Annotated in this window: 42 protein-coding genes, 1 tRNA gene and 2 pseudogenes (1 of these 45 cut by a window edge); 12 read left to right on the top strand and 33 right to left on the bottom strand. The window is 61.3% G+C overall.

Annotation, left to right across the window (positions count from 1 at the left end; translation table 11 throughout):
- Window positions 1–152: 152 nt before the first annotated feature.
- Together V3C85_RS13120 and V3C85_RS13115 are read left to right on the top strand one after the other, a co-directional pair.
- Window positions 153–229: transfer RNA gene (locus V3C85_RS13120), tRNA-Met, on the top strand.
- A gap of 249 nt (window positions 230–478) precedes the next feature.
- Entirely contained in the window at window positions 479–694 is a 216-nt protein-coding gene (locus V3C85_RS13115) for a hypothetical protein (protein WP_331795555.1), read from the top strand.
- A 66-nt stretch (window positions 695–760) separates the two neighbouring features.
- Here the strand turns inward: V3C85_RS13115 and V3C85_RS13110 are convergent, their stop codons facing one another.
- Genes V3C85_RS13110 through V3C85_RS13095 form a run of 4 tightly spaced genes read right to left on the bottom strand, consistent with a single transcriptional unit; the run spans window position 761 to window position 4520 of the window.
- Window positions 761–1105, bottom strand: coding sequence for a DUF2190 family protein (locus tag V3C85_RS13110; protein WP_331795553.1), 345 nt, complete (start codon window positions 1103–1105; stop codon window positions 761–763).
- A 2-nt stretch (window positions 1106–1107) separates the two neighbouring features.
- A complete protein-coding gene (locus V3C85_RS13105) occupies window positions 1108–1317 on the bottom strand; it encodes a phage head-tail joining protein (RefSeq protein ID WP_331795551.1) in 210 nt (69 codons plus the stop codon).
- A 1-nt stretch (window position 1318) separates the two neighbouring features.
- A complete protein-coding gene (locus V3C85_RS13100) occupies window positions 1319–3118 on the bottom strand; it encodes a prohead protease/major capsid protein fusion protein (protein WP_331795549.1) in 1800 nt (599 codons plus the stop codon).
- Window positions 3111–4520 carry a phage portal protein gene (locus V3C85_RS13095; RefSeq protein ID WP_331795547.1) on the bottom strand — a complete coding sequence of 470 codons (1410 nt, stop codon included), beginning with the start codon at window positions 4518–4520 and terminating at the stop codon, window positions 3111–3113. The genes V3C85_RS13100 and V3C85_RS13095 overlap by 8 nt, the downstream gene beginning before the upstream one ends.
- A gap of 328 nt (window positions 4521–4848) precedes the next feature.
- Between V3C85_RS13095 and V3C85_RS13090 the strand changes: the two genes are divergently transcribed.
- Window positions 4849–6006 (top strand): HNH endonuclease, encoded by a 1158-nt coding sequence (locus tag V3C85_RS13090; protein WP_331795546.1) that lies wholly within the window; start codon window positions 4849–4851, stop codon window positions 6004–6006.
- 3 nt (window positions 6007–6009) lie between these two features.
- Here V3C85_RS13090 and V3C85_RS13085 read toward each other — a convergent pair whose 3' ends face one another.
- The 7 genes from V3C85_RS13085 to V3C85_RS13055 form a co-directional block, all read right to left on the bottom strand.
- Window positions 6010–7038 carry a DNA adenine methylase gene (locus V3C85_RS13085; RefSeq protein WP_331795545.1) on the bottom strand — a complete coding sequence of 343 codons (1029 nt, stop codon included), beginning with the start codon at window positions 7036–7038 and terminating at the stop codon, window positions 6010–6012.
- Window positions 7039–8763, bottom strand: a complete 1725-nt coding sequence (locus tag V3C85_RS13080; RefSeq protein ID WP_331795544.1) for an N-6 DNA methylase — start codon at window positions 8761–8763, stop codon at window positions 7039–7041.
- A 78-nt stretch (window positions 8764–8841) separates the two neighbouring features.
- Window positions 8842–10644: a phage terminase large subunit family protein gene (locus tag V3C85_RS13075; RefSeq protein ID WP_331795542.1), complete on the bottom strand. Its 1803-nt coding sequence runs from the start codon at window positions 10642–10644 to the stop codon at window positions 8842–8844.
- On the bottom strand, window positions 10634–11146 hold the full coding sequence (locus V3C85_RS13070; protein ID WP_331795540.1) for a hypothetical protein: 513 nt from the start codon (window positions 11144–11146) through the stop codon (window positions 10634–10636). Before V3C85_RS13070 ends, V3C85_RS13075 begins: the two co-directional genes overlap by 11 nt.
- Window positions 11147–11485: 339 nt before the next feature.
- On the bottom strand, window positions 11486–13933 hold the full coding sequence (locus V3C85_RS13065; RefSeq protein WP_331795539.1) for a DUF7146 domain-containing protein: 2448 nt from the start codon (window positions 13931–13933) through the stop codon (window positions 11486–11488).
- 79 nt (window positions 13934–14012) lie between these two features.
- Window positions 14013–14273 (bottom strand): hypothetical protein, encoded by a 261-nt coding sequence (locus V3C85_RS13060; RefSeq protein WP_331795537.1) that lies wholly within the window; start codon window positions 14271–14273, stop codon window positions 14013–14015.
- Between the two features lie 15 nt (window positions 14274–14288).
- On the bottom strand, window positions 14289–15005 hold the full coding sequence (locus V3C85_RS13055; RefSeq protein ID WP_331795536.1) for a hypothetical protein: 717 nt from the start codon (window positions 15003–15005) through the stop codon (window positions 14289–14291).
- Window positions 15006–15139: 134 nt separating this feature from the next.
- On the opposite strand from V3C85_RS13055, the gene V3C85_RS13050 reads away from it, so the two are divergent.
- The 3 genes from V3C85_RS13050 to V3C85_RS13040 all read left to right on the top strand — a co-directional run bounded on the left by V3C85_RS13050 (window position 15140) and on the right by V3C85_RS13040 (window position 17655).
- Entirely contained in the window at window positions 15140–16243 is a 1104-nt protein-coding gene (locus tag V3C85_RS13050) for a site-specific integrase (RefSeq protein ID WP_331795535.1), read from the top strand.
- Between the two features lie 93 nt (window positions 16244–16336).
- Window positions 16337–17122, top strand: coding sequence for a minor capsid protein (locus V3C85_RS13045; protein WP_331795534.1), 786 nt, complete (start codon window positions 16337–16339; stop codon window positions 17120–17122).
- Window positions 17123–17160: 38 nt separating this feature from the next.
- Entirely contained in the window at window positions 17161–17655 is a 495-nt protein-coding gene (locus V3C85_RS13040) for a hypothetical protein (protein ID WP_331795533.1), read from the top strand.
- A gap of 283 nt (window positions 17656–17938) precedes the next feature.
- Here V3C85_RS13040 and V3C85_RS13035 read toward each other — a convergent pair.
- The 4 genes and pseudogenes from V3C85_RS13035 to V3C85_RS13020 form a co-directional block, all read right to left on the bottom strand.
- Window positions 17939–18762, bottom strand: a pseudogene (locus V3C85_RS13035) (integrase core domain-containing protein); the annotation flags it as partial.
- Window positions 18763–18942: 180 nt separating this feature from the next.
- The gene (gene arsC, locus V3C85_RS13030; RefSeq protein WP_331795532.1) at window positions 18943–19371 is read right to left on the bottom strand and encodes an arsenate reductase (glutaredoxin); all 429 of its coding nucleotides are present in this window, start codon (window positions 19369–19371) and stop codon (window positions 18943–18945) included.
- A pseudogene (gene arsB, locus V3C85_RS13025) lies at window positions 19368–20388 on the bottom strand (ACR3 family arsenite efflux transporter). The gene arsC and the pseudogene arsB overlap by 4 nt, the downstream one beginning before the upstream one ends.
- Window positions 20385–20705 (bottom strand): ArsR/SmtB family transcription factor, encoded by a 321-nt coding sequence (locus V3C85_RS13020; protein ID WP_331795531.1) that lies wholly within the window; start codon window positions 20703–20705, stop codon window positions 20385–20387. The pseudogene arsB and the gene V3C85_RS13020 overlap by 4 nt, the downstream one beginning before the upstream one ends.
- Window positions 20706–21219: 514 nt before the next feature.
- Here V3C85_RS13020 and V3C85_RS13015 point away from each other — a divergent pair.
- The gene (locus V3C85_RS13015) at window positions 21220–21537 is read left to right on the top strand and encodes an ArsR/SmtB family transcription factor (RefSeq protein ID WP_331795530.1); all 318 of its coding nucleotides are present in this window, start codon (window positions 21220–21222) and stop codon (window positions 21535–21537) included.
- A 48-nt stretch (window positions 21538–21585) separates the two neighbouring features.
- Window positions 21586–22638: a permease gene (locus tag V3C85_RS13010; protein ID WP_331795529.1), complete on the top strand. Its 1053-nt coding sequence runs from the start codon at window positions 21586–21588 to the stop codon at window positions 22636–22638.
- A 361-nt stretch (window positions 22639–22999) separates the two neighbouring features.
- Here the strand turns inward: V3C85_RS13010 and V3C85_RS13005 are convergent, their stop codons facing one another.
- The 7 genes from V3C85_RS13005 to V3C85_RS12975 all read right to left on the bottom strand — a co-directional run bounded on the left by V3C85_RS13005 (window position 23000) and on the right by V3C85_RS12975 (window position 30073).
- Window positions 23000–24382 (bottom strand): FGGY-family carbohydrate kinase, encoded by a 1383-nt coding sequence (locus V3C85_RS13005; RefSeq protein WP_331795528.1) that lies wholly within the window; start codon window positions 24380–24382, stop codon window positions 23000–23002.
- Window positions 24379–24693: an L-rhamnose mutarotase gene (gene rhaM, locus V3C85_RS13000; RefSeq protein ID WP_331795527.1), complete on the bottom strand. Its 315-nt coding sequence runs from the start codon at window positions 24691–24693 to the stop codon at window positions 24379–24381. Before rhaM ends, V3C85_RS13005 begins: the two co-directional genes overlap by 4 nt.
- Window positions 24693–25676, bottom strand: coding sequence for an ABC transporter permease (locus V3C85_RS12995; protein WP_331795526.1), 984 nt, complete (start codon window positions 25674–25676; stop codon window positions 24693–24695). Before V3C85_RS12995 ends, rhaM begins: the two co-directional genes overlap by 1 nt.
- On the bottom strand, window positions 25673–26656 hold the full coding sequence (locus tag V3C85_RS12990; RefSeq protein ID WP_331795525.1) for an ABC transporter permease: 984 nt from the start codon (window positions 26654–26656) through the stop codon (window positions 25673–25675). Before V3C85_RS12990 ends, V3C85_RS12995 begins: the two co-directional genes overlap by 4 nt.
- Window positions 26653–28176, bottom strand: a complete 1524-nt coding sequence (locus tag V3C85_RS12985; protein ID WP_331795524.1) for a sugar ABC transporter ATP-binding protein — start codon at window positions 28174–28176, stop codon at window positions 26653–26655. Before V3C85_RS12985 ends, V3C85_RS12990 begins: the two co-directional genes overlap by 4 nt.
- Before the next feature lie 71 nt (window positions 28177–28247).
- Window positions 28248–29237: a rhamnose ABC transporter substrate-binding protein gene (rhaS, locus tag V3C85_RS12980; protein WP_331795523.1), complete on the bottom strand. Its 990-nt coding sequence runs from the start codon at window positions 29235–29237 to the stop codon at window positions 28248–28250.
- 32 nt (window positions 29238–29269) lie between these two features.
- On the bottom strand, window positions 29270–30073 hold the full coding sequence (locus V3C85_RS12975; protein ID WP_331795522.1) for a DeoR/GlpR family DNA-binding transcription regulator: 804 nt from the start codon (window positions 30071–30073) through the stop codon (window positions 29270–29272).
- Window positions 30074–30261: 188 nt separating this feature from the next.
- Here V3C85_RS12975 and V3C85_RS12970 point away from each other — a divergent pair, with 188 nt between their 5' ends.
- Together V3C85_RS12970 and V3C85_RS12965 are read left to right on the top strand one after the other, a co-directional pair.
- The gene (locus V3C85_RS12970; protein WP_331795521.1) at window positions 30262–32361 is read left to right on the top strand and encodes a bifunctional rhamnulose-1-phosphate aldolase/short-chain dehydrogenase; all 2100 of its coding nucleotides are present in this window, start codon (window positions 30262–30264) and stop codon (window positions 32359–32361) included.
- 9 nt (window positions 32362–32370) lie between these two features.
- Window positions 32371–33603 (top strand): L-rhamnose isomerase, encoded by a 1233-nt coding sequence (locus V3C85_RS12965; protein ID WP_331795520.1) that lies wholly within the window; start codon window positions 32371–32373, stop codon window positions 33601–33603.
- Window positions 33604–34342: 739 nt separating this feature from the next.
- On the opposite strand, the gene gyrB is transcribed toward V3C85_RS12965, so the two are convergent.
- The 11 genes from gyrB to mutM form a co-directional block, all read right to left on the bottom strand.
- Entirely contained in the window at window positions 34343–36793 is a 2451-nt protein-coding gene (gyrB, locus tag V3C85_RS12960) for a DNA topoisomerase (ATP-hydrolyzing) subunit B (RefSeq protein WP_331795519.1), read from the bottom strand.
- An 82-nt stretch (window positions 36794–36875) separates the two neighbouring features.
- Window positions 36876–37496: a LysE family translocator gene (locus V3C85_RS12955; protein ID WP_331795518.1), complete on the bottom strand. Its 621-nt coding sequence runs from the start codon at window positions 37494–37496 to the stop codon at window positions 36876–36878.
- A 3-nt stretch (window positions 37497–37499) separates the two neighbouring features.
- Window positions 37500–37925, bottom strand: coding sequence for a VOC family protein (locus V3C85_RS12950; RefSeq protein WP_331795517.1), 426 nt, complete (start codon window positions 37923–37925; stop codon window positions 37500–37502).
- The gene (gene recF / locus V3C85_RS12945; RefSeq protein ID WP_331795516.1) at window positions 37922–39010 is read right to left on the bottom strand and encodes a DNA replication/repair protein RecF; all 1089 of its coding nucleotides are present in this window, start codon (window positions 39008–39010) and stop codon (window positions 37922–37924) included. Before recF ends, V3C85_RS12950 begins: the two co-directional genes overlap by 4 nt.
- Window positions 39011–39107: 97 nt before the next feature.
- Entirely contained in the window at window positions 39108–40226 is a 1119-nt protein-coding gene (gene dnaN / locus V3C85_RS12940; RefSeq protein WP_331795515.1) for a DNA polymerase III subunit beta, read from the bottom strand.
- 173 nt (window positions 40227–40399) lie between these two features.
- Window positions 40400–41209, bottom strand: coding sequence for a metallophosphoesterase family protein (locus V3C85_RS12935; RefSeq protein WP_331795514.1), 810 nt, complete (start codon window positions 41207–41209; stop codon window positions 40400–40402).
- Window positions 41206–42168 (bottom strand): diacylglycerol/lipid kinase family protein, encoded by a 963-nt coding sequence (locus V3C85_RS12930; protein WP_331795513.1) that lies wholly within the window; start codon window positions 42166–42168, stop codon window positions 41206–41208. Before V3C85_RS12930 ends, V3C85_RS12935 begins: the two co-directional genes overlap by 4 nt.
- Before the next feature lie 70 nt (window positions 42169–42238).
- The gene (gene dnaA, locus V3C85_RS12925; protein ID WP_331795512.1) at window positions 42239–43603 is read right to left on the bottom strand and encodes a chromosomal replication initiator protein DnaA; all 1365 of its coding nucleotides are present in this window, start codon (window positions 43601–43603) and stop codon (window positions 42239–42241) included.
- Between the two features lie 521 nt (window positions 43604–44124).
- Complete coding sequence (gene rpsT, locus V3C85_RS12920) at window positions 44125–44397, bottom strand: 30S ribosomal protein S20 (RefSeq protein WP_331795511.1); 273 nt, start codon at window positions 44395–44397, stop codon at window positions 44125–44127.
- A gap of 149 nt (window positions 44398–44546) precedes the next feature.
- Window positions 44547–45323, bottom strand: coding sequence for an enoyl-CoA hydratase-related protein (locus V3C85_RS12915; RefSeq protein WP_331795510.1), 777 nt, complete (start codon window positions 45321–45323; stop codon window positions 44547–44549).
- A 71-nt stretch (window positions 45324–45394) separates the two neighbouring features.
- Window positions 45395–46246: a bifunctional DNA-formamidopyrimidine glycosylase/DNA-(apurinic or apyrimidinic site) lyase gene (gene mutM, locus V3C85_RS12910; protein ID WP_331795509.1), complete on the bottom strand. Its 852-nt coding sequence runs from the start codon at window positions 46244–46246 to the stop codon at window positions 45395–45397.
- 149 nt (window positions 46247–46395) lie between these two features.
- On the opposite strand from mutM, the gene ubiE reads away from it, so the two are divergent.
- Window positions 46396–47148 (top strand): bifunctional demethylmenaquinone methyltransferase/2-methoxy-6-polyprenyl-1,4-benzoquinol methylase UbiE, encoded by a 753-nt coding sequence (ubiE, locus tag V3C85_RS12905; RefSeq protein WP_331795508.1) that lies wholly within the window; start codon window positions 46396–46398, stop codon window positions 47146–47148.
- Between the two features lies 1 nt (window position 47149).
- On the top strand, window positions 47150–48340 hold the 5' portion of the coding sequence (gene ubiB / locus V3C85_RS12900) for a 2-polyprenylphenol 6-hydroxylase (RefSeq protein ID WP_331795507.1). It continues 339 nt past the right edge of the window; the window shows 1191 of its 1530 coding nt (coding positions 1–1191); the start codon lies at window positions 47150–47152; the stop codon falls past the right edge of the window.

The following is a 48340-nucleotide window of genomic DNA, read 5'->3' as shown; positions in this document are numbered from 1 at the left end:
GAACTCGGACGTTAAGGTCTGACACTCCAATGGTAATGATTCTTAATACGTGGGTGTTTAGGTCACCGCAAAAACTATACAGAGACACTTCTCTCTCTCATCGATAAAACAAACCTGATCGCACCATTAAGCGCCCTCGGTCAACAACCGGACGCGGTGTGGAGCAGCCCGGTAGCTCGTCAGGCTCATAAACTGAAGGCCGCAGGTTCAAATCCTGCCCCCGCAACCAAATTTGTGCGTAAGATAACAAAGGCTTAGGCCAACGCAGGGCGCCCCACGGGGCGCTTTTTGCGTTCGCAACACAGCACAACGCGTTCCCCAAAGATTCCAAAGCCTTACGTCCAGTCCCGATTCTTCCGTGCAACACCCAAGCGACACGGAGTGGGCCGGATGTTCGCGGGACGTTCCGTGTCCGATTGAACTTGACCTCCGGGCAAACCAGAGCCGTCATGTCCTCGAAACCAACTCGGGGACCATCATGCCCAAGACCAACGACGCCGCGCTGGACGCCTTCATCGCCGCCAAGATCGAGATCGACGCCATGCTGGTTCGGCTGGCGGCGCACAGCGCCGACCACTTCGGCTACAGCCCGGAAGAGGTGAACTGGGGCCATGTCGGGACGCTGGACCATTACCGCGCCCGCCTCCGCGAAATCAGCGACATGGCGTTCCGCGAGGGCGAGCACGTAGAATGACATTGAGGCGCGAGATCGTCATTCCGGAAATCATGTTGTAATCCGCAACGCGATGTTGTGGGCTGATTACGCAGCCACGGTCCCGACGCCATCCAGCCGCACCGCAACGCTGGTAGTGCCGTTGCCCGCCGCCTCGGTGGCGATCCCCACTGGGAAGCGCCCAGCGCCCGATACGTTGATGTTCTTGGCCGTGTTATCCCACGCCACGCGTGCGCCGACCGTCAGAACCGCAGTGGTGGCTTTCGGCAGTTGGTAGACCCCTGTGGTCCCTAGCTCGACGGGATCGCCCTCGGCCGAGGAATAGGCGGCGATGCCGAACAGGGCACCGATGATCAATCCCTCGCCCGATGCGATGCCGCCTGCCGGTGCGGTCACGCGGATGATGTGCCCATTCTGGATGAAGTTCTGCATGGTCAGAGCCCTTTCGAGGATTGGATGCGGACCACGGCAACGCGCGCCGTGGTGCCGGTGATCTGCCGGTTGAGGTCGCCCAGCGCGGCGGCCATCTCGGCATCGCTGGCATAGGTCACCCGCTTGCCGTCGTATTCTACGGTGCGGACGCCCTGATAGCGGGCGGCCATCAGGGCATCGCGCCAGGCGGTGAGTTGGGCGAGGTCGGCCATCTTACGCCCCGGGGTTCTGGAACCAGCCGCGGTGGTCGATGAAGCCTGCGCCGAAATCGAGGATCACCCGGATTTCCACGCCGTCCACATCCCAACCGGACCGGCTCTCCACTTGGGGCCCTTCGTTGCCCGAGAGGTAGGCGAACTCGAGGCCGTCGATCTCTCCGGGGTCGGCGGTGACATACCAGCGGGTGGCGCTGGTCAGGCGGGGTTCGACCACCAGCGACATGGCGCCCGAGAAGGGGTTCACATCGGCGGCCGTGGCGGGCGCGATGGTCGCCAGCCATTTCTCGGCCACGGTCTCCAGCGCGGGCGGCACCAGCAGGTTCTTCGGCGTCACACGGATCACGCGGCCCTCGATGCCATTCTGCGTCCGCAGCGCCAGCCGGGCGGCCGAGAGGGTGGTGTCCGAGATCACAGCGCCCGTTGTCGCGCGGTTGCCGTGATCGACATGGAACAGCGCCTTGTTGTCCGAGAGCGTCGGGCCGTTGCCGCTGTTCGCCTCCAGGAGGGTGACAAGGATCCGTGCCTCGGTCTCGGCCGCGCCCTGACCCATGCGCCGCGCGAGGTCTGCGAAGGCACCGAGGTCGTCGTTGACCAGCACCTGCCGGGTGATGCCGATCTTCTTGGCCCAGGTCTCGATCTTGTAAGCCTCGCGGGCCTCGGCCATGGTCCCGGCTTTGATCTCGCCTGCCTCGTTCAGCTTTTCCAGCAGCGGGGCCTCACCCAGCATGATCTTGTTCACCGCCCGGAAATCCCGCGCCGAGGTCTGGCGGCCGAGGCGGCGGATTCCGGAGGGTGCGGCCTGGTAGGCATCGCGCAGCACGCGGCCCACGGTGTTGCCGAGGATGATCGGGAAGTCCGAGGTCGTATGCAGGGCGCGGGTGACGAGGGTGGCGGGCGACAGGGCCAGGGTGGACTCGCCGCGGAGCGCCAGCAGTTCCTTCGCCATGTCCACGGGCGTGGCATAGGCATAGCGGCGGGCCGGTTCGGAGAGGTCATGGCGCGGGTTGATGCGCGCATAGAGGGCCTCGCCCATCTGGCGGGCGCGAAGCGCCGGGTCGTCCTGGCTGTCGCCCATCTCGACGCGAACCTGTTCGGTGCGGATCGTCGGCGCGCTGCGGCTGGCTAGCGCCTCGAAGGCGGCGCGACGCGCGGTGTCGGCATCGGCGGCAGCGTCGATCTGGCCGTCGATCCAAGTCTGGTCCAGCCCGGCGATGCGGGCAATGGAGCGGATCTCGGTGTTGATCGTGGCGCGGGTCTGCTCCTCGGGCGGGGCGGGGGTGGTGGTGTCGGCCATATGGGTCTCCATGCGAATGTGGGCGCCGGGGTCGGCGGGCGTCGGCACCAGGGAAATCTCGTGGGGCGTCCAGCGCACGGCGGTCAGTACCCGTGCGCCGTTCTCGTTGGTCTCAGCCCATTCCTCGACCGAATAGCCGACCGAGACATGGCGCAGGATGCCTGACAGCACGTCCTGCCAGAGCGGTTCCACCTCGGGCCTAGCCGAGAAGCGGATCAGCGCCGTGCCGCGCTGGCCATCGACGGTGGCGGATTGCACGCTGCCTAACACATCGCGGACGGCAGACTGGCGATGCGCATCCAGGACGCTGGCCCCTTGCAAGCGCGACAGGTCCACCGCCTCGGGCGCAAGGCTAAGGCGTTCGATGTATTGCCCAGCCATGTCGCGGCGGCGCACGGGCGCACCGGTGGACCAAATCACCTCGACGGTGCGGTCATCGCGGTTGGCGCTTGCCGGGGCCAGGTCGGCTCGGCGGGTCAGCAGGGTGACGGTGTCAGTCATCGGCAGTATCCTCCTTAGCGGCGGGCGTGGCACCGAAGGTCAGCCCCAGCCCGTCCGACCGCGCCTTGTCGGCCGCGATCTCGGCATCGACCTGTTCGGCGTCGTAGCCGCGTTCCGAGATCGCCTGCGTCCTGCTCTTGAGGCCGGCGTTGATGGCGAGGATCTCGGCCTCGACGTCCTTCTTGGGATCGACGTAATCGAACTTGGGCGGGAGCCACTCGCAGGCGAGATAGGCGGCAGGATCGCGGTCGAAATCGCGGGCGGGCAGGTCACCCGACAGCACCGCAAGCCGTACGAAGCGTTCCCAGACCGGGCGGCAGAACAGGTGAACGACGACGTTGTGCTGCAACTGCTCGACGCGACGGCGGAACTCGATCAGCCCGGCGCGGATCGAGGAGTAGGTCACGCCCTCCAGATCGCCCGAGACCAGTTCGTACGGCAGGCCCATCCCGGCCGCGACGGCGCGCAGGTGGTTCTTCACGAAGGGCGCGTAGGCGTCGTGCTCGGTCGGGTTGGAAAAGCGGATATCAGTGCCGGGTGGCAGGGGGATCAGGCTGCCGGGCTCCATGCCCACCGTCAGCGCGCCGTTGCTGTTGGTGCCCGAAAGCCCGCCCGCCGTGCCGTCCGGATCGGTGATGAAGCCGGTGAACAGCGCCGCCACCTTGGCCTTCACCAGTGCCGCATCCTCGAACTGGTCGAGCTCATGCAGCCGCAGCAGGACCGGGGCGAGCCATGTGATCCCGCGCAACTGCCCAGCCGCCAGCGGTTTGAACAGATGCAGGCAGTCGGTGGCGGGCAGGCGCAGCGGTTCCAGTCGCAGGGAGGTCAGCGGATCGCCCGGCCGGTCGCGCATCACCCAATAGGCGGCACGCTGCCCCAAGGCGTTGAACTCGATCCCCGCCCGGATGCGTGCGCCGCCGCCGATGTCCCGATGCAGGTCGAGCGGCACCTGGTCCCGGTCCAGCAGGTCGATGTGCAGGGGAACAGCAGGGGCGTCGGGAACGACACGCAGCCGGGCGAAGCTCTCGCCGCCCTCGACCATTGCGCGCACGGCCATGGCCTGCAGCCCATAGAAGTCGGCCAGCCCACCCGGATCGGCATGATCGGTCCAGCGCAGCCACAGCATCTGCAGCCGTTCACGCACCGCCCTGTCGGGATGGGTGGATTGTGGCTTGATCCCCGCGCCGACGACATTGCCGACGAGGCTGTCCACCGCCGCCGCGACCCAAGGGTTGTTCCGCGCATACCACCCGGCCCGCCGCGCCGCCGTGGTCGCTCCCGTCAGGATCGCCGCGTTCAGCCCATCGACCGTCCGCGCCCCCTCCCAACGACGACCACCACCCGCAGCGTCAAAGCCGCGCGTGCGCGTGAACCCAAGAAGGCGATGAAGGAGCGTCCGCATGGTGCGTAGTGTCTCACGCGCGGCGGCGTCGGGGTATCAGAGCGGTTGGGAAGGATCGGGAAAGGTCCGCAACCGAGCCCGCCTAGATTTCGTCCTCCAACCGCAGCTATCAACCCACGGGGGCTAGGTCGGGAAAAGCGACCAGGAAGCAGGTGACCTTTGCGGGGAGAGTCGCATGGCAGGGTCGAAGCAAGCAATTGGGACCGCCTTGTGATGGACCATTGTGAAGGCCGTGTCCGATCTGATAGCCTTGGCTAGCGCCTAGGGCGCAACGACGGTGACGTTCTGAAATCTTGAGTATTGTGAGGGCCGATTGAAAAAAGCATCGATGCTTGTGTTCCGACGCATTACACCGGCGGATTTTTTCAACATCTATAAGGAACGCGGCGCAGAAGAAGGTGGCGGCGGTCAGTCATACATCGATGTAGATACGAGCGGCGTTTCGTTAGCGGATTGGTCCGATTTCTTTGTCGGCATCACACCGAGGTTGATGGCTCAGAGTTTTCCACAGTGGACATTCAAAGTTCAGAGTCTAAGCCTAGGTCTGGAGCAATCCCTCAAGATTAGTCAGCGACGTGGCACGACCGTTAGCATTCGCGAGCAGAAGTTAGAGAGCCGGAAGTCTAACAGAGTTCACGCGTGGCACCCGGCAAAAACTGGATTTCCGAGTCCTAAGGGCAAGCTCGCGAGTTCCGCTGATCCGCAAATCGCACCCCTAATCAAGGGTCTCGTGGTTTTCATCATTCGGGCGACGGACGGAACGTACTGGGCGGGATGGATGAGAGAGCAAGATCGTCCACTGTCTTGGGCAGTGCCTCCAGTTCTTGAGCCACTGTTTTCTGAAGACGACGGGATTATCCGATTTGTGACTGCTTTGGATTTTGACGAGACAAATCTGCATTGGCCATTCATCGCCTCAGGGGCTTCAGCCAGCGCCCCGAGTCCAAAGCCTTCTGGTGCTTCGACCTCCAGCAAGCCGTCCACTGGCCCAGCACCTGCTACTACGGTGCCTGCTGCTGGACCGGCATCACCGAATGCACCTTCCAATAAGCAGCCGAAATTTCGAGAAATGACCGAGGCGGAAGCAGCAAGCGCTCTTTTTGATGCGGACTACAGCGCTGCAACCCCGGCCGTCAAAGAGATGGTAATGAAAGTCCGAGAAAGGAATCAGAAGGCGGTAAAAGCACTCAAAGATCTATACGGCGAGTGCCAGATCACAGGATCTAAGTATACTTTTAAGAAGTCTGACGGAAAGCCATATCTCGAGGTCCACCATCTGATCCCGCTCGGCCAAGGCGGCGCCGATGCGCCTGCGAATTTGGTTGTCGTAAGCGCCCACATTCACCGAATGTTGCACTATGCAGAGGTGACAGGTCTCGATCTTACAAAGATTTCGGGCAATGAACTGCAAATTGAGATCAATGGTGAAGCGCATGTAATCCGATGGCGAGCTGACCATGCTGCAACTATAACTGGGACAGAGTGAGGTCTATTTCGTTATCTTGAATAGATACTCCTCAACCGTTCCGCCTTCTCCTCCAACATTGCTCTTGAACCTTTGGTGTATAAGGCGCTCGAAGTCGACGCGCCCAAATTCTGAGAAAAGCTGCATTAGTTCTTCTTTGCTTAGAAGCCCATCCTCGCTATAGCTAATAAGAAAGGTCTGACATTGCATTCCCCCAATAATTTTTCTGAACGAATCACGCACTCGAACCTTTGAACAAAAGTCAGAATACTGGTCGCGCCACGGCCTCAGTCCACTAACGCCAACAGCCTCAGGAGCGTCGCCACGGGCAATTGTTTCAATAATGTGATAGTTCGCCGCATACTGCCGCTTCATATATGGAGGGTCAATGTAGCAAAGGTCTGCGGAAATAGACTGAGCGAGATCCTCGGCTTGGCCCTGATAAACGTCATGATCTGTAGATATGCCCCACAGAAACGTCGATGGCCGAAGTGTGAGTTGGGTGAGTGAGGATTTGCTCCATGTCGACCGGTAGTGTCCATACGTGCCAGCAATATTTGCTACGCGATTTGCCGCCAGGACCAAGTCATGCCGCAGAAGCGAATTCTCTAGATCGGTGATTTTTCCTAGTGAACGCCACTCATTGATTTGTTGTGTTATTGCATCGATCGATGCAGCGTTTTCCGGCGAAAAATACATTCGCGGTCGTTCACCGTTGTTAGGCTGGCCTTCAGGCGAGTACTCGCGGAAGAAATGCCCAAATGTACTTGGGAGCGACTCAAGGTGTTTTAGTACCCCCAAGTAGCCGTCCTTTGAAACAGCGGCGAAAATAGGGGGGCGGTCGAGTTTCAGTCGAATGCAAGCGTGATGAAACGCATAGGACATCATATCAGAAGCGACTACTCGATAGCCGGCAACGCGCAATGCTTCGGATACGCTCGCAGTTCCGCACATAAGATCGGCGACAACTGCACCTTTTTTTACGATGCCGCCTATGCGATCGACAATAGGGCGAAGAAGCCGCGATTTGTTCCCGATGTAACGATAAGACATTTAGTCAGCCCACTGCGGCATGACGCGAAAACGACTGCCCAGCTGTAATGCACGTATCGGTTCAAGTGACTCGGCTTGGCTGAGAACGCGTTCAACCCAAGAATATGAGCTATCGTCAAAACCAAACTGCGCCGCGACAAGCCCTTCGATTTTCGCATCAAGCTTCATCGTGAGCTCATCCTTTGCTAGCGCTTGATCTACTAGAGCAGCAATTGCTTGGGCTTGCTTCCAACTTTCAGTGCCTTGTGCTGGTAGAGGAATAGGTAAACCCGAAATTACTTTTTGAGTTATATAGGGGTGTGATCGCCATTCGTTGTCGCCGTTTGTCCTGAGATGGTACGCGAGAAGTGTACGCGATCCCAAGACTCCCAGGCAATAGGACAGGAAGAAGCTCGGAACATCCAAAGCAGGGTTCTCGAAGTAGTGAAATACGACTTGATTCGTCATGCTAGGCTGATTGACGATGGCGGCCTTTATCCCAACTCCAGTTTTCCTGATCAACAGCCTGCGGCGGCTGTATACGTCTTCCGACTTGTAGTTTATTCCGCTCACCGACTTTGTGATGTAGCGACTGGGCGACGCAAAGTAGCGACCAACATCCTCTCCAACGAGAAATGGAAAGGTATTTGGATTGCTAGGCTCATCTCTTACAATTTGGACCTTTCGAAAGTCGAGCGACCTAGACGTGTGACCGCAGTTAGTGCAGGTCAGACTATCTTTTTTTGAGGCGGGTCGCGCGAAGTCGCAAACTGGGCAGACGTCTACGTGCCCAAACTTTGACAGTTCCACTCCACGCCCTGAGCAGAGCCACTGTGTCCAGTCAGAACGCCTTGTCGTGTAAGCGTGGATTTTTGCGTCTTCGGATACTGCGCTATCGATATCCCAGCGCCCAAATGGATCCTTCTGAAATCTGGATTGAGGCAGAAGGTGTGCCTTCGCCCGTCTGATTTCGTCTAAGGTTTTCTTCCCAGTAAGTACTGCGGAGCGGTCTTCTCGATTCAATCGGAGCGTTTCAACTAGATGATCGCTTCCCGGAGGAAGCTTTCTGATAATCACAATCGCGGTTCCCCGGAAAACTTCTGAAAAGAATCCTTCCCCAAGTCGAGCGATGAACGCAATCTGAACATTGGAGTGCAGAAATTCCCGCATGCGCGCGTGCTCAGGCAAGAAGATAGAGTCAGGAATGATGAACGCGGCAGTTCCAGATGGGCGCAGATTGCTAAGTGTCGCTTCAACAAAAAGGTTCCAGCTGTCAAACTGCCCCTTCGCAAAGCTATAGCCAATCGCGGTAAGTTCCTGACGCGATGCATTGAGATCAGCCCCCCAAGGTGGGTTTGCGATCACGCCATCAATACTCTTCCTTCCGAACAGGATGGCCCAAGACGGAATACGCGAACTATTCGGAGACCCAAGGGCGTCGCAATTTATAAATTGAAATTGACCCTCACCCTTCCTTTTTAGAGCAATCTCAACGGCAGATGGATCGATGTCGATCCCGACCAGTTTCATGTTTGGGCGGTTCGCTTGCACGGCACGCAGCAGTTCACCATCACCACACGCGGGGTCGCAAACTACCGCATTCGACGGAAGTGATGCCATTTCAATGAAAGTGCGGGCAACCCAGTCGGCTAGGTTTGCCGGTGTGTACACCGCGCCAAGATTTTTCTCCGCAGACTGGCGGCCACTTTCGTCTTGAAGCGAAATGGTGCTTTGCGTGGTCTGCATAGGTGGTTGCCAGTTCTTTTTCTGTGTAGAGCTTCGAAGATTGAGTGCTTAGTTTGAGCATCTTGCACAAGATATGGACTATCCCATCCATCGGGACCTTATCAAGCTTTGCTTTGTTGTGTCGGGTTGATGAAGTCGGCGGTCTCTGGCTAACACCTCTTCCACCTCTTGGTTCAACCGCATCCCCATGCTGATCAGCCCGTGCAGGGCGGCGTGTGCGTAGACGAAGGTGTCCAGCGCCTCGTTGCGTTCGCCGTCGCGCTTGGGTTGCCAGGACCGGATGGGGCGGCCCTTCTCGAAGCGGGTCACGACGCGTTCGGCGGTCAACTGGCGGAAGTAGTCGGCATCGAGGCGGCGGGGGAAGTGGATGGCGCCGGGGCCGGGTTCGGACAGCTTCAGGCGGGCGTAGACGGCGTCCTTCACAGCATCGACGCCGACGATGAAGAGCGGGATCTTTGCCTTGTTGCTGCGGGTGGGGCGACGCGGCCAGACCGGGATGCCGGGGCCGCCCCGGCCCTTGATCGCCCAGATGCGGCGGGCGAGGCGGGTGCGGCAGAACTCGTAGGCCATCTTGGTGTGGTGGCCGCCGGTGTCCACGGCGACGGCGCGCACCGGCAGGTCGCCCCAGGTGCCGTTCAGCACGCCGTCCAAGTCCGACCAGAGACGCGGGCCGGAAGGATCGCCCCAGAGCACGCGGTAGTCGATGACCCATGCTTCCTCGTCCCGGCCCCAGCCGACAACCTGCACCTCAATCCGGTCGCCTTGCACATCAACGCCCGCGGTCAGGACGGCCGCGCCGGGGGCGAGATCGCTGCCCCAGTCCTCGCGCCGGGCCATGAGGGGATCGGCGGGAACGGTGTCGCCCGCCTGATCCTCCCAGGACTCGCCCAGTTTGGTATTGACCCAGACCTGCAGGCGGGCGGGATCCTTGGCGACGCGCGCGTGCTCCTGCGCGATCTCGGCCCAAGTTTCCCATGGCGAATAGAGCGACGAAAGGTGGAACCCTGCCGTGCGGCCATCGCCCGGCGCGGTCGGGCGCCATTCGCCAGCGGCCAGCAGGCTTGGCTTGTCATGCTCATGATGCACGCCGCCGCAGGCATCGCAGACCAGATAGGCGGCGTCGCGCTGCCCCTCGGGCCAGCGGATGCGCGCCCAGGTAATCGGGGCCATGTCGCCGCAATGCTGGCAGGGGACGTGGAAATACCGCTGATCGCTGTCGAGATAGGCCGCCTCGATGCGGGAATGGCCTTTCAGGGTCGGCGTGGACACCATGTAGATCTTGCGCCGCCCCCGGAAGGTGGTGGTGCGCTGGATCGCCAGATCGACGGGGTCGCCCTCGCCATCGGCATCGCCGGGATAGCCGTCCACCTCGTCCAGGAACAGGTAGCGCACGGGCGTGGAGCGCAGGCCGACGGCGCTGTTCGCCCCGGTCATCACCAGCTGGCCGCCGGGGAAGGATTTGCGGAACAGGCTGTTCCCGGCGTCCCGCGACCTTGGGGCCGCGACCAGATCGCGCAGGGCAGGAGTGGCCTCGATCAGCGGGTCGATGCGGCCGGTGGTGTTGCGCCGGACCATGTCGAGCGAGGGCATTACCAACATGGCGATGCCGGGCGCGTTCTGGATGATGTAGCCCAGCCAGTTCAGCCCGGCCTCGGAGCCGCCGGTCTGCGCGCCCTTCATCAGCACGACCCGTTCATAGGGGCTGGAGGTGGACAGCGCGTCCATCACGGCGCGCAGATAGGGCGTGCGATCCGTGCGCCAGCGGCCCGGTTCCGCCGAGGTCGGCGGCAGGATACGATGCCGGTCAGCCCAGTCTGACACGGGGATGGGCGGTTCCGGGCGGATGCCGCGCCGCCAGGCAAGATCGATGTCAGGCACCATCGCCAAAGCTCCCAAGCGGCAGGTCGGCCAGGTGTTCGAGATGCTCCCGCATCATCCGGTCCAGCGCAGCGAAGGTGGCGCGCGGATCGGCCCCCACTTCGGCCGCCAGCAAGGGCGCGGTGCGCTGCACCCAAGCCATGTGCGCGTCCCGTTCTGCCCGCGCGCGGGCGAACACGGTGCGCGTGGCGGCGGCGGTTTCCACCAGCAGCCCCTGTTCCTTCTCGAAGGCCAGCTTGGCACGCTGCACCTTAACGATCTCATGCAGCCGCTTGGCTTCGGCCAGCGTGGTCGAGACGCGGGCAGGGGCGGCGGTGGCTCCACGCTTGTTGCGCCGGGCCGGGTCGAGGTTGTCCTCGATCCAGGCGAGGCCCACCGCCACGTCGATCCGCCCATCCGGGCGCACCGGCAGACCCTCGGCCACCAGTTGCGAGATGCGGCCCTTGGTCAGCCCGACGCGGGCAGCGAAGGCGGTCTTGGTCTCGGCGCTGTCGAGTTTAGTCATTTCCGCCCCCTGACGCTGGCGGGCCAATGCGCTGTGCTCCCCCGCATACGAATTGGCCCAAAAGGAACCGCCGCCTTCCCGATCCTTCCCAGTTGACGCCCCTCAAGACCGACCGCGGGGCGGTGCGAATGACGCAAGAATGACGCAGAAATGACGGGCTTCGGGGCGTAAGTGGTTGATAGTGTTGAGATGACGCACCCTCCCGAGCAACACTTTATATAAGGGGGGTAATGTATATTCAGGTTTGTTTGGTTTCCCCCCTTATATGAAAAGGTTCGGGCCAAGTGCGTCATCTCAACACTTTCAATGGGTTGCGCGCCAAAGTCCGTCATTCTTGCGTCACCAGTGCGTCACTGTGATGCCGAGGAAGAACCGGCCTGCGCTGGTGCGCTTGTGCTGGATCCCCGCCACCTGGGCCTGGACACGCTGGACGAAGCCGTTGATCGCGGGGATCTTCTCGGGCTTGAATCCCTCGGCCTGCGCCCAGTTCTGGAACCGCATGTAGGCATCGCGGGTGGCGAGCATCGGGCCGCCGTTCACGATGGGCACGACCTTCACGCAGGCATCGATCCACGCCAGCACCGGGTCCTCGCCCAGCACCCACTCGATCAGCGCCTCACGGCAGCTTTCCGGGATGGCGAAGTTGCGCTGGCGGATCAGCCGCGCAGCCCCCTCGACCGCCCATGCCAGCAGCAGGTCGGCTTCCTCGGAGGCGATGCGCTTGCCGATATCCTCGATGCGTTCTTCGAGGGGGATGGTGCGGGTGAAGGGGATCAGCAGCAGGCGGCGCTGCACGCCCCGATCAACGCCGCCCTTGAAGCTCGGCAACTGGTTCGCGGCGAACAGGTTCTGCGCCACAGAGCGGAACTCGACCCGACTCTTGTAGACATCGCGCCCCTCGATCGGCTCGCCGGTGACGACGGATTTGAAGATGTTGGAGGCGATGGCTTCCGGCGACAATTCGTCGGAGGCGTTCAGGAGTTTCCCGACCAGCCCGGTGACATGCCGCTCGTCGCCCATCTTGGCAGCAGGAACGCAACAGATGGCGCTGGCGGGCAAGAGGCCGCGCGCGAGGTCAAGGATCTGGCTCTTCCCGTTCTCGGCGGTCTTGCCGTGCAGCACGACGGCACGGGGCTGTACCAGGCGAGTGGCATAGCCCAGCGCGGCCGATCCGCAGACCTCGGCCAGCAGATCGCATTTTGCCTGTGCCTCCGGGTCGCCCTTGAAGCTGCCGGTCAGCAGGCGGCGCAGCATCGAGCCCTCGGGCGGGATGCCGGAGGTGCCGGGGATCCAGCGGCCGGGCAGGGTGTGACGGCAGCGGTGATTGCGATGATGCGGTTCCAGATGCGGCGTTCCGTTCGCATCAAAGCGCAGGAAGCCCGAGGCGCAGTTGATGCCAGCGGGCGGGGTGTCGAAGAAGCCGGGTTCGGCGCAGAGGGCTGCACATTCGTTCAGGACAGAGTTGACGCGGGTCTGAGTCAGCTTGACGTTCGAGGGCTCGCCTGCGGGCGTCTCGAAGCTCGCGCCGTCATAGGTGTGGACCGGCAGGCGCAATTCGTGGGCCGGGATCGCCTCCCAATGGGTGCCAATGTAACGCCAGAACTCGCCCTCGGCATGCACGATGCGGCCATGGCGTTCGGTCAAATCCTCGCGCACGCGCTTCGCCATCTCCACGTCCGACCCGATGTAGAGGCGCTTGCGACCCTGCTCGGCCTGGTCCGGGCGAAAGAGTTCGGCAGCGGCGATCCGATTGCGAATGGCCTCCTCGCCCTCGCGCAGCAGCACGTCGTTGAAGTCCTGATCCTCGGGCGGCGTGGCGATCATCACCGTCAACCCGCGCAGGGCGAGGGCGGTGGCGGCGCGAGTGATCATTCCCTCGGCCTTGCTGCCGGGCGCGTCGCCATCGCGGGCGATGATGACAGTTGCCTTTGCCGGGACGGGCGCGCGGCCGATGTTCGAGACGCCGAGACAGGCCCAGACTTCCTGACCGGTGGCCTGCCAGACTGACAGCGCGGTTTCGACACCTTCGCAAAGCACCAGCGGTTCGCGGCCGGGCAGGCGCACGGCGGAACGTTCGCCCCAGCCCTCGACTGCCTTGTTGGTGCGCTTGACGGGATTGACCGGGGCCTTCTTGCCCTCGGCTGTCAGATAGACCTGCTGGATCGCCAGCACCGTGCCTGCCGCATCCGTGGCGAGCGCGACCATCGCGCCATGGCTGCCATAGGCGTTACGGCGAAAGCGGATGCAGTCGGGGGGCTGGACGGCGATCCCGCGCCCGACCAGATAGGCGTGGGCGGGTGTGCCATTCGGGGCTTCGGTCTGGCGCACGATCTCTGCGACCTTGGCGGCGAGTTCGGCCTCCGTCAGCGCCACGGTGCGGGCCGGGCCAGATGCCGGGACGTTTGTAGGTTTGGTGGCGGTCCAGGAGGCAGGCATTTCCGCATCGCCCAGCCAGTTACGCGCCCAGTCCCAAGCAGCCTTTTCGTCCATCCCGAAGTGATGACGGATCAGTTCCGGCCCAGCGCCGCCCGTTCCGGCCTCATGGTCATACCAGCGCCCGGCATCCTTACCCGCGATTTCCACCGCGATGCTGCCTTTGGTGCCGAAGCGCAACTGCTGCGCGCTGGAAAGGGCGCGGTTCGGTGTGCCGAGCAGTTCCACGGCGAGATCGGCGATCCGGTCGTTCACCAGTTCCGCCACCCGGGCCACGGACATGCGCCGGGACGTACGACCTTTGCGCGTGGGCGGCACGTCGTTGAAGTCGAGCGGGTTGTCCTGAAGGGTCATGGGGCGGGGTTCGCTATGCATCTGATGGAAGATGGAGCCCGCGACGGGATCGCGGACCTCAGGACATTTGCGGCTGCCGTCACTCGCCCGGGGTGAAACGCTCTTGCTGCGCGATCCAGTTCAGCAGCGTGCTTTTGCGGGCGCAGATCACCGAACCGATCTTGAAGTGCGGCATGCCCCTCGGGGCCTCTCCGGTCAGGTAGTAGACCTTGCGGCGGTGTTTCACGTCGCCGAACATGAACCTGGCGATCTCGTCCGCGCCGCGAAGAAGGTCATCGCCGAGCGTCACCTCGGTCGCGGTCTGCTGGAGGTTCTCGACGGGGCCGGGGTGTTTGGTCATGGCTGGGTCTCCTTTCTAGCGCAGGGCGTCCTGCAGGAAGTGGGCGTCAAGTCCGTGGAGGCGGCGCCACGCGGCGCGAACCTGCATGCTGATGTTGATGCTGGCGGTGCTCAGCGCGTTGGTGTGGGTCGCGATGGCCAGCTTGTAGATGCGTTCGGCGGCGGTGGCCTGCGCCGGGGAGAATGCTTTCGAGAGTTTGGCGAGGCCCTGCGGACTTCCAGCCAGCCACGGAAGCATCTGGAACGTGTCCTTCGATGTCGCGTAGCCGATGATGAGGTCTGCCTTTCCCGGAGGCGCGTCGTGGAAGATGGTAGCGAAAACTGGCGGCACCCGCAGGAACAGGAACTTCCGGTCGATCAGGTCGAGATGCCAGTCGTCCGGGGTTGATCGGATCAGCGCGCCCGCGTCGGGTGAGATGGTCCCCGCTATCGAGGCTGTCAGAGCAGCCCATGTGCCGGGTCGCGTCTTGGCCATGGCCTCGGCCACGATGCGGATGTTCCAGGCGAAATGCTCGCTGATCGCGGCACCGATCGAGGCGATCAGCACATCTTCCTCGCGCCACATCCGCTTGAAGCCGCCATGCTCCTTTGGGGTTTTCTGCGCCTGAATGGCACCGGCAGCTTGCAGGACACGCAGGCTGGGCAGGGGCATCCCCGATGCCGCCACCGCTTCCGCGTCGCCATGAAAGAGCGGTTCGGGCGCTTCCGCACCGTTCCGTTCGCTGGCTGTCATTGTCGTGGGCTCCGATCATGAACGAGGGCTTTACACACGCAACAATCCGTTGCAAGTGCATCTGAGACGGTTCATATCACCAATTAACGGGCTTTGACAACTGCTCCCGTTTCTTACGCTCACGGAGGGAAATGATGGCCACGATCCGCAAACGCACGCTGCCCTCGGGCCTGGTCCGCTGGCAGGTGGATTTCACCGACCAGGCCGGCAAGCGGCGGTCCAAGCTGTTCCCGCGCCGCAAGGATGCTGACGTCTATCTGGTCAAGGTCCGCTCGCTGGTCGCCAACCACACCTATCTGGCCGACAGCGACAGCACGACCGTGGCCGATGCCGCGAAGGCGTGGCTCGACCATTGCGAAGTGCGCTGCAAGACCGGGCGGCGGATGGAACGCTCAACCCTGCGCGGCTACAGCGACTATGTGCGCTTGCACATCACCGCGCCCGAGATCGGCATCGGGGACAAGCTGATCGCCCAACTGACCCGCCGCCATGTCAACGAATTCCGCGACCGTCTGCTGCTGAACGGCCGGTCCGAACACCTGACCCGACGCGCGCTGTCGGTGCTGAAGCTGGCGCTGGACCATGCCATCGACAACGGTCAGCTGTTCACCAATGCCGCGCAAGGCGTGCGGGTGATCAAGTCCAGCCGGATCGAGCACAAGGCCCCGGTGCCGACGAAGGAGGCGATCCGTGCCCTGATCGAGGCCGCCGACGAGGATTTCAAGCCGCACCTGATCGTCTCGGCCCTCGGGGGGCTACGCGCCTCCGAACTGCGGGGCCTGCGCTGGCAGGACGTCGATTTCGACAAGGGCTTCATTCGCATCCGCCAGCGCGCCGATGCCTACAACCAAATCGGCGAGCCGAAATCCCGCGCCGGGTTCCGCGACATCCCGGCCGGGCCCATGGTGCTGAACGCCCTGCGCCGCTGGAAACTGCGCTGCCCGAAGAACGCCCTCGATCTGGTCTTCCCTGCGTCGCAGGGCGGGATCCTCCAGCACACCAAGACCCAAGCCCGGTTCCGCAAGCTCTTGGAAAAGGTCGAGGTGACGATGCGCTGGCACGACCTGCGCCACTTCGCCGTGTCGCTCTGGATCGAGCAGGGCTTCTCGATCAAGGAGGTCATGACCTTCGCGGGCCACTCCTCGATCCAGATGACCATGGAACGCTACGGCCACCTGTTCCCATCGCCCGACCACCAGAAGGCGATGGCCATGGTCGAGGCGAAGCTGCTGGGGTGATATGCGGGATGGGTGAAGTTTGCGAACGGGCCGTTAACACGATTTTGCATAAATTGCGTGATACTGGAACACCGGCCCATCGAGTTCCCGATCATGAACATATATCACACCGACGCCTATCGCTTCGCCTTCATTGCCTACCTCCGCAAGGGCACACCGATCAGGCTGTCGCTCAAGGAGACCGGTGCCACCGGTCAGTATGTTTGGCGAACACAGCACGACGAGCGGGTTCGCACGTCGCATCGCGTTAACGATGGCCGCATCTTTTCTTGGTCAGACCCGCCGCCGTCAGGTCATCCGGGCGAAGATTACAATTGCCGCTGCGAAGCCGTTCCCTATATTTCGGGTGAAACTGAGTTCGCGTTCCACGAATTTTCCACGGGGCTGGCTTCGAGTACTGATCGATGGACAGATACCGACTTCGTGAACCATTATTATTTTGGAGGCGGGCGTTCTGTCGATCTCCTGGAGATAGGACATTTGCGGGAAATTGCAGAACAATATGCTTGGAACGATGGTGCGCAGGGAGCGTTCCGCAGGCTTGCGGATCAGATCGCTGACGCGGCCAGGCGCGCTGAGAGCGGCGCGTTTTCCTACGATTTTGAGGCGGTCTATGATTTCGGAAGCGTCGAGTTTTCGCATGGCGATGGTGTCGTTCGAGGCCTGTTCACCGGGACGGTCGAGAGCCATGGTCCCATGATGAAAATCCGTGGTGCAACTGAGTTCGAGTTCAGCGACCGTTTTGAGGATCCGCTCGGCCTTGGCATCGAGACAGGCGGGACGCCCTACGCGATTACGGGAAGCTGGGCAGCAACTTTCTCGGCAGAAGTCTTCAGGGACGCTGGCCAAAGTGAATACTCTGCCACGGGTGGCGGATGATGCGCGGTCCAAGGTTATTGCAAAGGCTGTCGCCTTGGTTGATTTCGGTCGCAGTTGGTCTGGCCAGCGTTGCTGCGCTGTTGAGACTTCCGGCTGTTATAGGGCACCCCCCCGATAGGGTTGTTCTTCCCAACGGGATGATCATCATGCGCGGGGTCGACCCCGCGCAATCAAATAGTGGAGACCTATTCGCCAAAGACGGTGCGACACGACTTGCTCGTGATTTGGAGGGAATCTGTTTCAATGATCGTTATGTCTGGGTCTATTCATATGACCGAAGCCAGTCCGGGCTCTTTGATGCGGCCATAGACGCAAGACTGGATGGCTTGAGCCATGATGAGGCCTATGCAATGAGCGGTCTGGGCGGGAACCGCCAAGCTTGCAACGGCTACTACACCGGGATGGTTGGGCCGGGGCTTCTTTACGATGGAAACACGTCACCTCACCTCCCGTCGTGCAATGCCCGGAATATTGACAACCCGATACTTCAAGATCGCAGCTGGTTCGAGCGGCCTTGCCAAGGCGACCAATGACAGGGTCAGTTCTACGCTGCGATCTCAGATTCCCGTTTTGTCCCAACGGTTTGCGGCTGTTCCGTGCGACACGACGCCGACGTTGCGACCTCGAAAACCAGCTAACAATCTGAAATTAAAACATTATTCCGGATGCGGGGGTGGCCCTCATAACCTGAAGGTCACAGGTTCAAATCCTGTCCCCGCAACCAAATCTAACAAAGTTATCAAATACTTCAAGGCCGAGCTAAACGCTCGGCTTTTGGCGTTTGCAGTCTACATCAACTGAGCTGCCACGGGTCTTTCATCCAGCGACGACCGGAGCCCGGTGGTTATTTACACCTGTTGGCGTGGTTTGAGCAATCGCCCGGCGCGCGGAACTCTCATCGCGTGCAGCGGGTCGGGCGATTGCGGTTGTCAGGTGCAGGGCGAAACCTGCTGGGGTTTGGTAACCGAGGGCCGAGTGAGGGCGCTCGGTGTTGTAGTCGGTCACCCAAGTCGCGATCAGATCACGGGCATGGGCCAGGTTGAGGAACAGCGTCTCGTTGAGAAACTCATCCCGCATCCGTCCGTTGCAACTTTCGACAAAGCCGTTCTGCATCGGCTTGCCGGGCGCGATGTAGTGCCATTCGATCTTGTGCTCGGCGCACCATTTGAGGATCGCGTTCGAGGTCAGTTCGGTGCCGTTGTCACTGACAATCATCCCGGGCTTGCCACGCCGTTCGATGAGCGCTGTCAGCTCCCGGGCCACACGGCGGCCCGAAATTGAAGTGTCAGGGATCGCAGCAAGGCACTCGCGCGCGCCTCGATCAGGATCGGCGCCCGCGTCCCAATCGCCTTGCGGCGCGCTTTGCGTTTACGGACGGTTAACCCTTCCTCGCTGTAGAGCCGGTAGATGCGGTTGATCCCTGAAGGCTCCCCTTCGCGGCGCAGTAGCACAAAGAGCCGCCGATAGCCGAATCTGCGTCTCTCATTGGCCAGATCCCGCAGCCGCCCGCGCAGCGCGGTGTCAGGTGCGCGTTGCGACTGGTATCGCACCATCTTCCGGTCCGCCCCGGCAATCCGGCACGCCCGCCGTTCCGACAGCCCGAAATAGGCGTTCAGATGTGCGACAGCCTCGCTCCTTGCTTGGGAGGGGGGCACATGGGGCAAGTCTCAGTGAAAATTACGCGCCTATCGGGGTCACTTTCCAGCGGACATCAACAACGTAAAGGATCAGGATGCGCAGAAGCTATGCCGCCGAACAACCTGTCGCGGTCGATGCCGGGGAACAGTGCGTCGTCGATGTTGGGCGTGTCAGAACTGCGGTCAGACACAGCGGTTTCCTTTGGCGTCGATGATCAGTTGCCCGTCCTCTTTCGCCAGCGGGCCGGGCGGCAGGCGGTTCAACAGGTCCAACACCGTCTCGGACGGGCGGCACAGGCGCACGCCCAGGGGGGTGCAGACGATGGGCCGGTTCACAAGGATCGGGTGCGCAACCATCGCCGCCAACAGGGCATCGTCTGTCACGTCTTCCGCGGTCAGCCCCATCTCCTTGGCGGGGGATCGGGCAACGCGCAAGGCATCGCGCGGCGTCAGATCCGCGGCGGCGAACAGCGCCAAAAGCTGTGGGCGGGTCCAGCCTTCCTTCAGGTATTCAATGATAATAGGGGTATATCCAGCGGCTTTGATCATCGCCAAGACATTGCGCGATGTGCCGCAATCAGGGTTGTGGTGTATGACAACCTGAAAGCTCATGCCGGAAACTTGTCACGCGTGCGGTTGGCAAAGGCGACCAGCGTCAGCATCACCGGCACCTCGACCAGCACACCCACAACCGTGGCCAGCGCCGCACCCGAGTTGAGGCCAAAGAGGCCAATGGCCACGGCCACCGCCAGTTCAAAGAAGTTTGATGTGCCGATCAGGGCGCAGGGGGCGGCCACCTTGTGCGGCACTTTCCAGGCAAAGGCCCAGGCATATGCCAGCGCAAAAATGCCATAAGACTGCAGGATGATCGGCACGGCCAGCAGCGCAATCAACAACGGCTGGGCGATGATCACCTGCCCCTGAAAGCCAAACAGCAGCACCACGGTCAGCAAAAGGCCAAGAACCGAGGCAGGCTTGATCCGGGCCGTAAAGTCGGAAACCGCCACGTCGCCCCCGCGCGCCATCAGCGCCCGCCGCGTCAGCGCCCCGGCGATCAGCGGGATCACGATATACAGAACAACCGACAGGATCAGCGTTTCCCACGGCACGCTGATGTCGGTCACGCCCAGCAGAAAGGCAACGATGGGCGCAAAGGCCACGACCATGATCAGGTCGTTCACGCTGACCTGCACCAGCGTATAGTTCGGATCGCCCCTTGTCAGTTGCGACCAGACAAACACCATCGCCGTGCAGGGGGCGGCACCCAACAGGATCAGCCCCGCGATGTATTCGGGTGCCTTGGCCGGATCAATCAGCCCGGCAAAGACGTGGTTGAAGGAACAAAACCCCCAGTGCGGCCATGCTGAACGGTTTGACCAGCCAGTTGATCACCAGCGTGATCACCAAGCCCTTGGGCCGCCGCCCCACGTCTTTCAGCGATCCAAAGTCGATGGCGATCATCATCGGATAGACCATCGCCCAGATCAGCACAGCCACGACCAGGTTGACCGAGGCATATTCCAGCCCCGCCAATGCGGCAAACACGCCGGGCAAAAGGTTGCCAAGACCAAGCCCGGCAAGGATGCAAAGGGCAACCCAAAGGGTCAGCCAGCGTTCGAACAGGCTCATGCGGTTTCCTTTTGATCAGGCAGGCAGCAGGCACCGCCGGGGGGCGGTGTCAGGCTGGCAATAAAGGTGGCAAGGGGCGCCAGCGCGGCAGGGTTCAGCGCATAACAGACGCGCGGGCCGTCGATCTCACCGGTGATGATCGCTGCGGCCTTCAGGATGCGCAGATGCTCTGACACGGTGGATTGCGCCAGGCCCACCGCCTCTACGATATCACCGCCGATACAGCCGGGGGCCGCCAGCAACAGCCGCACGATCCGTATCCGCGCCGGATGCGCCAGCGCCTTGGCCAGGTCTGCAATCTGATCGGTCTCTGTCACGGAAATGCTTTCATGCTATATCGTCGATTGACGATACGACTATCACGGTCGGAGAACAAGCCATCGAAAGACCGTGATGAAGACCAGCAGGTTTACCAAACGCCAGAACGTCGGCCTATTAACAGAGAATGAGGCCGCAGGCTTGGTCATCTTTCTGTGCCGTCAGCAAGGTGACAGCCACCGCCCGACAATGCACGCGGTGTCCGGCGTGTGCGGTGTCTGGCAGGCAATGCGATCCATGATGCATGGGTCAAACAGCAGCGCCAACGGCTCTCTGCGCACAAGTTCGGCCGTCAGATTGCTAAGTTCCAGATCAGAATGTCTTCGTCACCGGCTTCACCTCCCTCGGCATAACCTTGATGGAACCTGTGGGATGAATTCGCGCAGAGAAAGGCAAGCTGCGGCGATCACGCGATTGGTGTAATCCAGCCACGGCATACCTTCAGCCGCCGCAGGCCGCCAATCCGGTTCAAAAAAATATTTACAAAACTAGAAATATAGTTACTTTGAAATTATGACAACGATCAGCCCTCATGCCCGCGCCCTTGCCGCTCTCGGCCACGATGCTCGACTTTCGATCTTTCGCCTGTTGGTGAAGGCCGGTGAAACGGGGTTGCGGGTCAGCGATATCGGCGAGCATCTTGGTCTGGCACCCTCGACGCTGGCACATCATCTCTCCACGTTGGTCGATGCCGGGTTGGTGCTGCAAGACAAGCAGGGTCGCGAGGTGTTCAACCGGGTCGATTTCCCCGCGATGCACCGCGTGGTCGGCTTCCTGACGTCAGAATGTTGCACCGGTGTTGCGGTTCGCCCATCGGAAGATGCGGCATGAGGCATTCTTTTCTCCCCCTAAAACAACGACAAATCCGGAGATTTAGCGATGACTGAGATTTCCCTCCCGATATCAAGCCTCCGGTCAATGTGGCGCCATTTGTGGCAGGATCAGCGCGTCTGGCTCGCCTCGGTGTTGATCCTGGCGGCGCTGGCGGTGTTCAACGCGCCTCAGGCGGCCGATACTGCGATCTTTGCCGGCAGCGCGCTCTTGAACACGGCACCGTTTCTGATCCTGTCAATCGCCATCGCCGCCTGGGCAGGCGCGACAGGGGCTGACAACCTGATCGCCAAGGCTTTCACAGGTGCGCCGATCCTGATGATTGGGCTTGGCGCGCTGGCAGGGGGCATTTCGCCCTTCTGTTCCTGCGGAGTGATCCCGTTGATCGCGGCGCTGCTGGCGATGGGCGTGCCTCTGTCCGCAGTCATGGCTTTCTGGCTAGCGTCGCCGATCATGGACCCGTCGATGTTCGTGCTGACAGCGGGTGTGCTGGGCCTTGAGTTCGCCTTGGCAAAAACCATCGCTGCTATTGGGCTTGGTGCATTTGGCGGCATTGTAGTGCACCTTATGATGAAGGGTGGCGCCTTCGCCGATCCGCTGCGCGAGGGCATCGGAAATGGTGGATGCGGCGGTGCCAAAATCCGTGTGCCGAAACCCGTGGTCTGGCGTTTCTGGATTGATGCAGAACGCCGGGCGAAGTTTGGCAAGACGGCGCTTACCACTACGCTGTTTCTCGCCAAATGGCTGACACTTGCTTTCATCCTCGAAAGCCTGATGCTGGCGTGGATACCCGCTGAAACCGTGACCGCAGCACTGGGGGGCGAGGGTTTGCTGCCAATCGTGACCGCAACGCTGGTTGGCGTTCCCGCCTACCTCAATGGTTACGCGGCGCTGCCACTGGTCAGCGGGCTGATTGACCAAGGCATGGCGCCGGGCGCAGGCATGGCCTTTCTCGTGGCGGGCGGCGTCACCTCGATCCCGGCGGCGATGGCGGTCTGGGCTTTGGCGCGCCCACAGGTCTTCGGGCTCTATATCGGCCTGTCCTTGACCGGTGCTTTTGGATCGGGGCTCTTGTTCCAGCTCTGGACTTCGATGATATGAACAGGGCGACGAGACAATTTGTCTCGCCACTCCTTTCCCTGACCGCACCGCGGCGATCATCCCCGGCGCGACGCGGGCCGATTATTGCCGCGCTTGGCCCGCCCGTTGCCACAAGCAGCGACTACAACGGCTAAATCCGGGCCGGACGGCTTGTGCTCTTGGTTCATCTTCTTCGCTGCAGATCATGCCATCAAAAGGGCGTATCAAACGCGATAAGTTCAGGCTTTGCCCAGCGGCGGGTCCCGCTGACGCAAAATCCTGTGACCAGGATGGCACCATTCGCGCAGCCCTGTCCCCTCTGCATCTGCGTTCTTTCAATCGGCCCCGGCGGAGGGCGGGGCACCCCTTGCAAGGCCGAGTCTCAGAAAGCGTTCAGTCCCGATTTGTCCCGCTCTACATCGACGGTTTCTTGCCACAAACGGCCGTAAGCGGCGGTTTTGGCGTCTGCCGATTGCGGCACTTCGGCGGCCATCACAGGTGCGTCTTGCGCGAACAACAGCGCTGCACCAGCACTGGTGCCGGTAGAGGATTCCCTCGCCTCGACCCCGTCTGCGCGCAGGCTGGCAAGCATGGTCAGGTAATCGCGATTGCGGGCAAAAGGGCCTTCTATCACACAAGGCCCTTTTGCCCCGATCATTTGCAAACTGGTCTGTGTCATCAGCGCCAGGTAATATGACAGCGCAACCAGCCGCTGACCATCGGTCTGGGGGGGCGCGGTCCAGCGCATGTGATGGCCTGCAAAGGGGCCAGAATTCGGTTCAACAGCAGGCAGCAGCATGATGGATTGGTCCAGCACCGCTTGCCTGTCGGCATCGGTTGCCACGGCCTTTGTGCCCGCAAGACCCAGATCGAATTCGCGCCCCCCCATAAAGCGGGCCGATGGCACAGCCTCGGCCAAGGCGTTTACATTCATCAACGTGTCGCGGGCCGGATCAAGCTGGGGTGTATCGCCGCGCATCGCCATCATGATCACCCAAGTGCCCGTCGAAACAACCGAAAACGCGCCCTTTCGTCCCAGCAGATGCGGCAACAGCGAGGCGTTCGAATCGTGGATACCCACGGCAACCGGTAATCCCTGCGGAAGGCCCGTCGCCAAGGCCGCCTGCGCTGAAATCGTGCCCAGTTGGGCGTTGGGTCGGCGCGGCGGGGCCATCAGATCTGTGATGCCCAAACGCTGCACCAAACTGGAATAGGCCCCTTTTTCCGGCACCCACAGGTCGGTGTGGCAGCCAAGGCTACAGATGTCGCAGGCAAGATTGCCGGTCAGCAGATACCCCCAATATTGCGGATAGGTGACGATCTGTTTGACCCGATCCCTTAGCCCCGGATCCGTGGTGAACTGCCAATGCAGCTGCGCGCCAAGGTTCAGGCCAAGGGCCAGCCGCGGCGAGCCGGTTTCGGCAAAGGATGGTCGCAGCGCGTCATAGTCTGCCGCCGTTTGCGCAGGCCCGTCGTGTTCATAATCCAGCATCGGCAGGGCCGCCCCGTCGTGCCCGATCAACGCGGCCGCCGCGCCATGGGTGGTGATCGCCACACCATCTACCCCAAACTCATCCTGAAAGGCGCGCAAGCCCTGACAGAAAAATTGCCAATGCCCAGCCAGGTCATAATGGGGAAAGGGCGGCGCGGGCAGCACGGTGTTGGGGCGTATCCGCACGGCCAGTTCAGACAGATCGTGCAAATCGACCAAGGCCAGTTTGGCATTGGTCTTGCCCACATCTATGACGGCGATCCTGCGCATCATGGCAGATGAAAGACGGTGGCAAGCGGGGTGGCGACCGGTTCATTCGAGGGGTGGGTCACCATGATATCGGCCATATAGGCCCACCATTTCTGCATCACCGGATGGCTGGGCAGATCGGCCATCCTATGCCCATCCTTGCGCCACAAAACCCCGAACAGGACATGCGTTTCCTCATCCAGATGGATCGAATAATCGCTGACGCCTGCGTCTTTCAGCAAGGCGACCAATTCTGGCCAGATCGCATCGTGACGGCGGATATATTCGGCCTTCTGGCCGGGGTGAAGCTGCATCTTGAAGGCGTATTTTTCCATCAGCCCCTCCACATTCCCCAAAGTCGCGGCAGCGCGATCACGCCGATCAGCAAGGCGCCGATCAGGATCGACATCACAATTCCCGGCACATTCAGCAGGCCAAGCCCAAAGGTGACCAGGCCCATGACAAAGGCGGCAATCACCACCCCCGGAATGGACCCTGACCCGCCCAGAATATTGACCCCCCCCAGCACAACCATCGTCACCACCTCCAACTCCATCCCAAAGCCGATAGAGGGGCGGGTAGAGCCGAGGCGCGAGGTCAGGCAGACCGAGGCCACCCCCGCCATCAGCCCCGTCAGCAGGAACAGAACGAACTTCACGCGGTTCACCCGGATGCCAGAAAACAGCGCGGCAACCGGGTTATTCCCGACCGCATAGACGGCGCGGCCAAAGTTGGTCAGATGCAGCAAGACACCGAACACGATCGCCAGAACCGCGAACAGGACCAATTCAAAGGAAATCACCCACCAGACATAGCCCTGCCCAAAGAACGCGAACCCCGCCGGATAGCCGCCGTAAGAGGTGTCGCCCAAAACGATATAGCTGATGCCGCGAAACAGGCTCATGGTGCCGATGGTCACCACGATAGAGGGCAGGCCCATCGCCGTGACCAACAGGCCATTGAAGGCCCCGCAGATCACGCCCACCGTCAACCCGATCATCACCAGTGTCGCGGGTGACGCCCCCACCTGCGCCGCCGCCCCCATCGCGGTCGAGGCCAGTGCCACGATAGAGGCCACCGACAGATCAATCTCTCCGGCGATGATCAACAGGGCCATGGCAAAGGCGATCATCGCTTTTTCAGTAAAGTTGAATGTGGCATCCGACAGGTTCCACGCGTTCAGGAAATAGGGCGAGGCAAAGGCGTTGAAGGTGAAAATTGCCACCGCCACAGCCAGAAGTAACGTCTCCCATGATTTCAGGCGGCGTTGCAGCGGGCTTTGCAGGCGGTCGGGGATGTAACGGTCGGTGCTGCTCATGCCACTGGCTCCGTCTGTTTCAGGATGATGCGGCCACGGGTTCGGTTGGCGCGAGAGTTCAGCACCACCGCAATCAGGATTGCAGCGCCCGAAATCGCAAGCTGCCAAAAGGGCGAAATGTTGATGACGGGCAGGGCGTTCTTGATGACGCCAAGGAACAAGGCCCCCAGCACCGCGCCCCCCATAGTGCCGATGCCCCCCGCGATAGAGATGCCGCCAATCACGCAGGCTGCGACCACGTCCAGCTCAAACCCACCGGCGATATCGACATAGGCCACGGCATAGCGCGACACCCACAGATAGCCCGTCAGCCCCGCCAATGCCCCCGAGATGGTAAAGGCCCAGAACTGCGTGCGCCCCACATTCAGCCCCGTGTAAACGGCCGCATGGGGGTTGCCCCCGACGGCATAAAAGGCACGGCCCAACGTGGTGCGGGTCATCACCACGATGGCGATCAGAATCACCCCCAGCGCGATCCACGACAACACGGGGAAACCCAGAAAAACATGGCGGGGAAAGGCTTTGAACGCTGCGCTCATCTCATGCGCATTTACCCATTTCCCATTGGAAATCAGAAAGATGATGCCCCGATAAATGGTCATGGTGCCCAACGTCACAACGATCGGCGGGATGTTCAGCTTCCAGACCAAAATGCCGTTGAACATGCCCAGAACCGCGCCAAGCGACACGGCGACCAGCAGGGTTACTACCAGTGGCAGGTCGGGCGCTGCGATGTTCAGCAGCGAAACCACCATACCCGTCAGCGCCAGATTGGCCGCGACCGACAGGTCGATGCATTTGGTCAGGATCACGATCATCTGGCCGATGGCAAGGATCATCAGCGGGGATGTATCGTTGAACACATTGGCCAGATTGGCCGGGGCAACAAAGGCCGGAAAACGCAGTGCGATCAGCACGATCAGCACCAGGATCGCGGCGCTGAGAATGGCCTCGCGAGAGTGCAGGTAACGCTTTATCATTCGGTATCTCCAATCCCTGCCGCCCGGCGGACAAGCGTTTCGGGCGTCAGCGCCTCGCCTTGCAACTCATCCACGATGCGGCCTTCGCGCATGACGATGACACGGTCCGACATCCCCAGAACCTCGGGGATTTCGGAGGACACCATGATGACCGCCAAGCCTTGGGCGGCCAGTTCCGCCATGAATTCATGCACCGCCGCTTTTGACCCGATGTCGATGCCCTTGGTCGGTTCGTCCAGAATGATGACCTTGGGTTGGGTCGCCAGCCATTTCGCAATCACCACTTTTTGCTGATTGCCCCCCGACAGGTTCCCCACCGCCGTTTCCAGCGACGCCGCGCGCAGATCAAGCCGGGCGGTATACTCACGGGCCAGCGCGAACTCGCGCGCCAGTCGCAAGAACCCGTGCCGTGACGTGCGGCCAAGCGAGGGCAAGGTGACGTTTTGATAGATCGGAAGCGCGGTAATAGCCCCCTGCTTGCCACGATCTTCGGGCACATAAACAATGCCATGCGCCACAGCATCAGCGGGAGAGCGCAGAACGCGCACCTCTCCGTCGATTCGCACGGCCCCTTTGCTGGGTTTCGTGATCCCATACAGGGCTTGCATCACCTCGGATCGGCCTGCGCCAATCAGCCCGTAAAAGCCCAAAATCTCGCCTCGGCGCAAAGAGAAACTGATGTCGGCGAATTCGGTCGGGTGATCATAGCCCACCACTTTCAGCACCTCTGCGCCTGGGTTCGGGTGGCGGGCCGGGAAAATCTGATCCACCGCGCGCCCCACCATCATCTGCACCAGCGCGCCTTGGGTTACGTCGGTCATCGCGCCTTCGCCGACGAAGTGCCCGTCGCGAAACACGGCATAACGGTCGGCAATGCGAAAAATCTCATCGAACTTATGACTGATGAACAAGATCGCCTTGCCTTGCGCCTTCAACTTATCGACCAGTTCATACAACTCGTGGATTTCTTTATGTGACAGGGCAGCCGTAGGTTCATCCATGATCACCACGCGGGCATCCACCGACAGCGCGCGCGCAATGGCGACCAGGTGCTTGCTGGCAATGCTCAGGTCGCGCAAGCGGGTTGTCGGGTCGATCTCGGCTTCGATCTCTGTCAGGATCGCGCGCGATTTCTTGATCATCGCTGCGGTATCAATCAGGCCAAAACGCCCGCGCGGCGCATGGCCCAGAAAGATGTTCTCGGCCACGGACAATTCGTCAAACAGCACGGTTTCCTGATGAATGGCCGTGATGCCATGTGCGGCGGCGGCCTGCGCATTTGCAAATCGCACCGGTTTGCCATCGACCAGAATTGTGCCGCCATCGGGCTGGTAAATCCCCGTCAGCACCTTGACCACAGTCGATTTGCCCGCACCGTTTTCACCGATCAATGCGGTGACTTGGCCGGGATATAGCGACAAAGACACCTCCGACAGCGCGCGCACGCCGGGAAATTCTTTGGTTACTGCATCAAGGGCAAGAATGGCCGCGGGCGCTGCGGCGGAGGGCTGCGGCTGCATGAACGTATCCAATTGTTGGAAAGGGCAGAGCAGAACCCGGCGCAGGCAGTGGCCGCGCCGGGTTCGAAACATCAGAAGATCGACTTGAACTCTTCGATATTCGATTTGTCATAGGTGAACGGGTCCGACATCGCGGCCTCGTTGTTGTCGTCCAGCGTGGCTTCGCCCATGCGGCCCATCGGGATGGTGGCGCCGGGTTCGGCCTTGGCGCCTTTGGCGATGTTGTAAGACAGCATCGTTGCGGCATAGCCCAGATCGATCGGGTTCCAGATCGCGAAGGAAATGGTTGCCCCAGATTCAACCGCGCCGGCCATTTCAGATGGCAGGCCAAGGCCCGTCACGTTGATCTGCCCGATCTTGCCAGCATCCGTCACTGCCTGCGAGGCGGCCAGAATGCCCACCGTCGTCGGCGCGATGATCGCCTTCAGGTTCGGATAGGTTGCCATAAGGCCCTGCGCTTCGCGATAGGATTTGTCGGCAAGGTCGTCGCCGTACACCGTGGCCACCAGATTCACACCGGGATAGTTGCCCATCACCTTTTTCATCTCTTCGATCCAGGTGTTCTGGTTGGTGGATGTTGCGGTCGCAGACAGCACCGCCACATCGCCGCCATCGGGCAGGTGATCTGCGGCCAGCTTGATGATGGTATTGCCGATCAGCGCGCTGGAGGACGGATTCAGGTGCATCATCCGCCCGTCTTTCGCCACGCCCGAATCCCACGAGATGACGGTGATGCCGCGGTCCATCGCCTTTTGCAACGCAGGGGCCACGGCGTCGGGGTCATTGGCCGAAATGGCAATCGCATCGACACCCTGTGCGATCAAGCTGTTGATCACCTCGATCTGGCCTTCGGCGGTGGTGTCTGTGGGGCCAGTGTAGATGATTTCAACATCGCCCAACTCTTTGGCGGCCTCTTCGGCACCTTTGTTGGCGGCTTCAAAAAAGCCGATGCCAAGCGCCTTTACGACCAGCGCGATCCGCGTGGTCTCGGCCTGTGCGGCGGTTCCCATCAAGGTCGCAGCCACCGCGACGCTGGATAAAATCTTCTTCATGACAGTCATATTTCCCTCCCTGGTGTTGTCTTGTCCGGCGTCTAGGATGCCGCTTCTTCTGCTTTCGCTGCCCCCATGGGGGCTACGATCAAGGTCACATCCGCGGCTTCCAACATCGCCGCAGCTTTATCTGAGATACCTTCGTCGGTGATCACCGTGTCGATCCGGCTAAGCGGGCACAGCACCAACGGTGAGCGGTTCTTGAACTTGGAACTGTCCACCAGCACGATCAGCTCATCAGCCTGACCAATCAGCTTTTGCTCGGCCTGCACCAGCAGCGGGTCGCCCTCCATCAGACCAATCGGGGCCAGACCATGCGCGCCCATGAACATGCGCTTGGCATAGACATTTCGCGTCACGTCATTGTCGAAGGGTGACAGGATGATGTTCTGTTCGCGGTAAATCGTGCCGCCAGACAGGGTGATGGTGTTTTTGGAATGCTTCAGCAGATGTTCTGCAATCGGGAATGAGTTGGTGAACACCTGAAGCCTGCGATTGGCCAGCGGATGCACCATCTGAAAGGTGGTCGTGCCACCGTTGATGATGATGCTCTCGCCATCCGTGCACAGCTCAACCGCTGCCCGCGCAATTGCCTGTTTTTGCTTGGCATTCATCGTTTCGTTGACCGAGAACGGGCGGCCAGCAAGGCCCACGAATTGCGGCGGGCTGATCGATTCCGCACCGCCGCGCACCCGACGAAGCCGTTTTTGCATATGCAGGGTGGCAATATCGCGCCGGATTGTCGCCTCCGAGGCCGATGTCATTTCGCAAAGCTCGATGACAGTGACCACCGGGCGATCTTGCACGGCAGACAAAATGACTCTGTGGCGTTCGGATTCGTGCATGGCTGTCTCCCCCTGCCATCACGATGTCTGCGGATTTGGGGCGTGTCAATCATAATTTGTCATATTCAATCATGCTGCAACTGCAAAAGATCAAAAATGATTGTTTATGATTGACATTCTGACGCAGGCCCAGCAACACTCGTGTCAAACAGGGTCTTCAATCCTTTGGGCCCTTTGGGGGGAATATCATGACAGTGCAAGCGCCAGGCCGCCTTTTGGATCAATGGGATACAGACAAGGCCAAGGGCATGAGCGAGCCGGAAAAGCTGCTCTATCGCTCGAATCTTCTGGGGTCGGACAAACGCATCACCAATTACGGTGGCGGCAATACATCCGCCAAGGTGATGGAACTTGATCCATTGACGGGTGAACAGGTCGAGGTGCTCTGGGTCAAGGGCTCTGGCGGCGATGTCGGCTCGATCAAGATGGATGGGTTTGCCACGCTTTACATGGACAAACTGCGCGCGCTGAAGGGTATTTATAAGGGCGTCGCGATGGAAGATCAGATGGTCGGCCTGCTGCCCCATTGCACCTTTAACCTGAACCCGCGCGCGGCCTCGATTGACACGCCCTTGCACGCCTATGTGCCGCGCAAACATGTTGATCACATGCATCCCGATGCGATCATCGCCATCGCAGCCGCCCGCAATTCCAAAGAGCTGACGGAAAAGATTTTCGGCAAAGAGATCGGCTGGCTGCCGTGGAAGCGGCCGGGCTATGAACTGGGCCTCTGGCTAGAGAAATACTGTCTGGAAAACCCTGAGTCCAAAGGCGTCGTGCTGGAAAGCCACGGCCTGTTCACCTGGGATGATGACGCGCAGGCTTGCTACAAGCTGACGCTTTCGATCATTCAAAAGGCGATGGATTGGTTCGCCGCAGAAACCAAGGGGGTTGCCGCCTTTGGGGGGCCGGTTCATCAAAGTCTTGCCCCCGATGCCCGCCGCGCCATCGCTGGCCGCCTGATGCCCGCCATTCGCGGCATGATTTCGGGCCAGCAGCACATGGTCGGGCATTTTGACGATTCCGATGCCGTGCTGGATTTTGTGAATGCCAAGAACATGCCGCCCTTGGCAGCCCTTGGCACCTCTTGCCCTGACCATTTCCTGCGCACCAAGATTCGCCCGCTGGTGGTGGCCTTTGATCCGGCACAACATAATATCGAGCCGGTGATGGCGGGCCTGCCCGATCAGATTGCGGCCTATCGCGACGATTATGCGGCCTATTACCACCGCTGCAAGAACCCCACGTCACCGGCGTTGCGCGACCCGAACGCAGTTGTCTATCTGGTGCCGGGTGTGGGCATGCTGACCTTTGCCAAAGACAAGGCCACGGCGCGGATTTCTGGCGAGTTCTATATCAACGCAATCAACGTGATGCGCGGCGCTTCGGCGGTGTCGGAATATTGCGGTCTGCCGGAACAGGAAGCCTTCGACATCGAATACTGGTTGCTGGAAGAAGCCAAGCTTCAACGGATGCCCAAGCCCAAGGCGCTTGCGGGCCGCATAGCCTTGGTGACCGGCGCTGCGGGGGGAATCGGGTCATCCACTGCCGCGCGCTATCTGCAAGAAGGGGCGTGCGTGATGCTGGCAGATATTGATGCCGAAGCACTGGCCCGCACCCATGCCGATCTGTCGGCCCGTTTCGGTGCAGATGTGCTGCGGATGGTGCAGATGAACGTCACGGATGAGTCTGCCGTGCAGGCTGCGTTTGCCCAGACTGCGGTGGAATTTGGCGGGGTGGATGTTCTCGTCTCCAATGCCGGGATCGCCTCTTCTGCCCCGATCGAAGACACCAGCCTTGCGCTGTGGAACAAGAATATGGATATCCTTTCGACCGGGTATTTCCTTGTCAGCCGAGAAGCGTTCAAGCTGATGCGGGCGCAAGGCATCGGCGGCTCTATCGTCTTTGTGGCCTCGAAAAACGGCCTTGCGGCTTCGCCCAATGCATCGGCCTATTGCACGGCCAAGGCGGCAGAAATCCATCTGGCCCGCTGTCTGGCGCTGGAGGGGGCCGAGGCGGGCATTCGCGTCAATGTGGTCAACCCCGATGCGGTGCTGCGCGGATCAAAAATCTGGTCGGGCGAATGGCTGGATCAGCGCGCCTCGACCTACAAGACCGACAAGGACGGGCTGGAAGAAATGTATCGCCAGCGCTCCATGCTCAAACGCTCGGTCTTTCCCGAAGATATCGCCGAAGCGGCCTATTTTTTTGCCTCTGATCTGTCGGCAAAATCGACCGGCAACATCATCAATGTTGATGCCGGAAATAAAGAAGCATTCACGCGCTAGGGGGCTGTTATGAGCTATGAAACCGCCAAGGCCCGCTTTGCCGATTGGGGCGTGGATACGGAAAGTGCGATTGCGGCGCTATTGCAGATACCGATCTCGGTGCATTGCTGGCAGGGCGATGATGTGCGCGGGTTTGAACGCACTTCCGGCACCTCGGGGGGCGGCATTCAGGCCACCGGCAACCATCCCGGTCGCGCCCGCACCCCCGAAGAGCTGCGCGCCGATCTGGAGTTTTCCTACGGCTTGCTGCCGGGCAAGCACCGTTTGAACCTGCATGCCTGCTATCTGGATACGGACGAGTCGCCAGACCGCGACGCGATTGAATACCGTCATTTCGCCCCTTGGGTGGATTGGGCGCGCGATTATGGTCTGGGGCTGGATTTCAACCCAACCTTCTTTGCCCACGCCCGCGCCGATGACAACCTGACCTTGTCGCACCCCGATCAGGGCATTCGTGATTTCTGGGTCGAACATGGCCGCCGCTCACGCGAGATTGCGTCACAGATGGGGGCGGCGCTGGGCTCGCCCGTGGTCAACAACATCTGGGTGCCGGACGGGTATAAGGACATTCCGGTGGACCGTATGGCCGCGCGGCAACGGCTGGATGCGTCACTTGATGCGATGCTGACAACCCCACATGACCATCTGCGCGATGCCGTGGAATCCAAGCTGTTCGGCATCGGGGTCGAGGCCTGCACCGTCGGCAGCCACGAGTTTTATCTAGGCTATGCGATCCGCAAGCAGATATTGCTGTGTCTGGATATGGGCCATTTCCACCCCACCGAAAACATCGCCGACAAACTCAGCGCGGTGGCACTGTCAGTGCCGGAATTACTGCTGCATGTTTCGCGCCCGATGCGTTGGGACAGTGACCATGTGATCCTGCAAAACGACGATATTCTGCAAATGGCGCAGGAATTGGTCTTTGCTGGCCTGTTAGGCAAGACCCATATTGGCCTCGATTTCTTTGATGCCACCATCAGCCGGACAGCGGCTTGGGTGATCGGCGTGCGCAATATGCAAAAGGCCCTGCTGCGGGCGCTTTTGTTGCCACAAGCGCGGTTAAAGGCGATCGAGGCGGCGGGCGATTTCACCGCAAGGCTGGTGCTGACCGAGGAGTTGCGCGACCTGCCCTTTGCGGCCGTGTGGGAAGAGGTTTGCCTGCGGGCCAACCTTCCCACTGGTGCGGCCCTTTTGGCGGCCCTTGAAACCTATCAGCGCGGGGTGGCTGGACGGGGCTAAGATCCTTAGCCCTTTCATCATCCGGCGCTGTCTCCCAAAAATCTCTTTGACCCCGTGGTTTGCTGCTTTCGAGGAAGTGAAACGACGCAAGGTAAGACAGCTTTGGAACGGCAGCAGTATCGCGACAAACAGTGTTCAAATCCTGTCCCCGCTGGGAGCAAGCCCCAAGATCGCATCTCATTCCCTGAAAATCTCTATCACCTGCCCGCCCGGCGCATCTGGATTTGACAGCAAGATCACCTTCTCGATCAAACCCGCTAAAGTCGCGGCTGCCTCCGGGCTAGGGGCTCGTTGTCGTTCGCTGTCGCATGTTCAAAAGCTTGCAGGCCTAAACCCCTGTCAGCCTGGGGTGCAAAGCCATCGGTCTCGGCCGGGAAAAGCGGTATTGTCAGGCTTGCGCACCTCGTCGTCATACCGTCCAACGTCGCCTTCACGGTCTCATAAAGCATCGCCCGCCTGATCGCCGACACGCTGTGATCCATGACGCTTCGAGGGGTAGTTCCTTGGCGACTGGATGCTGGCCTATGGCCTTCGGATCTGCCCGGCACGGCCAACCCTGTTCCAGTCTTTGATCTGGTGTTCCGTGGCAAAGCGCGGGATGGCAGGCGCAAGCCCGTTCTTGGTGCCGATCCGTTTGCAGTCAAGGCAAACGATCTTTGCCATTCCCCACTGGGCACAGAAATTCGGCATCCCCTGCGCGCAAGCTTTTGGGCAAGCGCGCAGGTTGTCACACGCCAAGTCAGGTGTCCAGATGCTCTACATTCAGCGCGTTTTGCTGAATGAACTCGCGCCGCGGTTCCACGACATCGCCCATCAGCTTGGTAAAGATGTCATCGGCCTCGGCCAGATCGTCGATCTTCACCTGCAACAGGGTGCGCGCCTCGGGGTCCAATGTGGTTTCCCACAATTGTTCCGGGTTCATCTCGCCCAAGCCCTTATAGCGTTGCAGCGATAGGCCCTTTTCGCCCTCGGCCAGGATCGACTTCAACAGGTCGATCGGCCCGTGGATCATCTGCTCACGGTCCTTGCGCACCAGACGCGCCGGGTCGCGGTAAACATCCTTGGTCGATGCCGCCACCTGGCTCAGCCGCCGTGCCTCGCCCGACCGCAACACGGCCCCGTCCAGCGTCCGCAATTCCTCTACCCCGCGCAAGACGCGGCTCAGGCGGATGCCGTGATCCTGCGTGATGCGGCCCGTCCAGCCGCGCTCATATTCCAGGGCAACCGTATCCAGACGCCGCGCCACCGTATCGGCCACCAGTTGCAGATCGGCATCCGCCCGGCCCGGATCAAAGGCCCCGGCCAAAGCGGCCTGTTCCAGAATCTGGCGCGGGTAATGGGTCGGAAAGGCCTCCAGCACCCGGCGGAACTGCCGCGCGCCTTCAATCACCCGTGCCAGATCGGCCCCGGCGATCTCTTCGCCCGATTGCAGCCGCAGCACCGCGCCCTCGATCCCCATCTCGATCAGGTAATCATCCAGTGCCGCCTGATCCTTCAGGTAAACCTCGGATTTCCCGCGCGCCACCTTATACAGCGGCGGCTGCGCGATATACAGATACCCGCCCTCGATCAGCTCGGGCATCTGCCGGAAGAAAAAGGTCAGCAGCAGCGTGCGGATATGCGCGCCATCCACATCGGCATCGGTCATGATGACGATCTTGTGGTAACGCAACTTCTTGATGTCAAATTCGTCACGCCCGATCCCGGTGCCAAGCGCCGTGATCAGCGTGCCAATCTCCTGGCTGCCCAGCATCCGGTCAAAGCGCGCGCGTTCCACGTTCAGGATCTTGCCGCGCAGGGGCAACACCGCCTGATTGGCGCGGCTGCGGCCCTGCTTGGCCGACCCGCCAGCCGAGTCACCCTCAACCAGAAACACTTCGGATTTCGCCGGATCGCGTTCCTGACAATCGGCCAGCTTGCCCGGCAGGCTGGCCACATCCAACGCCGTCTTGCGCCGCGTCAACTCGCGCGCCTTGCGCGCCGCTTCGCGGGCCAGCGCCGCCTCGATGATCTTGCCCACGATGATCTTGGCATTGGCGGGGTTTTCTTCAAACCACTCCGACAGCTTTTCGTTCACCATGTTCTCGACCGCGGGCCGCACTTCCGACGACACCAGCTTGTCCTTGGTCTGGCTGGAAAACTTCGGATCAGGCACTTTCACCGACAACACGCAGGTCAGGCCCTCGCGCGCATCATCGCCGGTGAAATCCACCTTTTCCTTTTTCGCGATGCCGCTGGTCTGGGCATAGCTGTTGATGGTGCGGGTCAGCGCGCCCCGAAAGCCCGCCATATGGGTGCCGCCATCACGCTGCGGGATGTTGTTGGTAAAGGGCAGCACATTTTCATGATAGCTGTCATTCCACCACATGGCGATTTCAACGCCAATCCCGTTCCGCTCGCCCACCATATAGATCGGCTCGGCCATGATCGACGATTTCGAGCGGTCCAGGTATTTCACATATTCCCGCACGCCACCTTCATAGAACAACTCGGTGCGCAGGGGTTCGGCGGGGCGCTCATCCTCAACGATGATCCGCACGCCCGAATTCAGAAAGGCCAGTTCCCGCAACCGGGTTTCCAGCGTCTTGAAGCTGTAGTCCAGATTCGAAAACGTGCCATCCGGCCGGTTGGTCTTGGCCGAGGCCAGAAACCGCACTTCGGTGCCTCGCATGCCCGGTGCCGGGCCAATGGCGCGCACATGTTCGACGCAATCGCCATGTTCAAACCGCGCGCGATACTCAGTCTCATCCCGCCAGACGGTCAGCTCCAGCCATTCCGACAGCGCGTTGACCACCGACACACCCACGCCATGCAGACCGCCCGACACCTTATAGGCATTGCCGCCCTCATCGGTGTTGTTGAACTTTCCGCCCGCATGCAGCTGCGTCATGATCACTTCGGCCGCCGACACGCCCTCTTCGGCATGCATATCAACCGGAATCCCGCGCCCGTTGTCACGCACCGACACGCTGCTGTCGGCATGGATTTTTACCGTCACCGCCGTGGCATGGCCGGCCAGCGCCTCATCAATCCCGTTATCGACGACTTCATAGACCATATGGTGCAAACCCGACCCGTCGTCGGTGTCACCGATATACATTCCGGGGCGTTTGCGAACCGCCTCTAACCCCTTAAGAACCTTGATGGAATCCGCGCCGTATTCAGCGGGTTTCTTGGCTTCTTCGGCCATGTGCCATGCACCCTTTGTTTTGCCCGCGATTTATAGCGTTTGGGGCAGGGAATGTCACCCCTTGGCCACAAGATTTAGCGGCTCAGGTAAAGGGAATAACCAGCCCCACCAACACCAGCAGCACCCCGCTGCCGATGTTCAGCCGCCGCAGCGCCTCGGGGCTTTGCAGCAGTTGCCGCGCGCGGTGCAAAAACAGCGCCAGCCCAAGGTTGCCCAGCATCGGGATCAGCGCCGAAACCGCCAGAATGGCGGCAATATCCCATGGGCCCACCCGGCTCAGGTCAAAGAACCCCGGCAGAAACCCCATATAGAACAAAATCGCCTTGGGGTTGCCGATCACCGCCGCCACCCCCACCGAAAACCCGGCCCAGACACCCGGCTTGGTCAGGCGGCTGTCGCGGCCCGGTGTGACGGGGGGCTTGCGGATCAGCAGCACCCCCATCACGATGAACACGCCCGCCGCGATCCAGCGCATCAGCCCCAGCAAATCGCCATAAACCGAAAAGACCCAAGCCAGCCCCATGATCGCGCAAAACGGCCAGATCAGATCGCCCAAGGCCACGCCAACGGCCAGCGGCCAGGCCCCGGCCATGCCGCCCGACAGCGCGCGCGCCGTCAGCGCCACCCAGACCGGGCCGGGCACCACCCACAGGCCAACCATGGCCAGCGCGTAAAGCGCCAACTGATGCAGGGTGATGGTCATGATCTACTCCGGCAAGGTCAGGCTGCCATCGGCTGCCAGCGGCCAAAACGGGTTCATCGCCACTTCCCACACATGGCCATCTGGGTCGGCCCAATAGCCGGAATAGCCGCCCCAAAACACCTTTTCAGGCCGCTTCAGCCCCGTGCCGCCCGCAGCCAAAGCCGCGTCATAGGCCGCATCCACCTCGGCCTCGGTGGCGAAATTCTGCGCCAGCGTGATTGCGCCCGTGCCCAGATCGGCCCCCGGTCGCCCCTGATCGGCGGCCAGATCGGCCTTGCCAAACAGCCCCAGAACCATGCCGTTCATCTGATAAAAGGCCACCTGATCGTTGCCATCCCGCGGGGCCCAGCCCAGCCTTGCGTAAAACGCCTTGGCCGCCGCAAGATCGGCCACACCAAGGGTGATCAGGGTCACACGCTGGTCCATCACGCCACCACTTTCGACACGCCGGCTTCGTCCACAATGGCCAAGCTCTGCGCCCTTTCGCCCAAACTGTCAAACAGCATGGGCTCGGTTCCGGTCATGATCGCCTGCGCCCCCAAGGCGCAGATTTCATCATACAGCGCCGCCCGGCGGCCCTCATCCAGATGCGCGGCCACCTCATCCAGCAAGACAATCGGCGCCCGCCCCAGATCGGCCGCCAATGCCCGCGCATTGGCCAGAATCAGGCTGATCAGCAGCGCCTTCTGCTCTCCGGTGGAACATTGCGCCGCCGCCACACCCTTGGCGGCAAAGACCGCGCCCAGATCCACCCGATGCGGCCCGGCCAAGGTGCGGCCCGCCGCCATATCGCGCCGCCGCCCCTCGGCCCAGGCCCGCGCCCAGTCGGCAATCTCGCCCTCCGGGTGCTCGATCGACAGATCGGCCTGCGGAAAGGCCGTTTCGGACCCGTGCTGCGCCGCCATCAACCGCGCCACCGCCGCCCGGCGATTCGCGCCGATCCGCTCGGCCGCCTCGGCCATCTGGCTTTCCAGCGCGCCATACCAGGCGGCATCGCTGACCTGATCTTTCAGCAAACGGTTCCGGTCGCGCATGGCCTTTTCATAGGCCAGCACCGCCTCGCCATGATCAGGCACAAAGCTCAGCGTCATGCGGTCCAGAAACCGCCGCCGGCCCTCTGCCGCCTCGATCCACAGCCTGTCCATCGAGGGCACCAGCCACAGAACCCGCGCCACCTGACCCAGCATGGCCTGCGTCGCCGCCTTGCCATCCAGCCGCACCGCGCGCGGCTCGCCCGGCCCGGCCCCGGTTTCCACATCATGCAAACCCGTCAGCCCGCGCAGCCCGGCAGAAACCTTCCAGCCCAGGCCTTCGGGCTGCCGCGCCAGATCTTCGGCCGCCGCCCGCCGCATCCCCCGGCCCGGCGACAGCAGGCTGACCGCCTCAAGAATATTGGTCTTGCCCGCACCGTTCGGCCCGGAAATGGCCACGGGCCGCCCGTCAAATTCCAGCCGCGTCAAGCGGTGGCTGCGAAAATGCGACAATTGCAGCGCGGTGATCGCCAGCCCGCTCACGGCAGCGCCCCTTTGTCCCGGCCCATGTCATCCACGCATCCGGAAAACCGGCGCGGCCCATGCCTTTGGGGGCCACAGCCCCCCGCGCCGTGCCTGATCACACGCGCATCGGCATGACCACATAGATCGCGCTTGTGTCATTGCCTTCGCGCATCAGCGTCGGATCACCCGATGAGTTGAACATGAACACCGCATTCTCACGATCAACCTGGCTGGCGATTTCCAGCAGATATTTCGCGTTGAACCCGATTTCCAACCGCTCGTCGCCATAGGCCACGGCCAGTTCTTCCTCGGCCGCGCCGCTGTCGGGCGAATTCACCGACAACACCAGCCGATCCTCATCCAGCGACAGCTTCACCGCCCGGCTCCGCTCGCTCGACACCGTGGCCACCCGGTCCACCGCCTTGGCGAACTCGCTGGCATCCACCTCCAGCCGCCGGGTATTGCCCACCGGAATCACCCGCGTGTAATCGGGGAAAGTGCCGTCGATCACCTTTGACGTCAGCGTGATCGCCGGTGTGGCAAAGCGCACCTTGGTTTCCGAAACCGAAACCGCAATCGTCGCCTCGTCATCATCCAGCAGCTTGCGCAATTCGCCCACGGTCTTGCGCGGCACAATCACACCCGGCATCCCATTGGCGCCTTCGGGCAGCGGCGCATCAATCCGCGCCAGCCGGTGACCATCGGTCGCCACCGCACGCAGCACCGGGCCATCTTCGCCCGTCGAGACATGGAAATAAACGCCGTTCAGATAATAGCGGGTTTCTTCGGTTGAGATGGCGAATTTCGCCTTGTCGAACAGCCGCCGCAGCACCGGCGCGGGGGCCGAGAAATTCGACGAATATTCCGACGTTGCCATCACCGGGAAATCTTCCTTGGGCAGCGTCGCAAGGCTAAAGGTCGACCGCCCCGCCGCAATCGTCAGCCGCCCCGAGGCCGGGTCTTCGCTCAGCGAGATCAGCGCGCCATCCGGCAATTTGCGCACGATTTCGTGCAGCATCACGGCCGAAACCGTCGTCGCCCCGGCGCGTTCCACAACTGCGGCCGTGCGGTCCAGCACCTCGATGTCCAGATCGGTGGCGCGGAACGAAACCTTGTCGCCCTCGGCCTCGATCAGCACATTGGCCAGAATCGGAATCGTGTTGCGGCGCTCCACAACGGATTGGGCCTGAGACAGCGCCTTCAACAACGTGCCGCGTTCGATCGAGAGCTTCATTCTTCCATCCCCTAAGCCGGGTCACAGGGACGCCGACTTTACCCGGTTATCACCGGTTCACAAGTATTTCCGCCGACATTGTGGGGCTTTGGCGCCAAGGTCAAGGGCACCCCCGCCCTTGGCAGGCCCGCTTGGGCCCAAGGGTGGCCGCCATGTCGCAACTGTGCCGCAGATCACGGCTGCGGCGACAGATGCCACAGCCCATCCTGGCGCAAAAACACCCGCCGGTCCCGCGGCGCAAACATCCGGCGCGCTTCATCAACCAGCCAAGGCGTCACCTTGGCCTGACCGGGTGTCAGATCCAGCACGGCAAAACCATGGTGGCGCTCTCCGTCCCGGCCACACAGCGCCGTGCCGCTTTGCACCATCAACACAGGCTGCGGCTGATCTGCGGTGATGCCCAGCCCGACATCCCAATGATGCAAATGCCCCGACAACACCACCTGAACGCCGGCCCGTGCCAGCGCGGGCAGCCCGGCCCTGGCCCCCTTCGTCTCGCCGCGCTCGAACCCGGCGGGTTCGCGCAGGGGGTGGTGGCAGGCCAGCACCCCGATCGCCTCATGCGGGCGGGCGCGCATGAAATCGGCCACCTGCCGTTGATCCGCCCGGCGCAAGATACCCCGCCGCCACCGCCATGGGTCGGCCGTATTGGCCGTGGCAATATGGGCACAACCGATCCGCAGCCGAGGCGTCAGGCCCTGGGCCACCCCCCGGCGCCAAGGCCGAAACGGCGCCAAAATCCGCAGGGGCAGGTTGATCAGCGGCATGTCGTGATTGCCGGGGGTGGCCAGAAACGGCAGATCCAGCGCGTGCAAAAACGCCCGCGCCGCCCGAAACTGCCCGGCCCGCGCCCGATGCGTCAGATCACCCGACACAACCACCAGATCCGGCTCGGCGCAGCGGATGGCGGCCATCAAGGGCTGCACCAGATCGGCCCGTTCATGCCCGAAATGCAGATCCGTCAGATGCACCAGCCGGGTCATACGGCCGGTGTCCCGGCCAGGGCCGCCTTGGCGGTGTCAACGGGCGCAATCACCCGCAGGGCGCCGCGCAACACCTGCAATGACAAAGGCGCACTCAAACGGCCCTGTTCGCCATCCAAAGCCACCCGCTTGCGCTTTTGCGTTGTCTGAATCTGAAAGCCATCGGCCACCACAAGGTCAAAATCCTCGCCCCGCGCCATCCGCCCCATCGCCAACCTGACCGAGGCCGCGATCAAGGCCCGGCGGGACTGCCCGCGCGCCACAAACAGCGCGAACTGGCCGTTCCTGACGGCCTCTGCACCGTCAAGCCCCAGACTTTCCAGTTGAAACGCGCTGCGGGCGACAAAGGCCATCGGCGTCACAAATTCACGCAGCTCCCCTTCGCTGGCCACCTGCAACCGCATAGGCCGGCGCAGATTGCGCAGCCCCACCAGCACCGACCAATAGGCCGCCACCCGGCTGCGCCCCCAGCGGCGATAAATCGTCTCACGGCTTGCCAGAATATGCGGATACAGGCCAATGCTGGCATTGTTCAAAAAGATGCGGTCATTGATCTGCCCCACATCACGCGCCAACACCTGCCCGCGCATCAAGGCGTCAAGGGCTTGGTCCATGGTTTCCACCCCCAATTCGCGGGCAAAATAGTTGAACGTGCCGCCGGGCAAAACGGCCATCGCCGCGCCGCTGTTCACCAAGGCCCCGGCCACAGCGGCCTGCGTGCCATCGCCCCCAAGCGCGGCCACGACATCGGCGCCCTGCGCCACCGCCGCCCGCGCGGCTGGTGCAATCTCGGCCCCCTTGCGCACCGGGCACAGCATCAGTTCGCCCACCACAGGCTCCAGCGTGGTTCGAATTTTATGCAACCGATCTTGCGCGTCGCGCTTGCCTGCCTTGCCGTTCACAATCAACGCAACCCGGCACCGCGACAGGTCCAACGCTTCTTGGCGATCATACATCATAGCGGCCCCTGATTGGCCCGCCCCGCGAACCATGACCCGCCCCAACACCCAGGCAGGCCCTTGGGTTCCGTCAACTTTGCAACAAACGCTTCAAAAGCTGCACGTCATCGGCCATCTGGCTGTCGCCTGCCATCAATTCGTCGATCTTGCGAATGCCATGCATGATCGTGGTGTGATCGCGCCCGCCGAAACGCCGCCCGATTTCGGGCAAAGACCGGCTGGTCAGCTGTTTGCACAGATACATCGCCACCTGACGCGGCCGGGCAATCGTGCGCAGACGCTTGGGGCCGATCATGTCGGACAGGCGCACATTGTAATGCTCGGCCACCTTGCGCTGGATTTCCTCGATCGACAGCCGCTTTTCCGAACTGCGCAGAATGTCAGACAAACATTCCTGCACCAGATCCAGATCAATCGGCCGCCCAACCAGCGAGGCGAAGGCATAAAGACGCATCAGCGCGCCTTCCAGAACCCGCACATTGGTGGTGATCCGATGGGCCAGAAATTCCAGCACCCCCGGCGCCAGTTCAAGCCCGCGATACTGGGCGCGGTAATGCTCAACCTTGGCCTGAAGGATACCAAGACGCAATTCGTAATCCGTCGGGTGCAGATCAACCACCAGCCCGCATTGCAGGCGGCTTTTGATCCGTTCTTCCAGATCCTTGATCTCTCCGGGCGCGCGATCGGCCGAAATCACGATCTGTTTGTTCTGGTCAACCAGCGCGTTGAACGTGTGGAAGAATTCTTCCTGCGTGCTGTCCTTGCCGGCGATGAACTGAACGTCATCCACCATCAGCACATCAACAGACCGGAACAATTCCTTGAAATTCATGATCTGCTTGTCGCGCAGCGCCTGCACAAAGCGATACATGAACTGCTCGGCCGACAGATACAGCACCCGCAATTCGGGCCGGTTCACCTGCAATTCATGCGCAATCGCATGCATCAAATGGGTCTTGCCCAGCCCCACGCCACCATACAGGAACAGCGGGTTGAACGTCACCGGCCCCCCTTCGGCCACACGGCGCGCGGCGGCATGGGCCAGCTCATTCGGCTTGCCCACAACGAACGACTCAAAGGTAAACCGCTGTTCAAGCTGCGCGCCGCTGATCTCTTCGGCCCCCGCGGCCCGCGCCCGCACCGGCGCTGCCTTGGGCACAGCGGCGGCAACCCGTGGCGCGGCAATCGGCCCCGCACTGGCCACCGCAAATTCAATCCGGTCCACCGGCGTGCCGGCTTCGGTCAATTGCCCCCGAATGTGGTCCGAGAAATTGCGCGACACCCAATCGCCAAAAAAGGTTGTGGGCACTTCAAACCGGGCCACGCCGTTTTGAAAGCCCGACATGCGCAGAGGTTCGATCCAGGTCGTGTAGTTGTTTTTGCCCACCCGCTTGATCAACTGCTCCCGGACCTGCCCCCACGCGTCGTTCGTCATTCTCTGGACCTGTTTCTCTTTTTGTCTTCACCACGGCGCTGCCATAGATGACGGCAACCAACCCACATTCGTCATGCGCACATCCCCGGACACAGCCGCATGACACCGCCAGCGGCAGCATCATGCATTGGCCTGCAAAAGCGCAGGACAGAACGCAAAAAGGTTGCCCCGAACAAATGCCCGGCACCTTGCCATCTTATGCGGAAGTTCCCCCGCAGACTGCATAACCCTTTGATACAAAACAAAAACACCAATCGGAAACTGGCAGCAACCAGATCGGGTTTTCGTTTCACATCACGTCATGTCCCCCAAGACGATGTGAATCGCCCGGTCAAGCTAGCAAGCCAGATCACGCCTCTGCAACCGAACTCTGATATTGACACATCAATGCTTCATCCGAATCCGGGGGCCATTGGCAAATTGGCAACGGCCCGCCTGCAATTCCGCAGAGTCGCGCCTGCCAAAGCAAAAGGGCGCCCCATTTTACCGGGACGCCCTTGACAGCTTTTAGCGATTCTCGCTCAGGCCTTGGTGGCCAGCGTCTTCACGCGAGAGGCCAGACGCGACACTTTGCGCGAGGCGGTGTTCTTGTGGATCACACCCTTGGTCACACCGCGCATCAGCTCGGGCTGGGCGTTTTTCAGGGCTTCGGCAGCAGCATCGGCATTGCCCGAGGCCAGCGCCTCTTCAACCTTGCGCAGATAGGTGCGGATGCGCGAACGGCGGGCCTTGTTCACGGCATATTTGGCTTCCGACTGGCGGGCGCGTTTTTTGGACTGATCGGTATTGGCCATGGGCGTCTCGATTCTTTCGGTCTTTGTGTTTCACTGTTGCACGCAAAGACCCAAGGCACCGTTCATCAGAACGGAGTCGATTCTTGCCAAGCGGGCCCACGCGCATGTAGGCAGGGCCTATACGGCAAAGCCCCGCCAAAGAAAAGATGTTATTTGTCGCGGAACTGCGGCTGGCGCTTTTCCAGAAATGCCGCCATGCCCTCTTTCTGATCCTCGGTCGCGAACAGCGCGTGAAAGGCGCGGCGTTCATAAAGCAGACCTTCGGACAGCGGCACTTCTTGTGACCGGTTCACGCATTCCTTGACGATCATCGCCGTGACCATCGACTTTTCCACGATCTTCTGGGCGATCTTCATCACCTCGGGCATCAGATCCTTGGCCGGAAAAACCCGGCTGGCCAGACCGCAACGCTCGGCTTCGGCGGCATCCATGAAGCGGCCGGTCAGATGCATGTCCATCGACTTTGACTTGCCCACCAGATGCGTCAGGCGCTGCGTGCCGCCCAGGCCCGCCACCACGCCCAGATTGATTTCGGGCTGGCCAAACTTGGCCGTGTCGGCGGCAATGATGAAATCACACATCATCGCCAATTCGCAGCCGCCGCCCAGACAATAGCCGGAAACCGCCGCAATCGTCGGCTTGCGCACCTTGGCAATCGCTTCGGCTTCGGCTGTGAACAGATTGTCGAACAAGACCTCGATATAGGTCTTGTCAGCCATTTCTTTGATATCTGCGCCCGCAGCAAAGGCCTTTTCCGAACCGGCCAGCACAATGCAGCGGGTGTTCGGATCGGCATCGGCCGCCGTCATCGCCTCGGCCAGTTCGGTCATCATCTTGGCGTTCAGCGCATTCAGCGCATCGGGTCGGTTCAAACGGATAAGGCTGACATAATCCTCAACCTCGACGACCAGCGTTTCATAGGCCATGAGCAGCTTCCCCTGCGGTTCACGTCGCGGTGACTCCTAGCATCAAATATACAGATGACAAGGCGCAGCAATCATCGCTGACACTGCGGGCAATAAAAGGACGACCGCCCCGATTGCACGATCCGGCTGATGCTGGCGCTGCATCCGGGGGTCAGGCAGGGCTGGCCTTCGCGGTCATAAACCTGAAAAACATGCTGGAAATACCCCAGTTCACCATCGGCTTGGCGATAGTCGCGCAGACTGCTGCCCCCGGCCTCGATCGCCTCGGCCAAGACCTGACGAATGATCGGCACCATGGCGGCCACGCGCGCGGCAGAAATCTGGCCCGCCTGTCTTTTGGGCGAAATGCCGGCACGAAACAGCACTTCACACACATAAATATTGCCCAGACCGGCCACCAGATGCTGGTCCAGCAAGGCCGATTTGATCGGGCTGGCCTTTCCCTTCAGTCGCGCCTTCAGATAGGCCTCGTCAAACTGATTGCCCAAAGGCTCGGGGCCCAGCACCGCCAGCAGGGGGTGGCTTTCGGCCGTTTCGGTGGCCAGCAAATCCATCGCGCCAAAGCGGCGGGCATCGTTGAACGTCACCCGCGCCCCACCTGCCATGTGCAACACGACATGGTCATGCTTTTGCGGGGCAGGGTGGTCGTGGTGAAAGCTGCCCTGCATCACGCCCGAGATCAGCATCCGCCCCGACATGCCCAGATGAATCAGCGCGGTTTCGCCGGTGGACAGATCGGCCAGAATATATTTCGACCGCCGCCGCAACTGCACCACCCGCGCCCCCGTCAGCCGCTCGGCCATCCGGGGCGGAAACGGCCAGCGCAGGCCGTCACGGTTCACCTCGGCCCGCTCGATGATCTGGCCGGTCATCACCGGTTCCAGCCCGCGGCGGACGGTTTCAACTTCGGGCAGTTCTGGCATCAGGGCTTCCTTGGCGGCTGCCCCCTGTCTGCACGGGGGGTGTACAGGGGGTGCACCGGGGGTGACATATGGTTTCGGACAGGGCGACGCATTGCAGCGCGCGGTTTGCGCCCTATAAGAAGGCACTGGATGACAAAAGGGCAAGGCCCATGACCGAGAATACCAACAGCACCACCCATTTCGGCTATCAGACTGTTCCCGAAGGGGAAAAAGCCGGAATGGTGCATGGCGTCTTCACCCGCGTGGCCAGCAGATACGACGTGATGAACGATCTGATGTCGATGGGAATCCACCGGGTCTGGAAAGATGCGATGATGGATTGGCTGGCCCCAAGACCGGGCCAACGCCTACTAGATGTAGCAGGCGGCACCGGCGACGTCGCCTTTCGTTTCATCGGTCGCGCCCCTTCGGCCAGTGCCGTCGTCTGCGATATGACGGAATCCATGCTGGTGGCGGGGCGTCAGCGGGCCGAGGCAGAAAAGCTGGCGGGCAATCTGGATTGGGTTGTTGGCGACGCGATGGCTTTGCCCTTTGAAAACAAAAGCTTCGACGTTTACACGATCAGCTTTGGCATTCGGAACGTGACCCGCATCGCCGATGCCCTGGCCGAGGCCTATCGCGTCTTGCGCCCCGGCGGGCGGTTGATGGTGCTGGAATTCAGCCAGATTCCGAATGATCTGATGCAGAAAGCCTATGATCTTTACTCGTTCAACGTGATCCCGGTGATGGGCCAGATCGTTGCGGGTGATCGTGACAGCTATCAATATCTGGTAGAGAGCATCCGCAAATTCCCGGATCAGGACACATTCGCCGCGATGATCGGCAAAGCAGGCTTTGGCCAAGTCAAATATCGCAATCTTTCCATGGGCATAGCGGCCCTTCACTCTGGCTGGAAGATCTGATTTGCGTGGTCCTCACAACATCTGGCGGCTGATCCGCACCCTTGCCACGCTGGAACGCACCGGCGCCATCGGCGTGGTGCTCGAGGCCTTTCGCGCCCCCCCCCGCCTGCGAATCCTTGCCCGCATTTTAGGCTGGCCGTTCAAGCCCTTAGGGCTCAAAGGCGACCCCGCCCTCCCCCCGGCCACCCGCGCCCTTACGGCCCTTGGCCCGGCCTATATCAAATTCGGCCAGATCCTCTCGACCCGCCCTGATATTGTGGGCGACGAACTGGCCGAGCAGTTGAAATATCTGCAAGACAAACTTCCCCCCTTTCCCACGGCCATCGCCATGAAGATGATCGAGGACGAGCTTGAATTGCCCGTCAGCGAGATTTTCAGTGAGTTTTCCGAACCCGTGGCCGCCGCCTCTATCGCGCAGGTGCACCGGGCACGTTTGCTGGGCACCGGAGAGGAAGTGGCGGTCAAAGTGCTGCGGCCAGGCATAGAGCGCGCTTTCCGCAAGGATATCGATGCGTTCTATCTGGCCGCGCAAACTATTGAATTTATTGCACCTTCTTCCCGACGCCTGCGCCCTATGGATGTGATCACGCATTTCGAGGGCGTCGTTATGGGCGAGCTGGATTTTCGGCTTGAATCCAGTGCGGCCTCGGAATTCGCGGCCAATACCGCCAAGGATGAGGGTTTTCGGGTGCCCGAACCCGTCTGGTATCTGTCGGGCCGCACGGTGATGACCCTTGGCTGGGCCGAAGGGTTTTCTTTGAAAGACAACGCGGCCATCGATGCGGCAGGGCTTGATCGCCGTGCCTTGGGCGCAAGGGTTTTGCAGTTGTTTCTGAACCATGCCTTGCGCGACGGTTTTTTTCACGCCGACATGCATCAGGGAAACCTGAAGGTCGCGGCCAACGGGGATATCATCGCCTATGACTTTGGCATCATGGGGCGGATCGACGAATATACGCGCCGTGTCTATGCTGAAATCCTGTTTGGCTTTATCCGCAAGGATTATCGCCGCGTGGCCGAAGTGCATTTCGAGGCAGGCTATGTGCCCGCCGACCGTGATATCGACGAATTCGCCCGCGCCTTGCGCGCCGTGGGAGAGCCGATTTTCGGGATGGATGCCAGCCGCATCAGTATGGCACGCCTGCTGGCCTATCTGTTTGAAGTTACAGAACGTTTCGGGATGGAAACGCGG

The sequence above is a fragment of the Pseudotabrizicola sp. L79 genome (assembly GCF_036553525.1).
GTDB lineage: Bacteria > Pseudomonadota > Alphaproteobacteria > Rhodobacterales > Rhodobacteraceae > Pseudotabrizicola.
Note: the sequence above shows the minus strand (reverse complement) of the source record. Positions and strands in the feature narration are given on the sequence as shown.

What these genes read in the sequence shown, in the direction of transcription:
- V3C85_RS13115 (WP_331795555.1), top strand. Translation starts at nt 479, where the DNA reads ATGCCCAAGACCAACGACGCCGCGCTGGACGCCTTCATCGCCGCCAAG.
- V3C85_RS13110 (WP_331795553.1), bottom strand. Translation starts at nt 1,105, where the DNA reads ATGCAGAACTTCATCCAGAATGGGCACATCATCCGCGTGACCGCACCG.
- V3C85_RS13105 (WP_331795551.1), bottom strand. Translation starts at nt 1,317, where the DNA reads ATGGCCGACCTCGCCCAACTCACCGCCTGGCGCGATGCCCTGATGGCC.
- V3C85_RS13100 (WP_331795549.1), bottom strand. Translation starts at nt 3,118, where the DNA reads ATGACTGACACCGTCACCCTGCTGACCCGCCGAGCCGACCTGGCCCCG.
- V3C85_RS13095 (WP_331795547.1), bottom strand. Translation starts at nt 4,520, where the DNA reads ATGCGGACGCTCCTTCATCGCCTTCTTGGGTTCACGCGCACGCGCGGC.
- V3C85_RS13090 (WP_331795546.1), top strand. Translation starts at nt 4,849, where the DNA reads ATGCTTGTGTTCCGACGCATTACACCGGCGGATTTTTTCAACATCTAT.
- V3C85_RS13085 (WP_331795545.1), bottom strand. Translation starts at nt 7,038, where the DNA reads ATGTCTTATCGTTACATCGGGAACAAATCGCGGCTTCTTCGCCCTATT.
- V3C85_RS13080 (WP_331795544.1), bottom strand. Translation starts at nt 8,763, where the DNA reads ATGCAGACCACGCAAAGCACCATTTCGCTTCAAGACGAAAGTGGCCGC.
- V3C85_RS13075 (WP_331795542.1), bottom strand. Translation starts at nt 10,644, where the DNA reads ATGGTGCCTGACATCGATCTTGCCTGGCGGCGCGGCATCCGCCCGGAA.
- V3C85_RS13070 (WP_331795540.1), bottom strand. Translation starts at nt 11,146, where the DNA reads ATGACTAAACTCGACAGCGCCGAGACCAAGACCGCCTTCGCTGCCCGC.
- V3C85_RS13065 (WP_331795539.1), bottom strand. Translation starts at nt 13,933, where the DNA reads ATGACCCTTCAGGACAACCCGCTCGACTTCAACGACGTGCCGCCCACG.
- V3C85_RS13060 (WP_331795537.1), bottom strand. Translation starts at nt 14,273, where the DNA reads ATGACCAAACACCCCGGCCCCGTCGAGAACCTCCAGCAGACCGCGACC.
- V3C85_RS13055 (WP_331795536.1), bottom strand. Translation starts at nt 15,005, where the DNA reads ATGACAGCCAGCGAACGGAACGGTGCGGAAGCGCCCGAACCGCTCTTT.
- V3C85_RS13050 (WP_331795535.1), top strand. Translation starts at nt 15,140, where the DNA reads ATGGCCACGATCCGCAAACGCACGCTGCCCTCGGGCCTGGTCCGCTGG.
- V3C85_RS13045 (WP_331795534.1), top strand. Translation starts at nt 16,337, where the DNA reads ATGAACATATATCACACCGACGCCTATCGCTTCGCCTTCATTGCCTAC.
- arsC (WP_331795532.1), bottom strand. Translation starts at nt 19,371, where the DNA reads ATGAGCTTTCAGGTTGTCATACACCACAACCCTGATTGCGGCACATCG.
- V3C85_RS13015 (WP_331795530.1), top strand. Translation starts at nt 21,220, where the DNA reads ATGACAACGATCAGCCCTCATGCCCGCGCCCTTGCCGCTCTCGGCCAC.
- V3C85_RS13010 (WP_331795529.1), top strand. Translation starts at nt 21,586, where the DNA reads ATGACTGAGATTTCCCTCCCGATATCAAGCCTCCGGTCAATGTGGCGC.
- V3C85_RS13005 (WP_331795528.1), bottom strand. Translation starts at nt 24,382, where the DNA reads ATGATGCGCAGGATCGCCGTCATAGATGTGGGCAAGACCAATGCCAAA.
- rhaM (WP_331795527.1), bottom strand. Translation starts at nt 24,693, where the DNA reads ATGGAAAAATACGCCTTCAAGATGCAGCTTCACCCCGGCCAGAAGGCC.
- V3C85_RS12995 (WP_331795526.1), bottom strand. Translation starts at nt 25,676, where the DNA reads ATGAGCAGCACCGACCGTTACATCCCCGACCGCCTGCAAAGCCCGCTG.
- V3C85_RS12990 (WP_331795525.1), bottom strand. Translation starts at nt 26,656, where the DNA reads ATGATAAAGCGTTACCTGCACTCTCGCGAGGCCATTCTCAGCGCCGCG.
- V3C85_RS12985 (WP_331795524.1), bottom strand. Translation starts at nt 28,176, where the DNA reads ATGCAGCCGCAGCCCTCCGCCGCAGCGCCCGCGGCCATTCTTGCCCTT.
- rhaS (WP_331795523.1), bottom strand. Translation starts at nt 29,237, where the DNA reads ATGACTGTCATGAAGAAGATTTTATCCAGCGTCGCGGTGGCTGCGACC.
- V3C85_RS12975 (WP_331795522.1), bottom strand. Translation starts at nt 30,073, where the DNA reads ATGCACGAATCCGAACGCCACAGAGTCATTTTGTCTGCCGTGCAAGAT.
- V3C85_RS12970 (WP_331795521.1), top strand. Translation starts at nt 30,262, where the DNA reads ATGACAGTGCAAGCGCCAGGCCGCCTTTTGGATCAATGGGATACAGAC.
- V3C85_RS12965 (WP_331795520.1), top strand. Translation starts at nt 32,371, where the DNA reads ATGAGCTATGAAACCGCCAAGGCCCGCTTTGCCGATTGGGGCGTGGAT.
- gyrB (WP_331795519.1), bottom strand. Translation starts at nt 36,793, where the DNA reads ATGGCCGAAGAAGCCAAGAAACCCGCTGAATACGGCGCGGATTCCATC.
- V3C85_RS12955 (WP_331795518.1), bottom strand. Translation starts at nt 37,496, where the DNA reads ATGACCATCACCCTGCATCAGTTGGCGCTTTACGCGCTGGCCATGGTT.
- dnaN (WP_331795515.1), bottom strand. Translation starts at nt 40,226, where the DNA reads ATGAAGCTCTCGATCGAACGCGGCACGTTGTTGAAGGCGCTGTCTCAG.
- V3C85_RS12935 (WP_331795514.1), bottom strand. Translation starts at nt 41,209, where the DNA reads ATGACCCGGCTGGTGCATCTGACGGATCTGCATTTCGGGCATGAACGG.
- V3C85_RS12930 (WP_331795513.1), bottom strand. Translation starts at nt 42,168, where the DNA reads ATGATGTATGATCGCCAAGAAGCGTTGGACCTGTCGCGGTGCCGGGTT.
- dnaA (WP_331795512.1), bottom strand. Translation starts at nt 43,603, where the DNA reads ATGACGAACGACGCGTGGGGGCAGGTCCGGGAGCAGTTGATCAAGCGG.
- rpsT (WP_331795511.1), bottom strand. Translation starts at nt 44,397, where the DNA reads ATGGCCAATACCGATCAGTCCAAAAAACGCGCCCGCCAGTCGGAAGCC.
- V3C85_RS12915 (WP_331795510.1), bottom strand. Translation starts at nt 45,323, where the DNA reads ATGGCCTATGAAACGCTGGTCGTCGAGGTTGAGGATTATGTCAGCCTT.
- mutM (WP_331795509.1), bottom strand. Translation starts at nt 46,246, where the DNA reads ATGCCAGAACTGCCCGAAGTTGAAACCGTCCGCCGCGGGCTGGAACCG.
- ubiE (WP_331795508.1), top strand. Translation starts at nt 46,396, where the DNA reads ATGACCGAGAATACCAACAGCACCACCCATTTCGGCTATCAGACTGTT.